The organism is Companilactobacillus jidongensis (assembly GCF_003946575.1).
Classification (GTDB): Bacteria; Bacillota; Bacilli; order Lactobacillales; family Lactobacillaceae; genus Companilactobacillus; species Companilactobacillus jidongensis.
The window spans coordinates 1-57671 of the sequence record NZ_RHOP01000016.1 but is presented as its reverse complement, the minus strand read 5'-3'; the positions used below and the strand labels follow the sequence as shown (position 1 = coordinate 57671).

The window sequence follows — 57671 nt, the reverse complement described above, 5'->3', positions numbered from 1 at the left end:
TGATCCAGCAATGATCGATAAACATTCACATGCAATTTTTACTTTGGATAATGGACAAAAACTCATTTACAACGATGTTCGCAAGTTTGGTCGAATGCAGTTATGGAAAACCGATGATCTCGCTGATAATAAATCGATTGCCAAATTAGGACCTGAGCCATTGTCAGATGAATTTACGTTTGAGAATGTTAAACCAAGAATCATGCGCCATCGAAAGGATATTAAGACAGTATTGTTGGATCAATCTGTGATGAGTGGTTTGGGTAATATTTATGTTGATGAGGTATTGTGGAATGCAAAACTACATCCCGAAACTCCTGCAAATCATTTGAATGATGATGATATTAGGAATATTATTAAATACTCAAATGAAGAAATGACTATGGGAATTGATGCTGGTGGTTCTACAGTCAGATCATATCTTGATTCAACTGGTCATGCTGGTCACATGCAAGACTTCTTGCACGCTTATGATCGAGAGGGTACACCATGTGATCGCTGTGGTACTGAAATTAAAAAAATTAAAGTTGGCGGTCGTGGTACACACTTCTGTCCCCAATGTCAGGTAGTAAAATGAGTAAAGTTTATGGTTTAACTGGTGGTATCGCAGCTGGGAAATCTACAGTTTTGGATTTATTCAGACAAGATGGATGTGTAGTTTATGATGCTGATCAAGTGGCGAGAGATGTTGTCAAACGAGGTACTGTCGGATTGGAGAAGATAGTTAATGAGTTTGGCAAAGATATTTTGTTAAGTGATGGTGAATTGAATCGGACTAAACTTGGTTCAATTGTTTTTGGAGACAAAGATCAATTAAAAAATTTAACAAATATTACTGCACCATTGATTCGCAAACAAATTCTACATACAATTGAACAAGCTCGTAAATCAAATGATAAAGAAATAGTTATATTTGAAATCCAATTATTATTTGAAGCTAATTATCAAAGTTATTTTGATGGTATTATAAGTATTTATGTTCCAGAGAAAGTACAATTAGAACGTTTAATAGAACGTGATAGAATTAGTGAAGAAGATGCCATGAATAAGATCAACGCTCAGATGCCGATTGAACAAAAAAAGAATCTTGCTGATTTTGTGATCGATAATTCTGGTAATATTAATATTTTAAAAACTGAAATTTATAATTTAACAAAAAAATTGTGATATAGAAAAGAGGCCGATGATATGATTTGTCCACATTGTCATCATGATTCGTCAAAAGTTGTCGATAGTCGTCCGAGTGATGAAGGTCGTGCTATTAGACGTAGAAGAGAATGCGAATACTGTGGTACTCGTTTTACGACTTTTGAAAGAATCGAAAAATCTCCATTACTCGTGATCAAGAAAAATGGTAATCGTGAAGAATTCAGCCGCGAGAAACTCTTGCGTGGTTTAGTTCGCGCTGCTGAAAAGCGTCCGGTTACAATCGATCAAATGAATGAAATCGTTGATAAGGTTGAGAATCAGATTCGTGCAACTGGCGAAAATGAAGTCGGCTCACAAACAATTGGTGAGTACGTCATGAAGATTCTAGCTGACGTCGATGATGTCACTTATATCCGCTTTGCTAGTGTTTATCGTGAATTCAAAGATATGAACGGATTTATGAAAGAGGTTCAAGAAATGATGGCAAATGATGGATCTAAGGATAAATCTGATAAAGATTAGGAAGTGCTCAATTGGCAAAAGAATTTAATTATGATCCGGCAAAATTTACACCATTGACGGGTTATTGGTGTTTGCCACATGGACAAATAAATGATTATGATCGTCACGTGTTGACTGACCTTTATTTGCCGTTGCTCGGAACTCGTGCATATAGTATCTATCTATTGTTATGGGAAAAAGTTCCAAATAAGGAGTTGGTCAGTGAACGTCAAAGTCATGCGGATTTAATGAGCCTGTTAGATATTGATTTGAAGACTTTTTATAATGAACGTATCAAGGCCGAAGCATTGGGGTTGATTCGTTCATATGAGAAGCATGATGATATCGGTGATTATTGTGTTTATCAACTTTTTGAACCATTAATGCCACATGAATTCTTTAATGATGACTTGATGAGTATATTTTTGTACGAACAAATTGGTGAAAAAAATTATCATAAGTTAGTAACTAAATATTCTCAATCTAGTGATATTCTCAATGATTCCAAAGAGATAAGTAAAGATTTTTTGGAAGTGTTCCAATTGAGCAATGATGATCTCATTAACACTCCTTCTGAGGTTAAGTCCGCACAAAATGAGTTTGTGGATATTGATAAACAGCCTCAACCAAAAATCGAGGAACCTGACAATTCTCAATTAGATTGGGAGTTGATCTCAGATCGAATTGGACAATCATTCAAGATTAGTAATGATGATCTGCTGAAGAATCAAGAATTAATAATAAGCCTACATGCGTTCTACGGCATTAATGAAATTGCAATTATTAATGTGATTGGTCAAACTGCCGATATTGTAAACAATAAAATTGATCCAGTACGTTTGAAAAAAACAGTTCAAGATCGTTTTGAGAAGAATGCAAATATATCAGTAAAAAACTCGAATCCACAATCAAATACTAGTGACAATAGTCAACAAAATAACGTTGTAACACATTTTAATCGTGCTGATGACTTGTTATTGCAACAGGCTAAAAATTTAGCTCCTGCGGATTTTCTCGCTGCTGAGAAGAACAAGAGTGGTGGGTTCACAGGTACAGTGGAATCACGGGCACTACGCGATATGGCGATGAAAACTTATTTGTCTCCTTCGGTATTGAATATTATGGTCGATTATATTTTGCAAAACTCACCTACATTAACCTTGCCATTGATGGAAACGATGGCAAATGATTGGCAGCAAAACAATGTCAATACTCCTGAGCAAGCTCTACAAAGATTGCATGATTTCAAAACAAAACCGCGCAATCCTAAACGTCGTTACAATAATAATAAAGGATCACGTCGCGTTGAACAGGGAACTGACTGGAGTAAAGTGACTTCTCAACCTGTCAGTGGGGATGCTCAAAAGAAACAACAGGAGCTACAAGAGAGACTCAGAAAAATGAGAAATAAGGATAATTAATCATGGAAAATTTAGGATCAAAATTAGCTGAATATTTAAATTCAAAAAATCTAACTGATGATTATCGTCGTTTGATGAGCCAAGCATTGAATGATCCCGATGTTAAGAAGTTTTTGAAAGAAAATACAGAACATATTAACTCGGATGCAATTGACGTTAGTGCCGCTAGTATTTATGAATTTTATAACCACAAAACCCATCCCAGTGAATTGTCAAAGGGATATGTTCCTCAGTTAGCTGTAAGTAATCACAATATTGAGGTCGTTTATGCTCCAAATATTCAGACGATTAATAAAGAAAAAGAAAGTAATTATGAATCAAAATTTGTTTTGTTGAATATGCCTAAAGATATTCGTAAAGCGACATTATCTGATTATAGTGGCGATGGAAGACAACGAGCACTTGAGGCTGCACTTGATTTCATTGATAACTATGAACATAAAAACGATAATTTTGTTCCCGGTCTTTATTTGGCAGGAGATTTTGGAGTTGGTAAGACATATCTTCTAGGTGCAATTGCTAATGAATTGATCAAGGATGATATCAAGACAACAATTATGCATTTTCCAACTTTTGCGATCGAAATGAAAAACTCTATTGGTCAAAATAATGTATTGGATCGTGTCAACAAAGTAAAAGATGCTGAAATATTGATGTTGGATGATATTGGAGCAGACTCAATGTCTAGTTGGATCCGTGATGAAGTATTAGGTGTCATTTTGCAATATCGTATGCAAGAAAATATGCCAACATTTTTCTCATCGAATTTTTCAATGTCCGAGTTGGAGAAGCATTTATCAATCAATCAGCGTGGAGAAGAAGAGCCTGTAAAGGCACAGCGTATTATGGAACGTGTCAAGTATCTCTCAAAAGAGGTAATTGTTAGTGGTCCTAACAAGAGATTTTCAAAGTAGATTTTCAATTTGTACTTGCAAAATGAATTTATAAATGTTTCAATAAGTGCATGAAAGACAACACTTCGGTTCTATTCAGGGAGGGTGCGTTTACTGAAAGCTTACCCATTACTGGAGTTACCACTTTCACTAAGAAACTGTATAACTGTCGGTTACTTTATAACCAAAAGAGTGAAAACTGTTATTTGTGCAGTTTTAAAGTGGGTGGAACCGCGTAGAAATGCGTCCCTGAAGTATGTATACATTTAGTGTGTATATACTTCAGGGACGCATTTTTGTTGCCCAAATTTTAGGAGGAAACCATATGTCAAAAATCAAATTAACATTTCCAGATGATTCTGTTAGAGAGTTTGATGAAGGCACAACTGTCCAAGATGTTGCTAAGTCAATTAGTACATCACTAGGCAAAAAAGCTGTTGCTGGTAAACTTAACGACACTTTGATCGATGTAGAACGTCCAATCAGCCAAGATGGTAAGATTGAAATTATTGCCGGTGAAGATGATGAAGATTCACTTAAGGTTTTGAGAAACACAGTTAGTTTAGTATTCGGTGCTGCTGCTAGTGAATTCAAGAAGAACCTTCACTTTGGTGAAAAAGAATCAAACGATGATGGTTTCTTCGTTGATACAGATGACAAGGATGGTCAAATCAGTATTGATGAGTTGGAAGAAATTTCAGCCGTTATGCACAAAATCATCAAGAACAATGACAAGGTTGAACGTGTCATGATGGATAAGTCAGAACTTGTTGAAATGTTCAAAGACGATCCATACAAGTCATCATTGATCGATGCTATTGAATCAGTTCAAATTCCTGTATATAAGTTAGATGGATTTGTTGACTTCGGTTACGATGCAATTCTTCCAAGCATGAAGAGTTTGAAGCATTTTAGCTTACTATCAGTTGCCGGTGCATATTGGCAAGGTAAGTCAAGTAACCCAATGCTACAAAGAATTTATGGTACAGCCTTCTATAAGGAAGCTGATCTTGAAGCAGACGCAAAACGTCGTGCGGATATTAAAGAACGTGATCACAGAACAATTGGCCGTGATCTTGACCTATTCTTCGTTGATCCAGAAGTTGGTGCAGGCCTTCCATACTGGATGCCAAATGGTGCAACTATCCGTCGTGTTATCGAAAGATACATCATCGATAAGGAAGTTGCTTGGGGTTACCAACACGTTTACACACCGATTCTTATGAACTTGAATGCTTACAAGACTTCAGGTCACTGGGAACACTATCGTGAGGACATGTTCCCACCAATGGACATGGGTGATGGCGAAATGCTTGAATTACGTCCTATGAACTGTCCTTCACATATCCAAATTTACAATCACCATAAACGTTCATACCGTGAACTACCAGTTCGTATTGCTGAATTAGGTATGATGCACAGATATGAAAAATCAGGTGCTTTGACAGGTCTACAACGTGTTCGTGAAATGACTCTTAATGATGGCCACACATTCGTTGCTCTTGACCAAATTCAAGCTGAATTTAAACGTACTCTTCAATTAATGGTTGAGGTTTACAAGGACTTTGACATTACAGACTATTCATTCCGTCTAAGTTACAGGGATCCTGCTAATACGGAGAAATACTTCGATGATGATGAAATGTGGAACAAGTCACAATCAATGCTTAAGGGTGCAATGGACGAACTTGGTCTTAAGTACTATGAAGCAGAGGGTGAAGCTGCATTCTACGGTCCAAAGCTTGATGTTCAAACGAAGACAGCTCTAGGTAATGATGAAACATTATCAACTATCCAATTAGACTTCATGCAACCAGAGAAGTTCCAACTTACATATACAGGCTCTGATGGTGAAGAACACAGACCAGTTATGATTCACCGTGGTATTGTTTCAACAATGGAAAGATTTATTGCTTACCTAATTGAAATGTACAAGGGCGCTTTCCCAACATGGTTAGCTCCAACACAAGTACGTATCATACCTGTTAACCAAAAACTTCATGGTTCATATGCAGAAAACCTACTTAAAGAATTACGTGCTAAGAATATTCGTGCTGAAATTGACACACGTGATGAGAAGATGGGTTACAAGATTCGTGACTCTCAAACAATGAAGGTTCCATATACAGCTGTTGTTGGTGACCAAGAAATGGCCGATGCAACTGTTTCAGTTAGAAAATATGGAGAAGAAAACTCAGAATCAGAAAACTTACCAATGTTCGTAGGCTCAGTTGTTTCAGATATCAACAACTTTAGTCGTAGAAATGGTTAATTATAAAGAATCTATTTATTATGTTGACAGCTGGTTTTGAATCGTGTATCATAACTAACTGTTGAGATTAAGCAGAAGCGCCCGCTTCTCACCTAAGCTTTATGCCTCTAGGTTAATACGATTATGTAGATAATAGTGGGCGTGCGTATGCGCCCACTTTTTTTGTGGGATCAGATTTTTCGGAGGTGACTACTCATAGCAAGAGATCTATTAATAAACGATCAAATCCGTGCTAATGAAGTGCGATTAATTTCAGAAACAGGAGATCAACTTGGCGTTAAGCCATTGGCGGAAGCCCAAAGTTTGGCTGATGCAGCTAATATGGACCTTGTCCTTATGTCCCCAGGTGCCAAACCACCTGTAGCCAGAGTTATGGATTATGGTAAATATAAGTTTGAACTTCAAAAGAAGAATCGTGAAGCACGTAAGAAACAAAAAACCGTTAGTTTAAAAGAAGTTCGACTAAGTCCTACTATTGAAGCCAACGACTTCAACACTAAGGTCAACAATGCCCGTAAGTTCTTAGCTAAAGGTGATAAGGTCAAAGTATCTCTTCGTTTTAAGGGTAGAGCAATTACTCATAAAGAGATAGGTAAAGAAGTTTTAGACCGTGTAGCTGAAGAGACTAAGGATGTTGCTAATGTAACAACTAAGCCTAAGATGGACGGCCGTAACATGTTCTTGATGCTTGATCCAATTAGTTCTAAAGACAATAAGAAAAAATAGTGGAGGGGTTTCTAATGCCTAAACAAAAAACACACCGTGCATCAGCAAAGAGATTCAAGAAAACTGCTAATGGCGGTTGGAAAAGAAGTCATGCTTACACAAGTCACCGTTTCCACGGTAAGACAAAGAAGCAACGTCGTCAATTGGCTAAACCAGGAATGGTTAACGCAAGTGATATGAAACGTATCAAACAAATGTTAGCTACATACTAATTATCTATTTGTAATTTAAAGGAGGAGTCATTATGCCACGTGTAAAAGGTGGAACAGTAACTCGTAAACGTCGTAAGAAAGTATTAAAATTAGCTAAAGGATATCGTGGTTCAAAACATATCACTTTTAAAGCTGCACATACACAAATAATGGTTTCATACCGTTATGCATTCCGTGATCGTCGTCAAAGAAAACGCGATTTCCGTAAATTATGGATTGCAAGAATTAACGCTGCTGCAAGAATTAACGAAATCAGTTACAGCAAATTAATGCATGGTTTGAAGTTAGCAAATGTTGATATCAACCGTAAAATGTTGGCTCAATTAGCTATTGAAGATCCAAAAGCATTCACAAGTTTAGTAGATACAGCTAAAAAAGCTTTAGCTTAATGATGAAAACGTAATTTGGATATTCCAAATTGCGCTTTTTTTCTAAGTATAGAGATGAGGACTAAAAATGTTTAAACCATATGTTATGCTCAATAGAATTACTGATTTAGAAGTTAGTGATTTGAAGGAAATGAATATTACCACCATAATGACAGATTTGGACAACACACTTTTGCCTTGGAATAGTAATAAGTACGAACTAACATTACGTAAATGGCTAAACCGAATGAATAGAGCCAATATTGAAGTGATGATCGTATCCAATAACAGTTATGAGCGTGTCGAGAAGGCTGTTACTGATTTACCAGTGACAATCGTTGCTCGTGCTGCCAAACCGTTGCCATTCGCAATCATACATCATTTGATGGAACAAAAAATTGATCCATCAAGTGTATTGTTTGTTGGGGATCAAGTGATGACGGATGTTTTAGCGGGTAATATGGCCGGCTTGAAAACTGTATTAGTTAAACCTATCGTAAAAACTGATGCGAAAAAAACCCGAGTTAATAGATTTTTTGAGCGTCCTATTTTAAACTTTATACAGAAACACGATTCAAATATGTATTGGAAGGACTCATTAAATGACAGAGACTAGCAAAGAAATGTATTGTATTGGTTGTGGAGCTGAACTTCAGACTGAAGATAAAACTAAACCAGGCTTCATCCAAAATTCTACATTAAAGAAGTACTTGGAATCGGATGATGATTCTAAGGAACTTCTATGTAAGAGATGCTTCCGTCTACGTAATTACAATGAAATTACTGATGTAAATGTTGATGACGATGAATTTTTGAAGCTATTGGATTCAATTGCTCAAAAAGATGGATTGATCGTTAACGTTATTGATATTTTTGACTACGAAGGTAGTGTTATCCCTGGGCTCCAACGATTTGTTGGTGACAAAGATATACTTGTTGTGGGGAACAAGGTTGACCTATTGCCAAAATCAGTTAATCAAAATCGTTTGTTGAATTGGCTACAACAGAAGAGTAAAGAAAATGGTATTAAGTCAATCGATCAATTGATGGTTTCCGCAGAAAAAGGAATCAATATTGATAAGTTGATGATGATGATTGATAAGTATCGTAAGGGCAAGGATGTGTATGTTGTTGGAACAACTAATACTGGTAAGTCAACCTTGATCAACCGTATTATTGCTCAAAGTTCGGATGTTAAGAACTTAATTACAACTTCAAGATTCCCCGGCACGACTTTGGATAGAATTGATATTCCATTGGATGACGGTCATAATTTGGTGGACACACCAGGTATTATTCACAAGTATCAATTAGCACATGTTTTGAATGATCAAGACTTGAAGACAATCACACCTAAGAAACCATTGCGTCCATCGACATTTCAACTTCGTGATGGTCAATCGATTTTTGTTTCTGGATTAGCAAGATTTGATTTCTTGGATGAAAAGACTAATGTTGTTTTCTATGTTAATCAGAATTTGTTATTGCACCGTACAAAAACTGCCAATGCTGAAGAATTCTACGAAAAACATGTTGGTAAAGATTTGACTCCTCCAACGGATATTGAGGATTTTCCAGAATTAAAGAGACATGAATTCACAGCTCATGAAAAGTCTGATATTGTTGTATATGGACTTGGATGGGTGACTATTCCTGCACATAGTAAGGTGCAAGTATACGTACCAGATGGTGTTAGTGTATCAATCCGTGGTGCCATTATTTAAGGAGAATATATGATAATTAAAGGAAAACAGAATAGTTTTTTGAGAGGTAAGGCTCAAACTATCAAACCATTGATTCAAATTGGTCGTGAAGGTTTAAGCGATAATCTTTTAGACCAAATTGAATTACAAATTAACAAGAATGAATTGATTAAAATTTCATTGTTACAAAATACAATGGTTGAAGCACATGACTTGATTGAAGCTTTGATGGAATTCGATGATCAAATCGTACCAGTTCAAACAATTGGATCAAAAATCGTTATTTATAAGAAAGCACCAAAAATCAAGAATCGTAAGATATCATTAGAATTAGAAAAAATTTAGTATTAGTGAACGTAGTGAAAAATAATGAATACAAAAAGTCAATTATTAACTAAAGTAAAACCACAATTTAATACTAATCGTCCTAGACGACATGTTGGAATTTTGGGCGGAACATTCAATCCTATCCATATAGGACATTTGGTCATTGCTGAACAAGTATATGAACAGCTGTGCTTGAATAAGGTTCTGTTTTTGCCGGATAAAATTCCACCACATAAGAATGTTAAGAAAGAACATCCTTCCATAAGTAGTGATGATCGTATTGAGATGATCAAGATGGCGATCCGTGATAATATTCACTTTGATCTCGATTTGACTGATATTAATCGTGGTGGGGTCAGCTATACGTATGAGACTATTAAACTACTCAAGCAATACAATCCTGATACGGAGTATTACTTTATTATTGGTGGTGATATGGTCGAAAATCTACCTAACTGGGCACACATTGATGAATTGATCAATATGATTCATTTTGTGGGAGTTTGTCGAAAGGGTTTTGAGAAAAAGTCAAAGTACCCTATACTTTGGGTGAATACACCTGAATTAGAAATAAGTTCAAGTATGATTCGTGATCGTGTTAAGAAGGGCCATTCAATCAAGTACTTGGTTCCTGACGAAGTAGAAGAATATATTAAGGATAGGGGGCTATTCCTTGACTAATTTTAATTATGATGAAGTAAAATATGGATTCGATCGTGAAGCGGTAGTCAATCGAATGCAAAAGCAAATGAGTGATTTTCGTTACACTCACTGTTTGCGTGTTGAAGAAGTATCACGTGGTCTAGCGGCTGAATATGGAGCTGATGTGGAAAAGGCTGGATTGGCTGGATTGTTGCATGACTATGCCAAAGAAAGGTCAGACCAAGAGTTTATTGATGAAATTAAATCAAAACATCTTGATCCAGATCTATTGAATTACAACAATGCTATTTGGCACGGTATCGTTGGCGCAGAAATCATCAAGGATGAATTGAACATTGCTGATGAAGATGTACTGAATGCTATTCGTCGTCATACTGTTGGTTCTACAAATATGACACAAGTTGATAAATGCGTATTCGTAGCTGATTTTATTGAACCACAACGTGATTTTCCCGGAATTGATGAAGCACGTAAGTATGCTGAAAAGTCATTAGATTCCGCAGTTACATATGAATTAAAACATTCAATCGAACATTTAGTTGATAATAATCGAGAAATTTATCCGGCTACATTTGATAGCTATAATTATTGGATTTCAAAAGGAGAACTTTAATTGAACTCAAAGGAAATTATGGAAACGGCTGTAAAAGCAGCTGATAGTAAACATGCTAATGATATTAGTGTTTTAAACATTAGTGAAGTAAGTATTATGGCAGATTATTTTGTCATTATGGATGCTAGTTCACAACGTCAAGTTGGAGCTATTGTTCAAGAAATATTGGATCAAATGGGTAAGAACGATGTAGAAATTGGTCACGTTGAAGGTAAGCGTGATTCTAAGTGGATCTTAATTGATTTACATGACGTTGTTATTCATGTCTTTGTTTCAGAAGAACGCGATTTTTACAATTTAGAAAAACTTTGGTCAGATGCACCAGAGGTTGATATTTCAGGTTTGGTAACTGAATAATGATCTACAATTCCTTTGCACGAGTATATAGTGAATTGATGGATGATGATTTATACAATGATTGGGCTAGGTATGTTGAACTTCGAGCAGGTAACGCCAAGAACTTATTAGACGTTGCTTGTGGTACAGGAGATTTGACGATTCTTTTGGCCAATAAGTATGAAGTTACTGGTACTGATTTGTCTGAGGAAATGTTGAGAATCGCCGAAGAAAAATCAAAAAATGCTGGAGTTTCAATTCCATTCATTCAAAGTAATATGTTGGATTTGTTTGAATTGGGTAATTATGATTTGATTACTTGTTTTGATGATTCGATTTGTTACTTAAAAGATGAAGATGAATTAGCTATTACATTTAATTAGGCCTATCAACATTTAAATGATGGTGGTAAGTACTTGTTTGATGCACATTCGTTGTATCAAATGGATGAGGTATTCCCTGGATACATGTTCAATCATAAGGAAGAAGATTCAGCGTTCATGTGGAGTAGCTTTGAAGGTGAAAATCCACATAGTATTGAACATGAGTTGACATTCTTTGATTGGGATGAAAAAATTGGTGGCTACAAAGCTAATACTGAAATTCATCGTGAGAGAACTTATCCGATCACAACGTTTGTTTCTATTCTTGAAGATATTGGCTTTAAGAATATCAAGGTAAGTGCTGATTTTGGCAATTCTGAACCTAAACAAGATTCTAATCGCTGGTTCTTTGAAGCAGAGAAATAGAGAGGCTTTTATGGTAAAAATTTATGGATTTGTGGCTGAATTTAATCCATTTCATAATGGTCATAAACTTTTTATTGATGAAATCAAAAAAAAATATCACCCTGACGTCTTAATCGCCATAGTTTCTGGCAATTTTGTACAGCGGGGTGATTTTGCCATTGTTGACAAATGGAGTCGAACTGATGCAGCAATAAAGGGCGGTGTTGACTTAGTTGTTGAATTGCCATTTGCTTATTCTGTAGAACCAGCAAATTTGTTTGCCAAAGGTAGTATTCGTTTGTTGAAAGAAATAGGTATTAATAATTTGGTATTTGGAACAGAGACGAATCTTGATTTTACGACGACAGCTGAAAAACTGTTGCATGTTAATACTGGATTTGATCAGCGTTATCAGGATTCATATGCTAAGAACCTTAATCAAGTTTATGTGGATGCTGGTGTGGATGTTTTGAATCATCCTAATCAACTATTAGGATTGAATTATGTTCAAGAAATATTAACAAATGATTATAAGATCGATGTAAACACCATTCTGCGAAAATCAGGTGGTGTGAGTGCTACAAAAATTCGTCATAATATTAGTGATGGTAAAAGTATAAATAATTTTATTACGAATATAATGCAATCTCATTTGAATAGATCCCAAAATACTTTTTGGGACGATTACTTTGAACTTTTTAAGTATCGTATTCAAAGTAGTTCAGTCACAGAATTACATGATATTTATCAAATGGTCGAAGGTTTGGAATATAAATTTATAAAAGAAATTAACAAAAGTAATAATTTTAGTGGTTTTTTAGATGCTGTAAAATCTAAACGATACACGAGAGCACGACTTAGACGTTTATCAATGTATACCTTGATGAATGTTAAAACATCTGAAGTAAACAGTGTATTTGATAATCCTTATTTAAGGGTCTTGGGATTTGATACCCTAGGTAAGCAGTATCTCAATACGCTGAAGAAAGACGCCAAGGTGCCTATAATTACACGCGTCGGAAAAAAAGAATCCGATTTTTTGTCACTAGAGTTAAAAGTTGATAGAATTAGAAAGCTAGTGGATGATAGAGAACAGGATTTCGGTAGGATACCGATCATGGAAGGGGAAAATCAATGTTAAATTGGGATGTTCAAGATGTACGTAAGTACAAAGGCAAACCTTTTGATTTTAAAGAAAATTTAGATTTAAAGAAAAAATTAATGGAACGCTCTACAGATATTATCAATGCTGAGGTTGTGAAAATTGAAGGTCAGTTATTCAATGATAATGGATTGGTGATTTCGGATATAAAAGTTGAAACGCAAGTTACATTACCTTCAACTAGGAGTTTGACACCAGTAGAGTTGCCATTAAAAATCAGAATTAATGAATCATACAATATAGATGATATTGATACTGAGGAGTTAGATGAGAATACTATTATTATTCCTATTGATGACGAACATCCAACAATCAATGTTTACGAATCAATTTTGGACAATATTTTGTTGAGTATTCCTAGTCAAGTTTTAACTGAGGACGAGGAAAAAAATAATAATATGCCATCAGGTAAGAATTGGGAAGTTATTTCTGAAGAAGATTATGAAAAGCAAAAAGAAGAGGATAAACAAGTTAATCCCGAATTTGCGAAATTAAAAAATTTATTTAAAGATAATGAGGAAAAGGAGTAGCTTTTATATACTCCTTTTTTATTTTTTTGTTATGATTAATATGTTATGTAATAAAAGTTGGAGGTAAAAGTATGGCAAAACCACAAATTGGTGTTATTGGTATGGCTGTTATGGGTAAGAACTTAGCCCTAAATATTGAAAGTCGTGGTTATGATGTTGCGATTTTTAATAGAACAGGTTCAAAGACTGAAGCTGTTGTTAAGGAACATCCTGACAAGAAATTATATCCAAGTTATACAATTGAGGATTTCGTAGATTCACTCGAAAAACCTCGTCGTATTCTCATGATGGTAAAGGCCGGAGCTGGTACTGATGCAGTTATCAACCAACTTATCCCTTTGCTTGATAAGGGTGATGTTCTGATCGATGGTGGTAATACATTCTTCGAGGACACTATTGCAAGAAACAAACGTCTAGACGAATCAGGTATTAACTTCATCGGAATGGGTGTATCTGGTGGTGAACTTGGTGCATTGCAAGGACCTTCATTAATGCCCGGTGGTCAAAAAGAGGCTTATGACTTAGTTGCTCCAATCTTGGAACAAATCTCAGCCAAAGCCGATGAAGACGGTGCACCATGTGTATCATATATCGGACCTAATGGTGCCGGTCACTATGTAAAGATGGTTCACAATGGTATCGAATATGGTGACATGGAATTGATCTCTGAAAGTTTCAATTTGTTGAAGCACTTGTACAACAACGATTTGAACAAAGTTGCTGATGTATTCAAGGACTGGAACAAGGGAGAACTCTCAAGTTACTTGATTGAAATTACTGCTGAGATCCTAACTAGAAAAGATGATGAAGGCAGCGATGACTTTATTGTAAATAAGATTATGGATAAAGCTGGTAACAAAGGTACTGGTAAGTGGAGCTCACAAAGTGCTCTAGAACTTGGTGTTCCACAATCACTAATTACTGAAGCTGTTTATTCACGTTATATTTCTGCATATAAGGATGAACGTGTTAAAGCAAGCAAGGTACTGGCCGGTCCAACAAGCAAGCCAGATGTTAATGTGGACGAATTAGTTGAGAAGATTCGTAAAGCATTGTACTTCAGTAAGATCATGAGTTATGCTCAAGGATTTGCTCAAATGAAGGCTGCTTCAGATCACTACGATTGGGACTTACAATATGGCGAAATAGCACAAATCTGGCGTGCAGGTTGTATTATTCGTGCACAATTCTTACAAAAGATCACTGATGCATATGACAAAGATGCTAAACTTGATAATCTATTGATGGATGATTACTTTAAGAATATTGTTGATCAATACCAAGCTGCAGTTCGTGACGTGGTAAGTTACGCTGTTCAAGCAGGAATTCCAGTTTCAGGATTCATGTCAGCTGTAACGTACTATGATCAATATCGTTCAGAAGTATTACCAGCTAACTTAGTACAAGCACAAAGAGATTATTTCGGTGCTCATACATATGAGAGAACTGATAAGCCTGGTATTTATCACTATACTTGGTATAAAGAACAATAGAGAGTGAGAAAAGTTAGTTAAATTTTTCAACTCATTTTAAAAAAATACAAATAATAAAAGTTGAGCTAAAGAAAGAAATTTTAATAGCTCGACTTTTTTAATTCTAAATTTTTCAATCAAAAGCTATCTAACTTCTGAATTAGATTGATAAAATGAATAATCTTCCTGTCAACCTACTGTTATTACCACAATTAAAGAAAGATTTACTTCGTAAATTATTCTCTAATCTAATCCATTTCTTGGACCAAAATATATAATTTTTCATCTCAAAATAAAAAACTTGTCTTCTTTTAATTTTTGCTATATGTTAAAATCATTAGTGCATTGCCTTGAGAGGGCACAATCCACTTAATGTATTAAGTGATAATTAAAAAAATCTAATATTGGGAGAATAGTATGGCTAAGATACTTGTTATTGAAGACGAAGAAAACATGGCCAAATTTGTTCAACTAGAACTTCAACATGAAAATTATGATGTTTCTGTTGAGCGAGATGGTCGAACAGGTCTTGATGCTGCATTGAGTGAAGAATGGGATCTTATTTTACTTGATCTTATGCTTCCAGAACTAAACGGAATTGAGGTTTGTCGTCGTATTCGTCAAGAGAAGAACACACCTATTATCATGATGACTGCACGTGATTCAATTATTGATCGTGTATCCGGTTTGGATCACGGAGCTGACGATTATATTGTTAAACCATTTGCAATTGAAGAATTACTTGCACGCATTCGTGCTTTGTTAAGACGTATTGATTTGGATATCGATGTTACTCGTAATAATGACCAAGTTCTGAAGTATAAGAACTTAGTTATCGACAAGACTACACAGACTTTGAAGCGTAATGGTGAAGTGATCGACTTGACTAGACGTGAATATGATTTGTTAAGTGCTCTGATGGAGAACGTTGGCACCGTTTTAAGTCGTGACGACTTATTGGAACGTGTCTGGGGAAGCGGCAGTAGCACAGAAACAAATGTCGTTGATGTTTATATTAAGTATTTGAGAAACAAGATCGATCGTGGTGGTGCTCCAAGTTATATTTCTACTGTCCGTGGTAAAGGTTACGTGATGCGTCGATGAGGATTTCTATACGTTTTAAATGGACCGCAATGATTTCGGCTGTTATTCTAATCGCGTATATTGTTGTAGCAACTATCGCTATGCATACGGTTGATAAAGTAGCCACTCCGGCAGTGATTCGCATCTTTAACACAAGATTGATAATTGCTGGGGTCGTCGTATTTATTATAGGGGTCACAGTTAGTTTCTTTGCGGTAAATCAAGTTCTGAATAATATCAAAGTAATTAATAATACGATTGATGATTTGAATAAGAAACCTGATTCTGACTCGCGTATCAAAATACGTAAACGCAATGATGAAATTTATGATTTAACAGTTAATATTAATAAGATGCTCGATAGAATGCAGGCTTATACTAATCAACAAAAAGAATTCGTGGAAGATGTTTCTCACGAATTAAGAACCCCAGTTGCTGTACTTGAAGGACATTTGAGTATGTTGCAACGTTGGGGTAAAGATGATCCTGAGGTTTTGAATGATTCGATCAATTCTTCATTGCAAGAATTGAAACGTATGCAATCCTTGATTCAAGAAATGCTTGACCTAACCAGAGTTGAGCAGATTGATAGTGATTATCTTGATCAAACTACTGAAGTTAAGCCGCTATTTATTCAAGTCTATAATGATTTTAAGATGCTGCATGATGATTTTGTCATCAACTTTGATGACGATATTAGAGATGGCAGTGTTGTGAAGATCTATCGAAATCATCTCGAGCAAGTATTGGTGATTCTTCTTGATAATGCCTTCAAGTACTCAGCTGATCGTAAAGAAATAAGTTTGTCCGCGTCGACTAATTCTGAAGTATTGGAAATTGCAGTTCAAGACTACGGTCTTGGAATCGCAAAAAATGACGTTAAACGAATTTTTAATCGTTTCTACAGAGTTGACAAGGCACGCTCTAGAAAACGTGGAGGGAACGGTCTAGGACTTTCTATCGCCAAAAGATTGATAGAGATCTATCATGGTACATTGGAAGTGGAAAGTGTAGTCGGTTCTGGTACAGTTTTTAGAATTGAATTACCACTGTTGCAAGATACTGAAGAAACTAATGATTCAGTAGAAAAGGCTAAATCACGTTCTAAAAAAAAGAAAACGGAAGCAAAATAAAAAGTACTCCGATAATTTCGGAGTACTTTTTTGTTAGTCTTTAGGTCTGCTTTGTTTACCTTTATTTAATTCGCGGATATTCTTGTGTAACTTATGTGAATCTTCATCACCTTCAGCAACAACATCTGATGAGCTCGATGAATCAGAACTTGTGTTATTAGAAGAATCTTTACCAAGAATTTTATTCAATGATTCTTCAGTAACAACAACGGTAACGGGATTGTTCTTTAGTCTTTCGTCAGCCTCACGCTTGATCTTAGGAGTAATAATGTAATTTGTGATCAATTGTTGGATAACGATGATGATACCACCAACTAAGAAGTACAATGCCAACGCAGCTGATGAAATCATTGAGATGAAGAATGTCATCATAGGACTCATTAGCAGCATGGTTTGCATTTGTTTTCTTTGTTCTTGTGGAACAATCTGTAGTGACATGAATCCTTGAACAACGTAGAACAATGTAGCGATGATCGTGATGACCATACTTGACTTACCAAGTGGTATTGATAAGAAGGTTGCGGCACCAATTTCTTTGGAATATTGCACGGCTTGATAAATACCAATCAAAACTGGCATTTGAAGTAGCAATGGCAAACATCCTAGTCCACCAGTTAAACTTAAATTGTTTTTCTTGTAGACTTCCATCATCAAGCTACTGATCTGTTGTTGAACTGCAGGATCTTTAGCTTCTTTTTGCTTTTCTTGAATTAATTTCAATTGAGGTTGAACAGCACGCATTTTTTCTTGTTGAGCTGTCGACTTGTATTGTTGGTTCAAGGAAAGTGGCAATAAAACTAAACGAACTACGAATGAGATAATGATGATTCCCCATGCATAAGCATTTTTACCACCAATTGATTTGGCAGTAGCAAGGATCAAGTTTTGGAACGGTGTTCCGATCCATTTATAGATCCATCCGTATGGTCCGCTTTGTGGAGCACGTAAGGTAGCACCGGTTCGTTGAGCACAACCAGTGATAACTAACGACAGAACTATCACGAGTGATAGGACTGATATATATTTGACAAATTTTTTATTCACTTATAAACCACCCTTTTAGTCATATAAAAGTAATATACGTTAAGTTAATTGACGTTTCAACCGATGACGGTGAATTTCCTATAAGATTTCACATCATCAGAAAAAGTATAGTCCAATTTGTCAACTCTGCCAAAGGGTGAAGGGGAAGCCTTAACTTTACTTAAAAAAATATATAAAATTCTTTCGTCAGCCTCTGCTTCAATTGAAACCGATCCGTCCATTTCATTTTCAACTGTTCCGGTCACGTTCATTTTGTCAGCTAATTGGACGACGGAATAACGGAAGCCAACTCCTTGGACTAATCCCGAAACATTAATGGAAAGATGCTTCATACGTATCACCTCAATCTTTTAATATGGTAACATTATATAATAGAAAGCAAGAGGGATGAATTCAATGAAATATATTGAGTCTAAAAAAAATGATGAAATCAAGCAATTAGCTAAGTTGTCTGTAACTAAAAATATTAAAAAAACTGGTACATATTTGATTGAAGGTTTTCATTTGGTCCGTGAGGCCGATGCAAATGATCAAAGAATCGTTAAGTTATATGTAACTGAAAATAACGAAAATGATCGTTTAGCAAAAAAATATCATGATATCGTTACTGGTGTTTCAGATGATGTCGCACAATCTCTATCAGAAACAAAGACTCCACAAGGAATTTTTGCAGTTATTAAGGTTCAAGAGAACGATGATTTAACTGAAATGAAGGGTCAATGGGTCATCTTAGATGATGTTCAAGATCCAGGAAATGTTGGTACTATTGTTCGTACAGCTGATGCTGCCGGATATTCTGGTGTGATTACTAGTTTGAATTCAGCTGATTTCTATCAACCAAAGGTTCAAAGATCAATGCAAGGTAGCCAATTCCATTTGCCAATTTATCGTATGGATCTTCAGGAAGCAATTTCAATTGCTAAGAAGTCTGGTTTGAAAGTTTATGGTTCTGAAGTTAACAAGAGAGCTTTACCATATAATGAACTAGAAAAAACTAGTGACTTTGCACTAGTGATGGGTAATGAAGCTCATGGATTAGATGCAGACGTATTGTCAAAGACTGATCAAAATATCTTTATTCCAATTCTTGGAAAAGCTGAATCACTCAATGTAGCAGTTGCTGCCGGTGTATTGATGTACGGATTGAAATCTATTTAAAACTTGCGAAACTTTTAAATTTTTGTATAATCGATATATATAATATTTGCAAAAACGATGACGAAAAATAGTAATCACAGCGTTTATTTAAGAAAAGACCAGTTGCTGAGAAGGTCTAATAAACAAAATGACGAATTCACTTTCTGAGTTTTGAAGCTTGGTTTACTATATAAAACCCTAGAGTGCATACTTTATTGGTATGAACTAGGGTGGTACCGCGAGTCCTCGTCCCTTTTTTGGAACGAGGACTTTTTTTTGTTTTAGGAATTAATTTAGGAGGAACAACGAATGTCATTAAATGATAAATTAAAAGACCTGCGTACTAGTGGTATCGATGATGCCAAACGTGCTGAGAGAATCCAAGAATTAAATGACTTGAGAGTTAATTTGCTAGGTAAGAAGGGACCCATTACTAAGGCTCTTCGTGGAATGAAAGACGTTCCAGTTGATGAACGTCCGGAGATGGGTACACTTGCCAATAATGTTAAAAAGGATATCCAAGCTGCCATTGAAGAAAAAATGGAAGAATTAAATCGTAAAATTGTTGCTAAAAAATTGGAAGAAGAAACAATTGATGTGACTCTTCCAGCTCAACCAAAAAAATATGGTACTAGACATATTCTTAATCAGACTATCGAAGATATTGAGGAATTCTTTATCGGACTAGGCTATCGAGTCGATGCTGGTCACGAGGTTGAAGAAGATCACTATAATTTTGAACGTTTGAATATCCCTCAGAATCATCCTGCACGTGATATGCAAGATACTTTTTATTTGACTGATCAATTACTTATGCGTACACAAACTTCTGCCCAAGAAGGCCGTGATATGGAGTCTCACGATTTTTCAAAGGGTCCTTTGAAAGTTATCTCACCAGGTGTTGTTTATCGTCGTGATGATGATGATGCGACTCATTCACATCAATTCCATCAAATCGAAGGTTTAGTAGTTGATAAAAATGTTTCGATGGCGGACCTAAAGGGGACTCTTGAAGCATTATGTCGTCACGTCTTCGGTGCAGAACGTGAAATTCGCTTCCGTCCTAGTTACTTCCCATTTACCGAGCCAAGTGTTGAAGTTGATGTTTCATGCTTCAACTGTGGTGGTAAAGGTTGCCGTATTTGTAAGTATACTGGCTGGATCGAGGTTCTAGGTGCTGGATTAAGTCATCCCAATGTTCTTGAAATGTCAGGTATCGATTCAACAGTTTATAGTGGAATTGCCTTTGGCCTTGGACCTGAGAGATTTGCGATGTTGAAGTACGGTGTAAACGATATTCGTGACTTCTACTCAAATGATGTAAGATTCCTAGAACAATTCAAAGGAGTAAATTAAGATAATGAAAATTTCCGTTAATTGGTTAAAAGAATATATCCCAGTTACTCATACCGTTGAAGAAATGGCTAATAAAATCTCATTGACAGGTATTGAGTCAAGCCCCGTCCACAATGCTGAAGGATTAGACAAATTAGTTGTAGGACACATTACAAGTATTTCCCAACATCCGGATTCAGATCATCTGAATATTACTACGGTTGATGTTGGTGAAGATGATGACATTCAAATCGTTTGTGGAGCACCTAATGTTGCCAACGACCAGTACGTAATTGTTGCCTTGCACGGTGCTCATTTACCAGAAGGTAAACGTATCAAAAAAGGCAAGATTCGTGGTCAAGAATCAAATGGTATGATTTGTGGCTTAGACGAAATTGGTGTACCAACAAAATATGTTCCAGAAGCTTATCATAAAGGAATCTACGTTTTTCCAGAAGTCGTTACACCAGGGACTGATGCACTAGTAGCGCTTGGATTAAGCGATGATATGGTTGATATGGATATTACACCTAACCGTGCTGACACATTAGGTATGCGTGGTGCTGCTTGGGAAATCGGTGCTACATATGATGAGAAGCCTAAGTACACTGCTCCGGTAATTGATGAAGCAAAAATCGTTGATTCAAACGACTTAGCAGTAGATATAGAAAATAAAGAATTAGTACCAGATTTCTTAGTAAGAACTTTGAAGAACGTTACAGTTGGTGAAAGTCCATTGTGGATGCAACGTCGTTTATGGAATCAAAATATCCAACCTGTAAATAATGTTATTGATGCTGCTAATTACGTTATGATTGAATTTGGTCAACCAATTCAGGCTTATGATCTGGATAAACTACAAGAGAAACGCATTACAGTTCGTAATGCCAAATCAGGAGAGAAGTTCTCAACTGAATTGAACAATCAAGATGACGACGAGAATACTAATACAATCTTGAACAAGAACGACTTAGTCGTTGCTGCTGGAGAGCAAATCTTGGGATTAGCTGGTGTTGCTGGTGGAATTAGTGCACGTGTCACAAATGAAACTAAGAATGTTGTCTTAGAGAGTGCTGTCTATGATGGTGCTGCTGTTCGTAAAGCGGCTCAAAGACATGACCTTCGTGGAGATGCCTCAAATAGATTTGAAAAGGGTGTCGACAATGGTGCTGTATCAGATGCATTAGTTCGGGCAACTCAATTAGTTGATGAAAATGCACATGCGAGTGAAATCTCTGACGAATTAGTTGGAGTTGGAACGGAAGCTAAGCCAACAGTTATCAAGAGTAAGATTTCACATATCAATCACTTGATGGGACTCGATCTAACAGCTGAAAAAATCATGAGTATTTTTGACCGCCTAGGTTTCACTGCTGAACTTGATAATGATGATGTTACAGTTACGATTCCTACAAGACGTTGGGACATGAGTATTGAAGCTGATCTTGTCGAAGAGGTCATTCGTATCTACGGTTATGAGAACCTGAAGGGAACACTTCCCACCGGTATGGAAACTGCAGGTGGTTATTCTCCAAAACGTGAATTCAGCAATAAACTTCGTAATATTTTGTTAGGTCAAGGGATGAATGAAGTTATTAACTTCTCATTGATGAACAAAAAAGAATCTGAAGATTTTAATGTTATTGATACTAACTATACTAAGTTGTTGCATCCAATGACTGAAGATCATGAATATTTGAGAACTAGTTTAATTCCTGGATTAGTCAATAACGTTGCTTACAATCAAGCTAGAAACAATAACGACATTAGCATTTTTGAACAAGCTAGAATATTTGATCGTCCAGATGGAGTTGACCGTCCTAATGAAATAGAATATATTGCTGGTGCGATTAGTGGTAATATTGCCTTGGATTCATGGAATACTCAATCTAAACAAGTTGATTTCTATGATGTTAAAGGTATAGTTGAAGAATTATTATCGTTCACAAATATCGATGCAAATTTTGAATATCGAGCAACTAATAAAATTTCTAACTTGCATCCTGGTCAAACTGCTGAAATAATAGCAGATGGACAATCCATTGGTTTTATTGGTAAACTACATCCAGACTACCAAAAAGAACATAGTATTGATGAAACATTTGTATTTGAACTAAACGTTGACACACTGTTTGGAATGGAGAAGCGTAATGTGCAGGCTAAGACCGCTCCTAAATATCCAAGTATCAGTCGTGATCTTGCTATCTTAGTTAATAAGGATATCGAAAGTGGTGCTATTGTTAAGGATATTTTTGACAATGGTGGAAAATATTTGATTGATGTTAATATCTTTGATGTTTATCAGGGTGTAAATATTAAGGCAAATCATAAGTCACTTGGTTATCATTTAGTGTTCCAAAACCCTGAAGATACCTTGACAGATGACACGGTTGAAAAAGCTTTTGACGTTGTTAAAGACAGTTTGGTTCAAAAATTTAATGTAGAAATTAGATAATTGCGTTCAAACTAATGGTATAATTCTAATTAAATTAACTCGGGAGGCTGTGTCTTGAGCCAAAAGGATGAAAAAAAAGAAGCATTAAAACAAGAGTCCAGTGAAAAAATGGAGACTCGTGCTAAGGAACGTTCAGTCGCAAATCATATTGCCTACTGGATCGTGGGTGTTATTGCAGTATTGGCAGTTGTTGTGGCTATTATCGGGTTTAACTATGTAAATAGCTCAATGCAACCGTATGACTCAAGTAGTAAGTCAGACGTTGTGGTAAATATCCCGGTAGGTTCTTCTAGCAAAGAAATAGCCAAAAAATTAGAACAAGATAAAGTCATTAAGAGCGCATCTGTCTTTAATTTTTATATCAAGGCTCAGAATTATACTGATTTCCAAGCTGGTTATTATACTTTCAAACAATCATGGTCATTGAGCCAAGTTGTTAAGCAACTGCAAAAGGGTGGTAGTTCAGAGCCTAAGGGTACTGCTTCTAATACAGTGCTGGTTCGTGAAGGTGTTACGATCGATCAAATTGGTGATCAAATTCAAAAGAGCACTAGCTTTAAGAAGAAAGATTTCTTGAAGTTGATGAAAGATGAAAGTTATCTTAAATCGCTTCAAAAGAAGTATCCTCAATTGCTAGATTCAACAATGGCTAAGAATAATGTCAGATATCATCTTGAAGGATATCTGTTCCCTGCAACTTACGGGGTTTATAGTGGATTAACATTGAAAGAACTCGTTAACCAAATGGTTCAAAAGGAAGACGAAGAAATGCAATCTTATTATGCAACCATTAAGGAAAAGGGTCTTACGGTTCAAGAAGTCTTGACGTTATCATCATTAGTTGAACGTGAAGGTGTTACTAACAAAGATCGTAAGAAGATTGCTGGAGTATTCTTTAACAGAATTGACATTAATATGCCAATCCAGTCAGATATTTCGGTAATGTATGCTTTAAATACGCATAAGACTAAGCTGTATAATAAGGATCTTGCTGTAAAATCACCATATAATTTGTACAAACATGCTGGTTATGGTCCTGGACCATTCAACCAACCTAGTTTACAATCGATTGAGGCGGTTCTTAATCCGTCTGAAAGAGATCAAGATTACTTGTACTTTGTTGCTGACTTGAAGACTGGAAAAGTTTATTATTCACATACTCTTGCAGAGCATGAGGCTAAGACAGCTTCTCTAGGACAATAGTTAAAAATCGTATATAATAGCAAATGTCATCTAATCTAGCGGTTAGATGACATTTTGAGATTAAAATAATAAAGATAATAAAAAGTGAGGATTTAATAATGGCAGATAAAAGTTACCCAATGACAGCAGAAGGTAAGAAAAAGCTTGAAGAAGAGTTGGAAGATTTAAAGAAGGTTAAGCGTCCAGAAGTTATTAATCGTATTAAGATTGCCAGGGGTTTTGGTGATTTATCAGAAAATTCAGAATACACATCTGCTAAAGATGAACAAAGTGTTGTTGAATCACGTATCTCACAAGTCATTGAAATGTTACAATATGCTAATGTTATTGATACTGATGACATTGCTCATGATGAGGTTTCTGTTGGTAAAAAAGTGACGGTCGAAGAAGATGGTGAAGAACCTGATATTTATACAATCGTTGGTTCTGCTGAATCAGATCCTGACGCAGGTAAGATTTCAAATGATTCACCAATTGCTAAGGCATTGATGGGTAAGCATGTTGGAGATGTTGTTACTGTTGATACACCTGTTGGCAGTTATGACATCACTATCAAAGCCGTAGAAGTTGCATAGCGTAACCGTTTTCTGCTATGTTTATCTCATACGTTAAATGAGGTGAACGAACAATGAAAATTGAATTGACAGAAAAAGCACAAAAATGGTTCAAAGATGAGTTGGACTTAGTACCCGGTGATGGTGTACATTTTTATGGTAAGGTATACGGCAAGACGATGGTTCATGAGGGATTTTCGATTGCTATGCGTAAAGAAAAACCAGTGAAACCTGAGTCTAGTACGGTTATTGATGGCATTACTTATTACATTACTGACGCCGATACCTGGTTTTTTGCCCGCTATGATCTATTGATTGAGTATGATACCGATCTAGACGGACCTAATTATATTTTTAAATCTAATGAATAATGCTTTATAGTATTTTGAAGGGAAACCTATGAGAAGAGTACTGGATATAATAAAGAAAAGAACAGGTAGTCAAGCTAAGTCTACTATCCCATTTCGACTTAACCTGCTTTTTTTTATTGTCTTTGCCTTGTTCGCTCTGCTAGTTGCTCAGCTAGCTTACTTGCAAATCGTTTATGGTGGTAAGTTTGCAGCCGAAGTAGATCGTACAGATAAGACAGTAATGACAGGAAGCGTACCACGTGGAATGATCTATGATTCAAAGGGACGCCTGTTAGTGGGTAACTCTACAGAAAGTGCGATAACTTATACAAAGAGTTCTGGAGTGAAGTCCAGCGACATTTATACAATCGTTAATCGTCTGACAAAATACGTTTCGATTGAAAAGGAAACTTTGTCTGATCGTGACAAGGCCGATTATATTTTGTCAGCACCTGGAAAAGAAGCAAAAGTGGCTAAGCAGATGCCCAAGTCAGATCGTGTTGACTCTAATGGTGATGCCTTAACTAACACTCAAATATACAATAATGAAATTAAATATTTGAAGAAAATGGGGATGCATCTAAATGATGCAGAACTGTCCAGAGCAACTTTATTTAAGAAAATGAGTTCAGCATATTCATTGTCATCAGTTTTCTTAAAGGATAAGAATCTAACTTCAAAGGAAATTGCAGAAGTTAGTGAACATTTAACAGAATTACCTGGTATCAGTGTTGGTACTAACTGGAATCGTGAGTATCCTCAAGGTAAGTCAATTGCAAGTATTATCGGAGGAGTGTCAACAGAACAACAAGGTATTCCTGATGATGAATTGAATACTATGTTGGCATATGGATATTCACGTAATGATCGTGTTGGTACTAGTTATTTGGAGAAGAGCTATGAAACAATTCTCTCTGGTACTAAGAGTGAACGTGAAGTTCAAATAGGTTCTAACAATCAAATTAAAAAGAGCAAAGTAGTATATAGTGGTCAAAAGGGTGGAAACCTCAATTTGACTATTGACTCCAAGTTCCAAAAGAAAGTTCAAGCTGCACTGACAACGGAATATTCTTCTGCACAAGCTGCGGGAATCACACAATATTCTGATGGTGCATATGTCGTAGTTGAGAATCCTAAGACGGGTGCTATTTTGGCTATGGCAGGAATTAGAAATGACCCCACGACCGGAACAACGTCTGAGGATGCCTTAGGTGTTATCAATAGAACCTTCGTTATGGGTTCTGCTGTTAAGGGTGCTACGGTTCTGGGGGCACTGATGGATGGTGTTATTACACCAGCTAATAGTGTACAGGCGGATAATCCAATTTATTTACCTGGTAGTGCCGTTAAGAAGTCAGTTTATCCTGTTGGTACTTATAGCAGTATGAATGCAGAAAAAGCACTAGAAGTATCTTCTAATGAGTATATGATGGCTCTAGCAATGAAAGAAGCTAATGCTAAGTATGTTCCTAAAGTATCAATGACTATGGATTCAGATATCTTCTCTAAACTAAGAGGGTATTTCAATCAATTTGGTTTGGGTGTCAAAACCGGTATTGATATTTCCGGTGAAACTGCTGGTATCGAAGGTTCTGTTAGAAATAGTCAAGGACAATTGAAGACTGGTTCTGCACTGGATTTGTCGTACGGAAACTATGATTCGTATACACTGATCGAAATGGCACAATATATTTCAACCATTGCGAATGGTGGATATAGAATGAAGCCATATTTGGTACAATCTGTTCAAAAGACTAAGAATGATGGTACTAAAGGTGCATTGGAATCAGTAACAAGTCCAACTATACTGAATAAAGTTGGATTTACACAATCAGAATTAAATGTTGTTAGAAAGGGTATGTACAATGCTGTTCACGGTTCAGATTATTGGACAACGGCAACAAGGCTGAAAGATTTATCTCCAGCGGTAGCGGCCAAAACAGGTACTGCTCAATCTTTCTACTACAATCCCAAAGATCCTAACAACCAAGATCCACCTGAAACAATTACAACTAGTTTAGTATCATTTGGACCATATGATGATCCTAATATTGCCATGGCTATTGTGTTCCCTAATCTAACTAGCGAATCCGGTAGTTATCCTCAATTAGTTGCAAAACAAATCTATACAGATTACTATAAAATGACTGGTCAAAGTTAATATTAAATTAACACTTTAAAAATGTTGATAATAATGGTATATTTGACTAGTTGAATTTTAGTTAAGTATTATATGAAAGGATGTTCCAAACATGAGAGTAAATATAACAATGGAATGTACATCATGCCATGAACGTACATATCTAACAAACAAAAGCAAGCGTAATAGCCCTGATCGTCTAGAACTTAAAAAATATTGCCCACGTGAGCGTGTTGTTACATTGCATCGCGAAACAAAATAAACAACAGGTTAAAATTCCTGTTGTTTTTTTTTACTAGGGAGGTAACTTTTGGATAAAGTCAGCTTCAGAAAGAAACAAATCGATATCATGGACGAATTCATGAAATCAGATCAAGCTCAAAAAGAAATTAATGAAGTTTATCTAAAATTATTTGATAATAGTAGTTTTAAAGCTGCTAAAAGCATTGGTATCACTCTGAGTATGGGAAGTGAAATTCCTACATTTCCAATTATTAAAGAGTGCTGGGAGTTGGGTAAGGATGTTTATATACCCAAAACTTTCAAAGATTATTCAATGACTTTTGTTAAATACACCAAGGATACTGAATTAGAAACTAGTTCGTTTGGTGTAAGAGAGCCTACAAGTTATCAGACCAATGTATTGAATCCACCAGAACTTATTATTGCTCCTGGATTAGCCTTCTCTGAAGATCAAAAGGCTCGTTTAGGATTTGGTGCGGGATATTATGATCGTTATCTATCGTTGTATCCTACAAAAACGATTGCATTAGCTCTATCACGTCAGTATTATATACAGTCTCAATGGCCGGTATATGTTCTTGACAAGCCAATCGACCAAATCATTTCTGTTTCTAAGGATGCATAATGAGTTATAGACAAGAAAAACCATATGTAACCTGGTTTTTGCTGATTTTGACACTTGGTGTTTTTGCAGCAGAAACACTTTCAGGTGGTTCACAAAATATTAATATACTATTAACTTTTGGAGCTAAGACGAATGACTTAGTGCAAGAGGGTCAATGGTGGAGATTGATAACACCTATGTTTGTTCATATTGGTGTTTTGCATATTTTGATGAATGGATTCTCTATATATTATGTTGGTCAAATACTTGAGCCGATGGTTGGACACGTTAGGTTTTTCGTCATTTATATTTTGAGTGGCATTATGGGAAATTTAGCAAGTTTTGCTTTTGGATCGAGTAATGCCATTTCTGCCGGAGCCAGTACTTCTTTGTTTGGTCTGTTTGCTGCCTTTTTGGCACTTGCAGTTATCTACAAAGAAAATAAGTTCTTATCAGAACTCGGTAAGAGTTTCTTAGGACTTATTGTAATTAACTTGGCACTTGACCTAACGATGTCGGGAATCGACATCTGGGGTCATATCGGTGGAGCAATTGGTGGGTTCTTAATAGGGCTTGCATTAGGATTGCCTGGTATCAAACGACCCAATATAATTGTTAGAATCCTTGCTCTAATAGTCGTTGCTGTTATTTCTTATTTTATGTATACAAAGGGTATGATAGTTTATGGATGAAATGAGCTTTAGAACTCTATATGACGTACAACAGCTACTCAAAAAATTTGGAACCTTTGTCCATTTGGGAAAAAGAATGTGGGACATTGAGCTCATGTCGATTGAGGTTAAGCGGTTGTACGAAAATGGAATGATTGAAAAAAAAGTTTTTATTAATGCACAATTAGTCTTAAAGGCTGAGCACAGAAAAGAAGAAAAAAAAGAAAAGGACAGATCAAAGTGACAGACAAGAAATTAATCGGTGTTGACCTAGGTGGTACAACAATTAAATTCGCCATTTTAACTGCTGAAGGCGATATTCAACAAAAGTGGAGTATCGAAACAAATATTCTATCTGATGGTCAATTAATTATTCCTGATATTATTGATTCAATTAACCATCATCTTAAAATGTACGATATGGAAGCTGATCAATTCAGTGGTATCGGTTTGGGTTCACCAGGTACTATCAACATTAAAGATGGTACTATCAAAGGTGCATTCAACTTGAACTGGAAAGATGAAGTCTATCCAGTTAGAGATATTGAAGCTGGAACAGGCATTCCTGTAACTATTGAGAACGATGCTAATGTCGCTGCTCTTGGTGAAAGATGGAAGGGCGCTGGTAATAACGCTGATGACGTTGTCTTTGTAACTCTTGGAACAGGTGTTGGTGGTGGTATCATCGCTAACGGCCAATTGCTACATGGAGCCAATGGTGCTGCTGGTGAAATTGGACATGTTACTATTGATCCTCATGGTTTTATGTGCACTTGTGGCAAGAGAGGTTGTCTTGAAACAATTGCTTCTGCAACTGGTATCGTACATGTTGCCAGAGATCGTGCTGGAGAATATGCTGGAGATTCAGAGTTGAAAGCAATGCTTGATGATGGTCAAGATATCTCAGCTAAAGATGTGTTTGATTTGGCTAAGACAGGCGATGATCTAGCTATGATTGTTGCTGACTATGTTTGTGATTCATTAGGATTTGCTTTGGCAAATATTGCTAATTCCTTGAATCCTAAGTACGTTGTTATCGGTGGTGGTGTTTCAGCTGCTGGTGATTTCTTATTGAATAAGGTTGAAAAAGCTATGCGTGCTAATGAGTTCGCAACTATCAAAGATTCTACAGAAGTAAGATTAGCAAGTCTTGGAAATGGTGCCGGTGTTATCGGTGCCGCATCATTGATTAAGTAAAGTTGATTAAAAGCTAGTTAGGGGTTTTATTAATGCAAGTTATTAACGCGATTTTGTACGTTGTTGTTATTGGATTCTTGATTTATTGGGTCGGCACATGGGCCTACTATTTGTACAAAGGTAGAAAAATGGGCGGAGCCATCAGTGGTGAAGAATTTGAATCAACAATGAGAAAAGCTCAAATCGTTGATTTAAGAGAAAAAAATAGTTTCGATGCTAAACATATTTTAGGTGCTCGTAATTTGCCATATACGCAATTAAAGTATAATGAGGGCGAACTTAGACCCGATTTACCTGTTTATCTTTATGAGGATCGCAAGTCGGTCAGCGTACGTGCAGCAGCTAAATTGCAAAAATGGGGCTTCGAAGATGTTAAGTGGTTGGATGAACGTTTTTCAGATTGGGAAGGAAAAACAAAAAAAACTACAAAACTTTAAAATTTATGATTTTGAGATATTGAAAAAAGGAGGCTGTGACATATTGTCAAGTCTCCTTTTTTTATAGTCTGTGATTGTTTTGGGTTCTAAATTAACCTTGGTGTGCTTGCAAACTCTTACGGTTAGCACGACGACGGTTAGCTTCGATACGGTCGTTTTCGGCATCTTCTGGTTCGATGACGGTCTTCTTAAATGCATGAAGTGCGCCATAAACAGCAGTTGCAGTAGTAACTGAACCAAATAAGAATCCTTTTACAAAACGAAAGTGTTTTTGTTTCTTTGCCATAATATATACCTCCTAATCTTTAATTCCCATTATGGCTTATTTCTTATAAAATATCTATAAAATACGATGCAGAGAGGCGATTTTTTGGAAAAAGTTGTTGCAGTGGTTGGACCAACGGCCGTGGGTAAAAGTGCGCTGGGATTAAAATTAGCGCAGAAATTCAATGGAGAAATAATTTCTGGTGATTCAATGCAGATATATCGAGGTTTGGATATCGGAACTGCAAAGGATAGTCCAGAAGAATTGTCAACTGTGCCACATCACTTAGTCGATATTAGTGATGTTACTGAAAGATATACAGTTAAGGACTTCCAGCAAAAGGCTAAAAGGGTTATTGAAAATTTAACAATCGAAAACAAAAATTCATTTGTTGTTGGCGGAACTGGATTTTATTTGAATTCATTGATCCAAAACTTAAATCTTGGTGGCAAAGCTGACGGTGATAACAAGTTACGAGAAGAATTATTACAAATAGAGAATGATTCTGGAATTGCCGGATTGGTTAAAATTTTGCATGAAGAAGATCCACTAGCTATGGATAAAATTGATGTTTCTAATGTTAGAAGGGTCATTAGAGCAATAGAAGTTCATCGTGAAACCGGTAAGTCTATCGTTGATCAGGAAAATGGGAATAAGTGGGCAGACTTTTATTTGGTTGGATTGACAGATGATAGAGATAAATTATATGCTCGAATCAATAGTCGGGTGGATAAAATGGTTGATATGGGCTTACTGAACGAGGTGAGACCGGTTTATGATAATCGTGACCAAATACCTCAGGCTAAGAACGGAATTGGTTACAAGGAATTATTTCCTTATTTTGGGGGGACTGATACACTTGAATCATGTCTTGATGAAATTAAGAAGAATTCAAGGCATTTCGCCAAACGACAGCTAACATATTTTCGTAATCAGATGGATGTCGATTGGTATAATATTAGTGAGGAACCGGATTATCAAATAAAAATTGAAAACCGGATCAAAGGATTTTTAGGAGGATATAATGGCTAGATGGAATGACAGTTTTCCAGTTGAATTGAAAGAAGCAATCAAGCAAGTGGATAACGAGATAGCAGGAAAACTTGCTGAGATTGATGAACGTGTTTTGGATAATCAAGACAAGGTTCTTAAAGGGTTTAGAAAAGAAAATATCGATGAAAGTAGTCTGCTTGGTACAACTGGTTATGGGGATGATGACCGTGGTCGTGATCAATTAGAAGCAGTATACGCTGACGTGTTCAAGACAGAAGCAGCATTAGTTAGACCACAATTTGTATCAGGTACACATACATTGGCAACTGCATTGTTTGGTATTTTAAGACCTGGTGACAATTTGTTATACGTTACTGGTGAGCCTTACGATACAATGCAAGAAGTTGTCGGTATTGCCGGTAATAAACGCGGTTCATTGATTGATTATAAGATTGGCTTTGATTCAGTTGATATGATCGGTGACAAGGTCGACTACGAAACTATGAAAAACAAGATTAATGAGCAAAATCCAAAGGTCATTGCTATTCAACGCTCACGTGGTTACTCGACTCGTAAGAGCTTGACAGTAGCAGAAATCGCAGAAATCATTAAAGAAGTACGTTCGGTATCTAAAGACGTAATTATTTTTATCGATAATTGTTATGGTGAGTTCTCAGAAACAATCGAACCAACTGAAGTTGGAGCTGACTTAATGGCAGGTTCATTGATTAAGAACGCCGGCGGCGGTTTGGCTAAAACTGGTGGTTATATCGTTGGTAAGAAGGATCTTGTTGAATTAGCAAGTTATCGTCTAACAGCTCCTGGTATCGGTGCTTCTGAGGGTGCTACAATTGATCGTATGGAAGAAATGTATCAAGGCTTCTTCCTTGCCCCAAGAGTAACTGGAAATGCCATAAAAGGTGCTATCTTTGAAGCAGCTTTATTTGCTAAAATGGGATTGAATGTTTCTCCTAAGTGGAGTGATGATAGAACTGATTTGATTCAAACAATTATTTTTAATGATCCGGATAAGATGGTCAAATTTACTAAATTGGTACAACAATATTCACCAATTGACTCAAATGTTGTTCCAGAGCCTAGTGAAATGTCAGGTTACGAGGATGAAGTCGTTATGGCTGCCGGAACCTTCGTTTCAGGTGCGAGTGTTGAATTCTCAGCTGATGGACCAATGCGTGCTCCATATATTATTTATATTCAAGGTGGTTTGACGTATGAGCATGTGAAGATTGCTATTTCAAATGCATGTAAGGAACTATTCTACTAAAATAAGCTTGCTTATTCGAACGTATGTTCGTATAATGGTACTTGAGGTGAAGACATGCAAAGTGTAATTCTCAAGAACTTTATAGGCGAGTTTAATAAAAGGTATAATAAAGATACTTATAGAAATTTAGTATTAGTAAATAATAGTTTGTTGGATCAATCTTCGATCGTTATGCGTAGTTTTGATGATACCTTAAGAACGACAATCGAAAAGCAAATATTTGGGATTTCACCCATGAATTCTGGTTTGATTCAAGGATTGGTTAGAGATGCAGAAAAAACTCTGCCAATTGCTGAAGATGACGTTCAATATAGAAGTGTCTAATTTAGAAATAACGCTCATGAATGCATATTCATGGGCGTTATTGATGTTTATAAAAACAAATTTGTATCGAATAATAAAAAAATAAAATATTTTAATTTTTCCCGTTGCATTTTTTAAAACCATTCTTTATAATAGAACAAGTGATGTCACAGTGGCTCAGTTGGATAGAGCAACGGTCTTCTAAACCGTAGGTCGTGAGTTCGAATCTCACCTGTGACATAATAAAAAAAGAGGTAACGTCGTTCATTCGATGTTACCTCTTTTTTATATTAAATTATTTACTATCAAATAAAGAAGCTTTATTTTCTTCTTCCAATTCGGAAAGAAATTCTTTGTCTTGTACTGACATTTCTGATTTATCCTGGGGCTGAATAACTAGTTTGATCCAATCAAGCAATTTCATAATCAAAACCTCCAACAGAAACATAAATTTAAAAGATATTGTCATATATGTTTAAACATCTTTTAGTAACTGAATTATATCAAATTTATGAAAGGATATAAAAATATATGTTTGTAAGATCAAGAATGATTTGGAGGATAAAAAAATAGACTACTAAAGTAGTCTATAATGCGTTACCATTGAGTTCTCTTTTACGTGTGCTGATTATGTGTTCTAATTCTTCTAGATCATCAGTGGTAGATTTATTACGGATGAAACTACGCGCTGAAGAGCGCATGGCAATGTAGTTTGCCCGTTCGCGGTTATTCTTGTGCCATTTTTTATTGGCACGTTTCTGTGCATCTGTTAAGACCATATGCTTTCTTCTCCCTAAAAAATGTATCCAAGAAATTATATACAAGCTCTGAAAATTTAACAAGTTTAATATTGAAATTGATCAAAATAAAGAAAAAATTTTAATGAAAACCTATTCTTGTTCAATACTATCTATTAGTTTACAATGTTAGACAATATAAAATGCTTATATAATGTGGTAACAGGGGGTTGATTGTGAATGAAAAAGATTATTGAAACTACAACTGGTATCTATCAGGGATTTGAAGAACACAATCACGTAAACTTTCTAGGGGTGCCATTTGGTTATACACGTAGGTTCAAACGTGCAGAAGAATATTATGTTGATGATCCACAAAAAATCAATTTGGCGGTTCGACCAGGAATTCAACCAATGCAAGATAATGCGTTTCAAAATTCAAATATTCGTTTTGGTGAGAATTGTCTAAATCTAGATATATCTACCCCCGATGTTGATGGAAGTTTTCCAATCGTTATTGAATTTTATGGCGGTGGATTTTTACACGGAGGCAATGCAATCAAGAACATGCCCTGGCTAGATGAACAATCAGTTGTTCATATCATGCCAAATTATAGACTCGGACTTTTTGGATGGGGGAAGATAACTGGCGGTGATACAAATGTTGGTTTGTCTGATCAATTAAAGAGCATTGAATGGGTCATAGATAATGCTGCCAAATTCGGTGGGGATGTCAACAATATTAGTTTGGTCGGCTTATCCGCTGGAGCAAAATCGATTGCTGCATTGATGGCATCTAACTCTGAGCTATTAGATAGAATAAGCAAAATTATTTTATTCAGTGGTTCGTTTCAAACTATTAGGAATTTAGAAACAGCACGGAAGGTCACTGAGAGATTTTGTAAAACGAATAATATTTCAACTGATAATGATCTGTTAAATCTGACAGACGATGGTCTACTAACAGTTCAACAGAATACAATTGGTGATCATATTGCAACTAACTGGTTTGGTCCGGTGGTTGATAATGATTTGATTTCTGATAACTGGTTAAGTGTCTTAGCACAACGTGTACAACGAACGGATTTTAAGTCATTAATTGGAGCTGGTAGTAATGAACAGGCTCCGTTGAGCCAATTTAACTTGTCTAGGTTAAAAAATAACGTTGTGCCAGATCTGTTTGGTAAGAATGCTGATGTTTTACTTAAGCAATTAACACCCCAAGGAGACCAAAAGACGGATCTAGTGCGACTTATCAGTGAAGCCATGTATAGCTATCCTGCCTTTAGAAGTCAAAAGTTCTTAGTCGAAAATAATGCTGAAGTGTACGGTAATTACTTCACTGTATTAGACGGACGTCATGGTGGTAATATCGATTATTTGAATACACCGACTAATGAATTGAATATTGAATACCGAAAGAATAGAAAGTATTATTTTCAATTGATCATGGATTTCTTGATGAATGATAAGCCTTATAATGACGAGATCAAATATGAATGGCCATTATTTGATGAAAATCAATTAGTGATGGAATTGGATTCAAATGACCTGAGCAGTGTCTCGATGATAAATCATCAATGGATTGAGAATATGCCTTGGCAAAATTATAAATTGTAAAAAAAATTGGTGAGTTAAACCTTGTTCTAGTGGCTTTTTGAAAGTACATTGAAAAAATAATATTGCAATGTAAGAATTTTCATTTTACAATAAAACCGTTGTGCTTAAAGTTTAAGAAATATATCATGTTATTTTGATGTAATTCTTAGGATTTTAGAGGTGGGATGCTTGAAAAGGGAGTATTCATTTTTTATAACAGTAGCATTTATAATCGCAGATTTAATTGTTTCTGTATTAACTCAACTCGATGTTATCAGCAATACAGTCGGTATTGCCACAGGCGTTGGTTTGATTGCACTATTAATCTTGATAACTAGGATACTTACAAGGCTTAATTGGAAAAAGGGCAAAACAGCTTTTTCCTTTTTAGTCGCAGTATTTGTTTTTTTGATTTTTGGTCCGTTGTTGTTTGCATCATCAATAGCCATTTAAAAACTGAATATTGATTAAGGATTGGGACATACGTAGTTAGTCCCAATCCTTTTTTAGTATAATTTAGGAAGTATATTTTTTGTGAGGTAACAGAATGTCCAGTTCAACGTGGAAAAAAACAATTTTAGGTTCAACATTTGTAATTTTAAGTATTTTGTATGCGTATCTTTTGGCCATTCATGGTGGTTCTAACTGGAATCTGTCATTTAATATTGAACGGATCAAGAGTTTGGAAAATATTTTCCTTTCACCAACTAATTTTGATTATTGGAATCATTCAGGAACCCCAGTCAATTTGTTCATGCCATGGTTAACTTCAATCTTGTTCATGCCATTATTTCGGCTAGGTAATGATACAGTAAGTTACTTGTTATTATTTTTTGTAATTAATTTATTAACATTTATCAGTTCGTATTATTTTAGTGAGAAATTATTCAGGGATACATTGCAATCATTTTTGTTTTCAATAATTTATACTTTGTCACTAACTAGGTTTAATCTAGTTTTTGATAATCAAGTTTCCAATTATTTAATACTAATATTTTTGCCAATAGTGTTTTATGGATTGTTTCAGATGATTGAAGGAAAATTTAAGTTTTGGCCAGTCTTTAGCTTAGGAATGATACTCATTTCGTTGACCAGTCCATGGATGTCGATAGGTATCGCTGTAACAGCAATCATAATGATTCTTTTAGGCGTTTTTTCGAAGCAAACTCATAATTGGAAATATTGGGGGATGATGTTACTAACTGGTTTTGAATCATTAATATTAGTAATTATTTCAACTCTAGGATATACGGTTCCATTAATTGAGCAGAATAATTTTTATCAAAATAAAATAAAATATTCATACATCAGGCTTGGTAATTTTGATTTTAAAAATTATTACGGCAGTGTTCAAAATAAGTATTTGCTTATTTCAGCAATTTTTATAATATTGGTAGTAATTGTTTTTGCACTAATGAAAACACGCTTAGTCGTGAAGCTGACAGCATTTGGAGTGATAATTACGGGATTGTTGTCCACAGATCTAATTGCATGGGATTTTGCCGGTTATGATTTCAAAAGATTAACATTTTATTTTTGGATTATTTGTATATATCTGTTTTGCCAATTTGTCAGCAATCTCCTAGCGAGCGTTCTAAGAAATCATTCTTCACTTTTGAAATTATTTATTTTATTGGTAGTGACTGTAATTAGCTGCATCTCAGTGTATGCCAACGCAGCTATTTTTAAATCGGATAATTCATTGTCTACGGGGCTTGATCATCAAGAGAGAATGATGGTTCATTATCCGAATAAAAGTATAAAAACCAAAACTGATTTAAATGATTTTATTATTAATGGAAAAAAATCTGATATTGCTACACAGATTTATTCGGATTCGTTTGAGTTCAAATACTATGATCCTAATTCAGTTACGATTGATATACCGGTATTAGCGTATAAAGGACGTCACGTACAAATAAATAATGAAACAACATCAACCAAGGTTTCCAAACGAGGAACAATCAAAATTAAAACTCAACCTGGAGCAAATATTGTACATATAAGTTATCAGTACAGCGGATTAGCAAAGATTTCTTTGCTTGTCAGTTTAGCAGGATTGTTAATATTGTGTTGGTTGATTTTGAATAAGGGTCGCTGGACAATTAGAAAAATTGTTTATAATGGTTGAAAAAGATTGTGATATTTGCTATATTTTATTAGTTGCAATCACTATTGCATCTACAACCGCTCAAAATTAGGTTTAAGCTTCGGCACCTAACTGGCGAGTCTTAGAAAGGAGTGTACACATATGTACGCAATTATTAAAACTGGTGGTAAGCAATATAAGGTTGAAGAAAATGACTCAATCTTTATTGAAAAACTTGATGTTAACGAAGGAGACGCTGTTACATTTGACGATGTAATTCTTGTTTCTGACGGAGACGATGTTAAAGTTGGAGATCCTGTAGTAAAGGGTGCTTCAGTTACAGGTAAAGTTGAAAAACAAGGTAAGGATAAGAAAATCGTTACTTACAAATACAAACCTAAGAAGCATTCACATACTAAGACAGGTCACCGCCAACCATATACTAAGGTACTTATCGACAGTATCAAAGGTTAATTATGATTAGAGCAAGTTTTCACCAGAATGACAAACAACAGATTGATTCGTTTTTAATTACAGGACATGCTGATTCAGGACCTTATGGTCAGGATTTGGTTTGTGCAGCCGTTTCGGCAGTTACGATTGGAACAATCAACAATCTGGAGAAGCTTACTAAGGCCAGTCCTCAGGTCGTACTTGATGAGGTCAACGGTGGTCATCTTGGCTGTCGTTTTGATAAAGCAGTGTCGCATGATACAGCTTTACTACTGGATAATTTGTTTTATATCCTCAAGGATATTCAGGGCAGCTATCCAGAGAACATTAATGTTCGAACACAAAATAAAACTATAGATCTTGCTTAAGGAGGTAAATCTCATGCTTAAAATGAATTTACAATTTTTCTCTCACCATAAGGGTGGTGGATCAACTTCTAACGGCCGTGACTCAGCTGGTCGTAGATTAGGTGCAAAACGTGCTGATGGTCAATCAGTTCTAACTGGTGGAATCATCTACAGACAACGTGGAACAAAAATTCACCCTGGTGAAGGCGTTGGCCGTGGTGGCGACGATACATTGTTCGCACTTAAAGATGGTGTTGTTAAGTTTGAAAGACTTGGCAAAGATAGAAAGAAAGTTTCTGTATACTAATTCTTATATCTTACTTAAAAAGAGGACATTGTCCTCTTTTTTTTATATAATTAACTAGAAATATTGCCATTAATAGTGAAATATTGGTAAGATAATATGTAAAGTGTTTTTTAACGATTAATCAATCGAGGAGAATAAAAATGTCAATTTCAGTAAATGAATTTAAAAACGGTTTGACTATCGAAGTTAAAGATGGAATTTGGCGTGTTATTGAATTCCAACACGTTAAACCTGGTAAGGGTAGTGCCTTCGTTCGTTCAAAGTTAAAGAACTTGAGAACAGGTGCTGTTCAAGAAATGACTTTCAGATCAACTGCTAAAGTTGAAAAAGCTACAATTGAAAACAAAAAGATGCAATATTTATATGCTGATGGCGCAAACCATGTCTTCATGGATACGGCAACTTATGAACAATTATCACTTCCTCAAGAAGAGATTAAAGAACAATTGAAGTATTTGAAAGAAAACATGGAAGTTAACGTTTTGATGTATGGTGGTGAAACACTTGGCGTAGATCTTCCTAATACTGTTGACTTAAAAGTTGCTGCTACAGAAGCTTCAATTAAGGGTGACACACAGTCAGGTGGTTCTAAACCAGCTACTATGGAAACTGGTGTTGTTGTTCAAGTACCTTTCTTCGTTAACGAAGGGGACATGCTAACAATTAACACACAAGATGGTACATATATTTCACGTGCCAACTAATTTTTGATTATGGAGATAAGTTTATGGCTGAACAAAAGTATGTTTCTCTACAACAAGATAGTGGAAGAGTAAAAGGTAACGTTGAAATCTCACATCAAGTTATCGAGATTCTCTTAGGCATTGCTACAAACCAAGTAGAGGGTGTCTATGAAATGCGCGGTACTCTTTCCAACAGAATTGATTCACTTTTTGGTAGAATCAATCATGGTAAGGGTGTCGATGTAGTTTTTGATGATGATAAGATTTCTGCAGATGTATTCGTTTATTTAGAATACGGCGTATCAATTCCTAAAGTATCATTAGAAATCCAAAAATCAGCCATTGAACAACTTGAATTCATGACCGATTTAGCACTAAAAGAAATCAACGTGCATGTTGTAGGTTTAATCGCTAAGAAAGAATCTGGCGAAGTAGAACGTGTAACAACGGATAAAAAGGAATAATACAAGTGATTATAAATAGACATAAGATAAGAGAACTTGCTGTTCAAACTCTTTTTTCCATTGAGACTACTAAAGATGATCCAGACACAGCTATTGCGTCAGTAATGGAGCTGTCAGACTTAGCGGAACAAAATGTGCCTGATTATTTGAACTTCTTAGTTTCTGGAACCATCGAAAAGCAAGATGAATTGGATGCAAGTATCTCTAAGCATTTAAAGAATAAGTGGACTGTCGGACGTTTGTCACGAATTGATCGTGCAATTTTACGTGTCGGTTTGTTTGAAATGGAAAACAGTCTTGAAGTTCCAAAGAAAGTTGCAATCGATGAAGCCATTGAATTAGCCGGTGAGTTCGGCGACAAAGATTCAAAGGCTTTCATAAATGGAATTCTATCTAACTTTGTTGAAGGGTAAAGGCTGGTCTTTTAGACCAGTCTTTTTATATGGTGAATTATAAATGAAATTATTAGACGGAAAAGCAGTAGCTAGTGCATTAGACGAATCGATGGGTAAGCGTGTAGCGGCATTGAAAAAGCAAAATATTACGCCAGGATTAGCGGTAATATTGGTTGGAAACAATGGTGCAAGTTCTGTATACGTAAGAAATAAGAAACGCCGTGCGGATAAATTAGGCTTTAACTTTCAACTGATTCATTATGAAGAAACTGTAACTGAAACTGAGATTCTAAATAAAATAGATGAATTAAATCATGATGATAATATAGATGGATTTATAGTACAATTACCTTTACCGGATCAAATAAATGAGGAAAAAGTTATTCAAGCGATTGATCCCAAAAAAGACGTTGATGGTTTCTCTCCAATTAACGTTGGTAATTTATGGATCGGCGATTCAACAATCAAGCCAGCGACAGCTGACGGAGTAATTAAAATGTTGGATTACTACAATGTTAAATTAAAGGGTAAAAACGCTGTTGTTATTGGTCGTAGCAATATTGTCGGTAAACCAGTTGCTGCATTGTTGTTAGAACGTAATGCCACGGTTACCATCGCACATATTTTTACAAAGGATCTACCAGCAATTGCTAGTAGAGCTGATGTACTAGTTGTAGCAATTGGTGATCCTAAATTCATTGATAGCAAGTATATCAAAGAAGGCGCTGTGGTCGTCGATGTCGGTATGAACCACGATGAGAATGGCAAATTATGTGGAGATGTAGACTTTGATGATGTTAAAGATAAAGTTGGCATGATTTCACCTGTGCCAGGTGGTGTTGGCCCAATGACAATTACTTCATTAATGGATATGACAATTGTATTAGCCGAAGAAAGAGCAAAAAGAATAAATGGATCAAAAGGATAATTCTAAGTATTTAACCGTTACAGCATTATCACAATATTTGAAGCGAAAATTTGACGTGGATCCTTACTTAGGGCACGTCTATTTAATGGGCGAAATTTCTAATTATCGTCCACGTCCAAATTCACATCAATATTTTTCATTAAAAGATAATAAAGCTAAAATATCAGCCATTATGTTTAAATCTGCTTTTAGTAAAGTAAAGTTTGTGCCCGAGGAAGGTATGAAGGTGCTTGTTCGAGGTAGAATATCCCTGTATGAGCCTAGTGGTACGTATCAGATATATGTAGACTCGATGGAACCAGATGGGCTTGGCGCGCTTTATTTGGCTTTGGAGCAATTGAAGAAAAAACTTGCACAGCAAGGTATTTTTGATTTGCCAAAGAAACCAATCCCACAATTCCCTAAACAAATTGCGGTAGTTACGAGTCAATCCGGAGCTGTTATTCACGATATCATGACGACCGTTGAGCGACGTTATCCAATTGCACAAATTGTCTTGTTTCCAGCGCAGGTTCAAGGTGAGGGTGCGGCTGAGACAATTGTTGATCAGTTGAAGCGAATCAATGAAAAAGGTTATTTTGATACGATTATCATTGGTCGAGGTGGCGGATCAATCGAAGATCTGTGGCCTTTTAATGAAGAGATAGTTGCACAGGCAATTGTTTCTAGCAGTATTCCGGTTATTTCATCTGTTGGACACGAGACGGATACGACGATTGCAGATATGGTAGCAGACTTACGTGCTGCTACACCGACGGCAGCAGCTGAATTGGCAACGCCAGTTTTAAGGGATGTATTATTGCACTTACAAGATTTAAATGTGCGAATGTATAACGCTCAAAATCAAATAATTCAGAGTTATCGCGATCGAGTGACAAACTTTGCAAATAATGTCTATTTGCAACACCCAGAACGAATCTATGATGATTATCGTCTAAGAGTGGATAAAGCAACTGATAAGCTTTGTCAAACTATGTTGGGATTGATACATAATTCTAAGCAGATTATGTATGATCAAGAGAATCGATTAGTAAAGAGTTCACCACGCGATCAATTACATTACTACGATACGACGGTAAATAATTTGACTCAGCAAATGTTGACATCGGTTAGACAACTTATTAATAATAAAAAAAACACATTTGGTAGCAGAGTCGCAGCTCTTGATTCATTGAGCCCACTGAAAACATTGAGCCGTGGATATGCGATTCCAACCGATGACAATAATAAGATATTGGAACGTACTAGTGATTATAAAATTAATGATGAAGTTAATTTGAAAGTTATCGACGGTACTGTTACTTTAGTGACTAAGGATATAAGTGAGGACAATAATGGCTGAAAAAAAGAAAACTTTTGAAGATAATTTAGCTGATTTAGAAGAAATAGTTACCAATCTAGAGGCTGGTAATGTTCCTTTGGAAGAAGCAATGGAAAAATTCAAAAAGGGTGTTGCTTTAAGCAAGAGTCTTGAAAAAACACTTAACAATGCAGAGAACACTGTAACCAAGATAATGCAGGCAGATGGTACGGAAGAGGAATTAACAGATGACAAAACTGAGGATAAAGAATAATCATGGATATTAAAAATTTTCAAAAATTTCATGAAACAGTTCTGCCTGAGTTTAATGATTTTTTGACAAATAAAATTAATTCAGAAATAAAACAGCCTACGTTAAGGGATGCAATGCTGTATTCAGTTAATGCTGGTGGCAAACGTGTTCGACCAATGCTGATGCTAGCGGTTGTTTATTCATGTGGTACTAAGTTAGAAGATCTGCGTGAATATTATGATATTGCTGGTGCTATAGAATTGATTCACACATACTCATTGATCCATGATGACCTGCCAGAGATGGATAATGATGATTACCGTCGCGGTAAGTTGTCAAGCCATAAGCAATTTGGTGTTGGTCCAGCCGTTTTAGCAGGAGATGGATTATTAACACAAGCATTCTACTGGATAGCTAAGTCAAATCTCGATACAAGTAAGCGTATGGCCGCTGTCAGAATTTTGTCGCACAATGCTGGACCGATGGGCATGGTTGCCGGACAAATGACTGACATCACTAAAGAAGACCGTCAGTTGAATGAAGAAGAATTAACGACATTACACAAACAAAAAACAGCTGATTTGATTACAGCTGCAATTACAATTGGCGCTTTTTGTGCCGGGCACGATTTGTCTATTCATTTGGTTGAGTATGCAAATAGTGTAGGATTAGCCTTTCAAGTCAAGGATGATCTGGATGATTTTGGCAGCAAAGAAGATGCTGATAAAAATACATTTCCAAATTTAATCGGTAAAGATGCAACCGAAGAGAAACTACGTAATTTAGTTAAAGACGCATTAAATGCAGTATTAAAAGAAGAAAAATTCGATAAAAATTTGATGGTAAGTTTTTTGGATTATTTTAAGGACTAGGTGAAAAGATTGGCAAAAAAAAGGGTAGATGTTTTATTAGTTGAACAAAATTTATTTGAATCACGTGAACAGGCAAAACGTTCAATTATGGCTGGAGAGGTTTATAACCAAGATAATTTACGTTTTGATAAGCCAGGTGAAAAAATTGATCCCGAGACTATTCTTCACGTCGTTCAAGGTGCACACAGTAAGTATGTGAGCCGTGGTGGATACAAACTGGAAAAAGCCGTTGAGTCATTCAATATAGACTTGCAGGATAAAATCTGTTTGGATATCGGTTCATCTACTGGTGGTTTTACTGATGTAGCTTTGCAAAATGGAGCCAAGTTAGTATATGCCTTGGATGTTGGTTATAATCAGCTTGCTTGGAAACTTAGAAGTGATGAGAGAGTAGTCGTTATGGAGCGTGTTAATTTCCGTTACAGCAAGCCTGACGACTTTCACGAGGGTCTGCCACAATTTGCCATGACTGATGTTTCATTCATTTCCTTAGAGTTGATCCTGCCACCAATGTTCAATATTATTCTGCCTGGTTCTGAAGCAGCATGTTTGATCAAACCACAATTTGAAGCCGGTCCAGAAAATGTTGGTAAGCACGGAATTGTTCGTGATCACAAGGTGCATAAGATGGTTCTTGAGAAAATTTTAGATTTTGCTAAAGAGACTGGATTCATTGTTAAGGGCTTGGATTTCTCACCTATCAAGGGTGGCGAAGGCAATATCGAATTCTTGATGCATATCCAAAAGCCAGAAACAGAACGAGAAGGCGAAATCTTAGACAATGTTTCAATTAGTGATACTATGGAAGCTGCTTATTCAAGTTTGAACAAATAGGTGAAAATATAAATGCTGAAAGAATTAATAATTAATAATTTTGCTATTATTAACGAATTACAAATTGATTTCAAAAGTGGAATGACTGCTCTAACCGGTGAGACCGGTGCTGGTAAGTCAATCATTATTGATGCATTAGGTTTATTAGTCGGAAGTCGTTCTTCTGTTGACTTTATACGTACAGGTCAAGATAGTTTAAAAGTCCAAGGATTATTTGAAGTTAGTTCAAGTAGTCCTGTTTTTGGCATTCTTGATAAATACGGGATTGGTCATGCCGACAAATCAATAATTATCAAACGTGAAATCAATCGTAAAGGACGTAATGTCTGTCGTTTAAATGAAGAATTGGTTAACACTACAACTCTAAAAGAAATCGGTAAGTATTTGGTTGAAATCCATGGTCAAAATCAGCAACAAGAATTGTTGGATGAAGATAATCATATTGATATTTTGGATCGGTTTGCGGATGATAAATTAGAAAAATTATTAAACCAATATCATGAATTATTTGATAATTATCAAATAAAAAGAGCCAGGCTTCGTGCAATCCAAAAGGATTCACAGAACCTAGCTCAAAGAATTGATATGTTAAAGTTTCAAACTGAAGAAATTGATAGTACGCAGATCAAAAAGGGAGAAGATGATGATCTTGAAGAAGAGAAGAATCATCTAGCTAACTTTGAAAAAATCAGCAATGCGCTGCAAGAAAGTTATCGTACACTGTCAGAGAACAATATTGGTGTAGTTGATGCACTGGGAAGTGCTCGTGATCAGCTAGATGATATTAGTGGTTACGATAAGGTTTACAAAGAATTATATGATTCAATCAATGGTGCTTACTATCAAATACAAGATGATATGTCAACGATTTCTGACCAGTTAGATGGATTAGACTTCGATGAAGATCGTTTGGACGAGATTCAAAAGCGTTTGATTGCATTAGACAATTTGAAAAAAAAGTATGGTCCAACATTAGATGAGGTTATTCAATTTGGAATCGATGCGCATGATGAATTATCAAAAATTGATATAGACGATTCAACCGAAGTTAAGTTGATTCAGGATATTCAAAATACACAAGATCAATTGGTGCAACTTGGTAAGCAATTATCTGATGAACGTCATCAGGTTGCGACTGGATTGGAAAAGTCGATCAACTATCAATTAAAAGAATTGTATATGAAAAATTCTAGGTTCAATGTGGGATTCAAAACACTCGATGAAGATTCAATAACCGAAAAGGGAATTGATCAAGTTAGATTTAATCTAAAAACTAATGCTGGTGAAGACTTCAAACCATTAGCGAGAGTTGTATCTGGTGGTGAGTTGTCCCGTGTTATCTTAGCATTTGAAGCTATAATCGCTGAAAAGATGAATGTCGAAACGATTATTTTCGATGAAATTGACACTGGTGTTAGTGGACGTGTTGCTCAAGCAATCGGTGATAAAATTTATCGTGTTGCTCAGGCAGTACAGGTGTTGTGTATAACACACTTGCCACAAGTTGCAGCTATGAGTGATCGTCAATTTCAAATCGAAAAAAAGACCACTAAGAACAAAACTTCAACTTCAGTTTCATTACTTAGTGATCATGAGAGAATTGATGCAATATCATTGATGCTGGCTGGTACAAAGGTGACTGATCTTACTAAAGAACATGCTCAAGAATTGCTTGAGTTAGCTCAAGGAGAACAGAAGAGATTAGATTAAATTGATTGATTTGATTTGTTCCAATTGAACGATTTTGAAAAATGAATTATTGATTTTTAAAATATATTTATTTTGATTGATTCGTTTAATCAGCTTGCCATGAAACTGTTCATCGTTTACCATAGTTACAATAATAGAATATTGTTTTTGAAAACTCTGATTGGCAAAGATATCGAGTTGCTTAAGAGGCATTTGCTTGAGGTGGGTATTAACTTCACCTAGTTTGAAATCAAAATTTCTGTCGATAAATGTGGCGGTATTAGTAATAATGGTTTTGGCTATTGTGTTGTTGAGATGTGATTGTTTTACTTGCATATTTGGAACCCCCCGAACGCTTGTTTGTGTCTCTATTATACGAACCTCTGTTCGTTTAAGCAACTATATTTTAATTTTTCTTAATTAATTTTTCTGTCTAGAGCCGCAAAGTCTTGAAAACACAACGAATCTATTGCATTATAGATATCATAATATAGATAAGTAGGGATAGTTAAATGTCAACAAGGGGAATGTTAATCGTATTGTCAGGTCCTTCCGGAGTGGGAAAAGGAACTGTTAGAAAAGCTATGTTAAAGAAGTCGTCAATTAGATTTGATTACTCAGTTTCGATGACCACTCGTAATATGCGACCTGGGGAAGTTGATGGGGTCGATTATTATTTCCGAACAAATGAAGAGTTTGAAGAAGAAATCGCAAATGATGGAATGCTTGAATATGCCAAGTATGTCGATCATTATTATGGAACGCCATTGAAGTATGTTAATGAAAAGCTAGATGCCGGAATTGATGTTTTGTTAGAAATCGAAGTTAATGGTGCTATGCAAGTTCGTGAGAAGATGCCAGATGGCGTATTTGTTTTTTTAACACCACCTGATCTTCCTAGCTTACGTCGTCGTATTACACACCGCGGAACAGATGATATTAAGACAATTGATAAACGTATGGAACAAGCAAAAAGAGAAATTGAAATGATGTCAAACTATGACTACGCTGTAGTTAATGATAAAATACCTAATGCAGTCAAAAAAATTGAAGGTATAATTAGAAGTGAACACTTAAGAGTGCCACGTGTAATTGACAAATACAAAAAAATAATAGGAGAATGATAATATGATTATTTATCCATCAATCGATAAGTTATTGGACAGAGTGGACTCACGTTACTCATTAGCTGTATTGGCAGCTAAGAGAGCTCATGAACTAGAAAATGGTGACATTGAGTTATTAAGCAAGTACGAATCACCAAGAACTATTGGTAAAGCATTCGAAGAAATTGCTGATGACAAAATTGAAATCGATCCTAACTCAATCCTTCTTGAAAAAGAAGCTGAAAAAGTTGAAGAAGAGAAAAAAGAAGAAGATTAATTAATACTTCCTTCACTGATTGTCGACAAGATAATGGTGGAGGTTTTTTTATTATTGATATGTAGGTGGTGAGAAGTTATGTCAGTTGCAGAGGTAGTTGTGGATGTTCCAACTATGCAAACAAATCGACCCTTTGAATACGCAATACCTGAACAATTGAGGGACGTTGTAGTTCCTGGTATGCGAGTTGAAGTCTCATTTGGGCGTGGTAAACGTAAAGTCCAAGGGTTTGTGATGAAGATAAAAGATACTAGCAGTTTCTCAGGAAAATTAAAACCGATTGATCGTGTAATTGATTTACGCCCCGTATTGACACCAGAAATGTTGGATCTGTCGTATTGGCTGGCAGATCAAACTTACTCATTTCAAATATCATGTCTGCAGACAATGTTGCCAAGTGTGATGAGAGCAAAGTACAAACAATTTGTTGAAGCTGTCCCAGAATTTGTAGAGGACTTGGAAGTTAAGTCTCTGTTAGGAGAGAGTGAATCATTGGAGATAACTCCACAAATGACTGATGCAACGATTCAACTGATCAATCGCTTGAGACGACAGAACAAGATTGAAATCAATTATGTGGTTGAAAATCAAGCAAGACAACTGAAGAGACAAGCTGTAACGACAAAATTAAATCCGATTCAATTACGTGAAAAAAGAAATGAATTGCGAAGTAATGCTAAGGCACAGTTAAAGCTAGTGAATTACTTGATCGATAATGTAGATGATCTGCCTATTGAAATGAGTGAATTGGAGAATGACCAAGACATCGGTCGTTCAGCAATTAAAACCGCTGAAAAGAATGACATATTAGAAATTATAGAAATAACAAAACGACGTAAACCAGTAGGAATCACACCTGAGAAAACAACTAAGTTGGCTTTAACTGATGAACAGCAACAAGCAGTGGATCAGATAGTCACTGCAATTGATCAGTCTAATCCGGAGACTTTTTTGATTGAAGGTGTGACTGGCAGTGGTAAAACCGAAGTTTACTTGCAGTCAATCGAACAAGCCTTGAATCAAGGTCGGAGTGCGTTAATGCTGGTTCCTGAAATATCATTAACACCGCAGATGGTAAACCGTGTGACTGGTCGATTCGGTAATAAAGTTGCTGTATTGCACAGTGGATTGTCCAGTGGTGAGCGATATGACGAATGGACTCGCATCGAAAATGGCAGTGTCAAAGTAGTGGTTGGAGCTCGGAGTGCTGTTTTTGCTCCACTGAAGAATATTGGTTTGATAATCATCGACGAGGAACATGAAGCCAGTTACAAGCAAGATGATAATCCGCGCTATCATGCCAGAGATGTAGCTTTGTGGCGGGCAAAACAGCATAAATGTCCAGTAGTATTGGGAAGCGCAACTCCGAGCTTGGAGTCTCGAGCCCGAGCACAAAAAGGTGTCTATCATCTGATCTATATGAAGAAACGTGTCAACGACCATCCACTACCTCACGTACAAATAATTGACATGAGGGATGCTGAAAATTCAGCTACAAAAGGTGACATATCACCGCTCTTACAAGATAATTTATATCGTGCTGTGAAACGTGGTGAACAAGCAATCGTGCTGTTAAATCGTCGTGGATATTCTTCATTCATGATGTGTCGTGAATGTGGTTTTACTTTGAAATGTCCTAATTGTGATGTTTCACTGACTTATCATAAGGACCTATCTAAGATGAAATGTCACTACTGTGGTCATGAAGAGCCAGTTCCAACAGTATGTCCTAATTGTAAGAGCAAGAAGATCGGTTTTTATGGTACAGGTACACAAAATATTGAACGTCAATTGAATGAATTATTACCGCAGGCACGTGTTTTAAGAATGGATGTTGATACTACACGTCGTAAAGGTGCTCATGCTAAAATCATCAAAGCTTTTGGTGAACACAAAGCTGATATTTTATTGGGTACTCAGATGATCGCCAAGGGATTAGATTTTCCAGATGTAACACTAGTCGGGGTCATCAATGCTGATACAACTTTGAGTATTTCTGATTACCGTGCTAGTGAACGAACTTTTCAATTATTAACACAGGTCAGTGGTCGTGCAGGTCGGGCGGATAAAGAAGGTCATGTTATTATTCAAACCTTTAATCCGGATCACTATGCAATTAAGGATGCGGCTGTTCAGGATTATGAAAAGTTTTATAATCAAGAAATGTATCTTCGCCATCAATCCAACTATACGCCGTACTATTTCACGACTTTGATAAGTGTGGCACACAAAGACGAAGGACAAGCATTAAAGCAAAGTTATTGGTTAAAACGTCAGCTTCAAGCTGCACTGTCAGACCATTCGATTTTATTGGGACCTAGTCCAACAATGATTTCTCGTAAACAAAACAAATATTATTATCAAATTATTGTAAAATATAAGAATGAGCCGCAATTGCATCAAAAGTTACTAGATATTTTGAATGATACACAAGCGGATACGAAAAAAGGTTTTACGATTGCAATCGATAATGAACCACAGCACATTGATTAATGTATATAAAGTGAGGAATAATAAATGACAAATGTTATCTTCTTGGGAACTCCTGATTTTGCCGCAACAGTTTTTAAGGGAATTCTTAGAGAACAATACAACGTTATTGCCGTTGTAACTCAACCGGATAAACCAGTTGGGCGTAAACAAAAATTACAAAAAAGCCCGGTAAAGTTAATTGCTGAAGATGAAAACATCAAGTTATATCAACCTGCAAAGTTACCAGGTAGTCCAGAAGTTGAGGAATTAAAATCATTAAATGCTGATTTGATAATTACTGCTGCCTATGGACAATTCTTGCCAACTAGCTTTTTGGAATCAGCTAATGTGGCAGCGATAAATGTTCATGGTTCATTGCTGCCTAAGTATCGTGGTGGAGCACCGATTCAATATTCACTCTTGAATGGAGATAAGGAAACTGGTGTAACCATTATGTACATGGTCAAAAAGATGGATGCCGGTGACATTATTAGTCAAGAAAAAATGCCAATTGAAGCAGCGGATGACAATGGATCATTATTTGAAAAATTAGCGGTTGTTGGTCAAGAATTGTTGTTGGATACTATCCCTAAGATTTTGAGTGGAGATATTCACCCTATTCAACAAGACGAGGATAAAGTTGTCTTTTCGCCAACGATTTCTAAAGAACAAGAGCAATTAGACTTCGGTCAAAGTGCCAAGCAAATTTTTGATCATATCCGTGCCTTGAGTCCAGAACCTGGAGCTTGGGCAATGTTTAATGGTCAAAGAACCAAGTTTTATAAGAGTGAAGTGGTTGAGATAGATACTGATCAAGTTGCTGGAACGGTGTACGAAGTTACTAAGAAAAAATTAGTAGTTGTTGCTGGTGATGGTAAGGGATTATCAATTAAGAGTATTCAACCTGCTGGTAAAAAAGTTATGGACATTGCCAATTACATTAATGGAATGGGCAAGAATTTAGAAAAAGGACAAAGAGTGGTCGAAATTAATGAAAAATAATAATCCACGTGATTTAGCTGTAGAGACTCTAAATAGAGTTTTACAAAATAAAGCATATTCAAATATTGAGATTAATAATATTTTGCAACATGCTGAGTTATCAGAACCTGATTCAAGATTGATGACAAATATTGTTTATGGAGTTTTACAACATAAATTAACATTGGAATATCAACTCAAACCATATATTGGTGGTAAGGACTTGGACCGTTGGATCAAAATTTTGTTAATGACTGCCATCTACCAAATGCAATATTTGGATAAAATACCTGATCACGCCATCCTTAATGAATCAGTTGAAATTGCCAAGGGTCGTGGTAGTCAAGGCATCGGTAACCTAGTTACTGCTGTTTTGAGAAATTACCAGCGTCACGGAGCACGTCCAATTCCTAATGATGATAGCGTTGAATCTATGAGTATTCGTTATAGTACTCCTGAATGGCTGATAGAACTATTTATCAAACAACAGGGACTCAAGAAGACCAAAGAAATTTTGGATACGATTAATGAACCTTCACATATCTCGATTAGAGTAAATACTAATAAGATAACTCCAGCAGAATTAACTGCTAAGTTAGCTGAACAAGATTTTGAAATGAAACCAAGTGTTATTTCACCAGTTGGATTGATTTGTCACAGTGGTAATTTGGTAAATACTGATGAATTTCGTGATGGATTATTCACTATTCAGGATGAGAGTTCAATGTTGGTTGCTCCTGCACTTGAGGTTCAACCTGATGATAAGGTACTTGATACTTGTGCAGCTCCAGGTGGAAAGACAACACATATTGCTAGCTATTTGGAATCTGGTTCAGTAATGGCACTAGATATTCACCAACGAAAGACAAAATTAATTCTTGAAAACGGACAAAGATTGGGATACGGCGATATAATACAAACTAGAGCCCTTGATGCAAGAAAAGCAAAAGATGAATTCGATGAAGAATTTGATCGTATTTTGGTTGATGCACCTTGCTCGGGTCTTGGACTTATCCGTCGTAAGCCGGAACTAAAGTATTTCAGGGAGCCTGAAGATTTAATGCACCTTCAAGAGATTCAACTTTCAATTTTGAATAGTATCACTGGTTTGTTAAAAGTCGGTGGACAGTTAGTATTTAGTACTTGTACGTTTGACGCTGAAGAGAATGAAGATGTTGTTATGAAATTCTTGAATGCAAATAATAATTATGAATTAGTTCCTGTTAAACATGAAAAATCTCTTGATAAAAATGTAAATGACGGTGTTTTGAAGTTGCTACCAAGTGATTATTTCACTGATGGATTTTTTGTAGCCGCATTTAGACGAAAAAAATAATGAGGTAAGGTTTAGAGATATGGACTATGCGTTATTAACTGATGTAGGAAAATTGCGAGAAAACAATCAAGATTATGTCAATGTTTTCAGAAATAAAAAAGGAATCGTCTTTGGCATTGTAGCCGATGGGATGGGCGGTCATCGTGGTGGTGATGTCGCTTCAGATATGGCAGTTTCTCATTTAGGACATAATTTTGAAGAATCAGAAATTACTGACCTGGAAGATCTACGTGAGTGGGTTCTAAAAGAAATCAGCAAGGAAAATGACCGTATTGTTTCTGTTTCAAATCAGTTTGATGATTTGAATGGTATGGGAACAACTATGGTTGGTGTCTTCTTTGTGGGAACTAAGATGATGGTCGTCAACGTTGGAGATTCCCGCTGTTATGTTTATCATGACGGTGAGTTAGAACAATTGAGTGTTGATCATTCATTGGTTCATGAACTCTTAGAAACAGGTCAAATAAGCCCTGAAGAGGCTGAGAATCATCCTCAGAAAAATATCATTACACAGACTTTGGGTGTATCACAAACTGTACAACCACGAGTTAAGAATTTTGATATCATCGATGATTCGATCATCTTATTGTGTACTGATGGATTAACTAACATGGTGCCAGAAGATGAAATCACGTCTGTGCTCTCGCAAAAGATTGGTCTAGAAGCCAAATGCCATATTTTGATTGACAAAGCCAATCAAGCTGGTGGTCGAGATAACATCACAGCTCTACTTTTTGCCTCAGAGAATGGGGGTCAAAAGTAGATGGATAAAGGTTACCTAGTTGGTGGTCGTTATCAGATCCTAGGTACTCTTGGTGAAGGTGGTATGGCTAATGTTTATTTAGCTAATGACACCCAGCTGAATCGTAAAGTTGCAGTAAAAGCTTTAAGATATGATCTTCAAGATGATGAATCTGTCAAAAGGAGATTTGGACGCGAAGCCAAGGCTACTAGTGGTCTCTCAAATCCCAATATTGTTAATGTTTTAGACGTTGGCAATGATAATGGGTTGCAATATATAGTTATTGAATATGTTGACGGTCCTAACTTAAAAAAATATATAAAAACACATTTTCCGATTCCGTATCATGAAGTCGTTGATATCATGGAACAAATTTGTTTAGCCGTGGCAGACGCACATGATCATGGGATTATTCACCGTGATTTAAAACCTGAGAATATTTTGGTTGACCCTTCTAAAGAACCAATTCAAGTTAAAGTATCGGACTTTGGTATTGCACTGGCACTTAGTGACAGGTCAATAACACGGACTAATTCATTACTTGGTTCAGTTCACTATATGTCTCCTGAACAAATTCGAGGTAATTCTGCAACCGCGTTGTCAGATATTTATGCGCTGGGAATTATTTTATTTGAATTATTGACGCAGCATGTGCCATTCACTGGAGATACAGCTGTGTCCGTTGCTCTCAAGCATTCTAAAGAAGATATACCTGATCTAAGGGCAATTGACCCTAATATTCCGCAGCCACTTGAGAATGCAGTTTTGAAGGCTACAGCGAAGGATCCTGAGCAACGATATCAATCAGTTCGTGAAATGCACGATGATTTGAGTACTTGTTTGTTACCAGAACGTGAGCATGAAGCTAAGTTTATTCCGCAACCGCTTAATGACTTAGATGAAACCAAGGTGATTGATCCAATTACCGATGATGATGAATTCCAGCCGCAACATAAGAAGAATAATCGGCGGCGTAATTTAATTCTGGCTTCGCTCATTCCATTAGCACTGGTGCTGTTCTTGGTTTTTATGGTAGTTAAGGGTAATGAGGAAACAACCGTACCGGACTTACAGAACCTAACAGTCAGGCAAGCAAATGTCATGCTGAAGGGTTCAAGTTTGCAAGTTGGAACTATTTCCAAGGAGAATAATGATGATGTCGAGGCTGGACACGTAATTAAGTCAATACCGGCCAAGGGATTAAAATTGAAGAATAATGCCAAAGTTAATTTGATATTGAGTTTAGGTGCAACTTACTACAAGATGCCAAAACTCGTTGGAAAAGACTATGACGACATATCAGACAATTTGAAGAAACGTGGTTTTGATGTAACCATTAAGCGAGTCTCAACAAATGAATATGAAGCCGGTGTGATCACCAAACAAAGTATTAAGGCTGGCAAAAAAGTTGTAACTAAGAATAAAAAATTGACTTTAACGATTGCTAAAACACCAACTGTCAAGCAAAAAGTAACAAAGGTGAGAGATTTAACTGGATATAATTTGAAGAGCATTCAAGATTATGCCAGTGAGATCGGAGCAACATTGGACGTTAGCTATGAATATTCTGATACAATTGAAGATGGTGTTCTGATTAGTCAGAATCCAGAAGCTGGCAGTGTTATCAATCAAGGTGACACTTTAGCGGTAGTTATTTCAAAGGGTAAAGATCCTGATAGTGATTCAAATGATAGCGAAACTAATAAGAATGATGATGATTCATCGTCATCTTCTTCTACAACTAAACCAATTACAAAGGATGTAACAATTCCATTTGATTCAAGCAGCAATAGCAATACGATTACGATTTATCTTTCTGATGCTACACACAATATCAATACTGTATACAAATCAATGAGTATTACGCAGGATACAACACAAACATTAGTCTTTAATCTAAAGAGTGGACAAACCGGAACTTACAACATCGAACGTGATGGTAAGCAGATTTTGTCTGGCTCAGTAAGTGGGTAATATGGATAAAAAAGGAAGAATTATCAAATCAATCAGTGGCTTTTATGATGTATTAGATAACGAAAGTCACGAATTGATACGTACCAGAGCTCGAGGAAATTTCCGAAAACGCGGTATTAAGCCAGTTGTTGGTGATTTTGTTGAATATGATGCTAGTGGAGATTTAGGCTATATTTTGGAAATATTACCAAGAACAAATAGTTTGGTTCGTCCACCAATTGCCAATGTTGATCAAGCAATTGTCGTTACTTCCTCAGTTGAACCTAATTTTTCTAGTAATTTGTTAGACAAGATTTTGGTCAATATTGAACACAATGGAATTGATCCGTTAATTTATCTGACAAAGACCGATTTGTTGGATGACGATAAATATCAAGAATTAAAAGAAATTTTTGATGGATATCATCGTGCTGGCTATGTGGTCTTTACTGATCAAGATCCTTACAATCAGGATCAAATCGATCGTTTAGAATCACATTTTGCTGATAAAGTAACGGTCTTCACAGGTCAATCTGGTGCGGGTAAATCAACCTTACTTAATCATATTGATTCTGAATTAGGGTTAGCTACGGCTGCAATTTCACAAACATTGAATCGTGGTAAACATACGACTAGACAAGTTTCACTATTTAACATAGCTAATGGTCTAGTTGCTGATACGCCAGGTTTTTCTTCACTGGAATTAATTAGTATAGAGAAGGAAGAACTGCCAACACTATATCCTGAATTCGTAGAGTACAGTGGTGAATGCCAATTCCGTGGTTGTAATCACGTGAATGAACCGGGTTGTATGGTAAAAGAAAAGGTTGCCGATGGAACGATCATGCAAAGTCGCTATGACAATTATCTTTACTTTTTGAATGAAATAAATTCGTATAAAAAGAGATATTAAGAGAGTGTAGAGGAGTGGTTTATATGACAACAAAAAAAATTGCACCATCAATTTTATCAGCTGATATTATGAATCTTGAACGTGACGTTAAAATGGCTGAAGCAGCAGGAGCAGATCTATTCCACATTGATATTATGGATGGACATTTTGTTCCTAATATGTCGTTTAGCCCTAGTATTGTTGAAGGAATGAGACGTATCACTGACAAGCCATTGGACGTTCATTTGATGATCGATAATCCCGATGAATATATCAGACCGATAGTTGAGGCTGGTGCTGATACTATCATGATTCATACTGAAAGTACTAAGCACATTTATCGTTCAATTGATTTAGCTAAGAGCTTGGGTGTGAAGGCTGGAGTTGTTGTTAATCCAGGTACTCCTTTAGAGAATGTTAAAGAATTATTCCCAATTATTGATCAAATTTTAGTCATGACGGTTAATCCTGGATTTGGTGGACAAAAGTTCATTCCAGGTATGACTAAGAAAATTCAACGACTTGATCAACTTCGTCAAACATCAGCTGATGATGATTTTGAAATTGAAGTTGATGGTGGTATTAACGACGAGACAATCGTTAAATGTGCTCAAGCAGGTGCAGATATCTTTGTTGCTGGTTCATATCTATATAACGGACACCCTGGATTTGAAGACCGTGTGAACACTCTTAAAAAGCTCGTGGAAGAATAATATGAAGCGTGTGAACATTTTATTGGGTGGACCAAAGGGTGAGTATCCTGACGAATTGTCAAAGAGTCTCAAGGCAATTCCTGGTCCTTGGGTCGGAGCAGACCGAGGAAGTCTATATTTGATTTCTCATGGAGTATTGCCAGAGATTGCTATTGGCGATTTTGATTCAATCAATAAAAAAGAACAAAAATTATTAAAAGACAATGTTCATGACTTTCAGAAGTATCCTCCTGAAAAGGATGATACGGATTCACAATTGTGTATTTTGGCAGCCAAAGAAAAATATAATGCGGCAGAGTATTATATTTATGGTGGTACAGGTGGTCGTATTGATCACTTTTTAGTTAATTTGTTTTTGCCATACGATCAACGTTTCTTGAGTTTTTATGACAAACTATATTTTAAATCTGCTACAAATACGATTAGATTTTTTAGACCAGGCCGATATACTATTTATCATGAAGAGGGTATGAAGTACGTTGGTTTTGTAAATCTTGGTCCAGTAACGCATATGAATATTATTGATGCTAAGTACAAACTAGATGATTTCACGGCGATGCACCCGGTAAGTTGGGCAAGTAATGAGTTTATCAAAGATACAATTAATTTTGGCTTTGAAAGTGGAATTATCGCTGTTATACAATCTAGAGATAAAAAATAAAAGGGTTCTATACTTTCTGGTATTGATGAATAATCAATACCAGTTTTTTTGTACTCTTTTAAAACAAAAAGAACATCACT

The 57671-nt window shown here is 36.0% G+C and carries 67 protein-coding genes, 1 tRNA gene, 1 pseudogene and 3 other annotated features (1 of these 72 running past the window's edge); of the genes and pseudogenes, 63 read left to right on the top strand and 6 right to left on the bottom strand.

The window, feature by feature from the left end; genetic code table 11:
- The 21 genes and pseudogenes from mutM to EKM68_RS10090 all read left to right on the top strand — a co-directional run.
- Positions 1-577 carry the 3' portion of a bifunctional DNA-formamidopyrimidine glycosylase/DNA-(apurinic or apyrimidinic site) lyase gene (mutM, locus tag EKM68_RS10190; protein WP_125590397.1) on the top strand. 251 nt of this gene lie to the left of the window's left edge, so only the last 577 of its 828 coding nucleotides appear in the window; its start codon lies beyond the left edge, outside the window; the stop codon is at positions 575-577.
- Complete coding sequence (coaE, locus tag EKM68_RS10185) at positions 574-1167, top strand: dephospho-CoA kinase (RefSeq protein WP_125590395.1); 594 nt, start codon at positions 574-576, stop codon at positions 1165-1167. Before mutM ends, coaE begins: the two co-directional genes overlap by 4 nt.
- A gap of 21 nt (positions 1168-1188) precedes the next feature.
- On the top strand, positions 1189-1671 hold the full coding sequence (gene nrdR / locus EKM68_RS10180) for a transcriptional regulator NrdR (protein ID WP_125567576.1): 483 nt from the start codon (positions 1189-1191) through the stop codon (positions 1669-1671).
- 11 nt (positions 1672-1682) lie between these two features.
- Positions 1683-3071: a DnaD domain protein gene (locus tag EKM68_RS10175; RefSeq protein ID WP_125590393.1), complete on the top strand. Its 1389-nt coding sequence runs from the start codon at positions 1683-1685 to the stop codon at positions 3069-3071.
- A gap of 2 nt (positions 3072-3073) precedes the next feature.
- Positions 3074-3985: a primosomal protein DnaI gene (dnaI, locus tag EKM68_RS10170; protein ID WP_125590391.1), complete on the top strand. Its 912-nt coding sequence runs from the start codon at positions 3074-3076 to the stop codon at positions 3983-3985.
- A gap of 304 nt (positions 3986-4289) precedes the next feature.
- Complete coding sequence (gene thrS / locus EKM68_RS10165) at positions 4290-6236, top strand: threonine--tRNA ligase (RefSeq protein WP_125590389.1); 1947 nt, start codon at positions 4290-4292, stop codon at positions 6234-6236.
- Positions 6237-6299: 63 nt separating this feature from the next.
- Positions 6300-6407: a sequence feature (ribosomal protein L20 leader region), on the top strand.
- A gap of 24 nt (positions 6408-6431) precedes the next feature.
- Positions 6432-6962 carry a translation initiation factor IF-3 gene (gene infC / locus EKM68_RS10160; protein ID WP_125590387.1) on the top strand — a complete coding sequence of 177 codons (531 nt, stop codon included), beginning with the start codon at positions 6432-6434 and terminating at the stop codon, positions 6960-6962.
- Between the two features lie 14 nt (positions 6963-6976).
- The gene (gene rpmI / locus EKM68_RS10155; protein ID WP_025024860.1) at positions 6977-7174 is read left to right on the top strand and encodes a 50S ribosomal protein L35; all 198 of its coding nucleotides are present in this window, start codon (positions 6977-6979) and stop codon (positions 7172-7174) included.
- A 32-nt stretch (positions 7175-7206) separates the two neighbouring features.
- Complete coding sequence (gene rplT / locus EKM68_RS10150) at positions 7207-7563, top strand: 50S ribosomal protein L20 (RefSeq protein ID WP_125590385.1); 357 nt, start codon at positions 7207-7209, stop codon at positions 7561-7563.
- 67 nt (positions 7564-7630) lie between these two features.
- The gene (locus EKM68_RS10145) at positions 7631-8158 is read left to right on the top strand and encodes a YqeG family HAD IIIA-type phosphatase (RefSeq protein ID WP_125590383.1); all 528 of its coding nucleotides are present in this window, start codon (positions 7631-7633) and stop codon (positions 8156-8158) included.
- The gene (yqeH, locus tag EKM68_RS10140; protein WP_125590381.1) at positions 8145-9266 is read left to right on the top strand and encodes a ribosome biogenesis GTPase YqeH; all 1122 of its coding nucleotides are present in this window, start codon (positions 8145-8147) and stop codon (positions 9264-9266) included. Before EKM68_RS10145 ends, yqeH begins: the two co-directional genes overlap by 14 nt.
- A 9-nt stretch (positions 9267-9275) precedes the next feature.
- The gene (locus EKM68_RS10135) at positions 9276-9590 is read left to right on the top strand and encodes a YhbY family RNA-binding protein (protein WP_125590379.1); all 315 of its coding nucleotides are present in this window, start codon (positions 9276-9278) and stop codon (positions 9588-9590) included.
- A 24-nt stretch (positions 9591-9614) separates the two neighbouring features.
- Entirely contained in the window at positions 9615-10253 is a 639-nt protein-coding gene (locus tag EKM68_RS10130) for a nicotinate-nucleotide adenylyltransferase (RefSeq protein ID WP_125590377.1), read from the top strand.
- Complete coding sequence (yqeK, locus tag EKM68_RS10125) at positions 10246-10848, top strand: bis(5'-nucleosyl)-tetraphosphatase (symmetrical) YqeK (protein WP_125590374.1); 603 nt, start codon at positions 10246-10248, stop codon at positions 10846-10848. Before EKM68_RS10130 ends, yqeK begins: the two co-directional genes overlap by 8 nt.
- A complete protein-coding gene (gene rsfS / locus EKM68_RS10120; RefSeq protein ID WP_125590372.1) occupies positions 10849-11205 on the top strand; it encodes a ribosome silencing factor in 357 nt (118 codons plus the stop codon). It abuts the gene before it with no gap.
- Positions 11205-11933: pseudogene (locus EKM68_RS10115) on the top strand (class I SAM-dependent DNA methyltransferase). The gene rsfS and the pseudogene EKM68_RS10115 overlap by 1 nt, the downstream one beginning before the upstream one ends.
- 10 nt (positions 11934-11943) lie before the next feature.
- On the top strand, positions 11944-13053 hold the full coding sequence (locus tag EKM68_RS10110; RefSeq protein ID WP_125590370.1) for a nucleotidyltransferase family protein: 1110 nt from the start codon (positions 11944-11946) through the stop codon (positions 13051-13053).
- Positions 13047-13604 carry a YceD family protein gene (locus tag EKM68_RS10105; RefSeq protein ID WP_125590368.1) on the top strand — a complete coding sequence of 186 codons (558 nt, stop codon included), beginning with the start codon at positions 13047-13049 and terminating at the stop codon, positions 13602-13604. The genes EKM68_RS10110 and EKM68_RS10105 overlap by 7 nt, the downstream gene beginning before the upstream one ends.
- Positions 13605-13675: 71 nt before the next feature.
- Positions 13676-15097, top strand: coding sequence for an NADP-dependent phosphogluconate dehydrogenase (gene gndA, locus EKM68_RS10100; protein ID WP_125590366.1), 1422 nt, complete (start codon positions 13676-13678; stop codon positions 15095-15097).
- Between the two features lie 396 nt (positions 15098-15493).
- Positions 15494-16180, top strand: a complete 687-nt coding sequence (locus EKM68_RS10095; RefSeq protein ID WP_125590364.1) for a response regulator transcription factor — start codon at positions 15494-15496, stop codon at positions 16178-16180.
- Positions 16177-17292, top strand: coding sequence for a sensor histidine kinase (locus tag EKM68_RS10090; protein WP_125590362.1), 1116 nt, complete (start codon positions 16177-16179; stop codon positions 17290-17292). Before EKM68_RS10095 ends, EKM68_RS10090 begins: the two co-directional genes overlap by 4 nt.
- Before the next feature lie 33 nt (positions 17293-17325).
- Here the strand turns inward: EKM68_RS10090 and yidC are convergent, their stop codons facing one another.
- Both yidC and EKM68_RS10080 read right to left on the bottom strand, forming a co-directional pair.
- A complete protein-coding gene (gene yidC, locus EKM68_RS10085) occupies positions 17326-18336 on the bottom strand; it encodes a membrane protein insertase YidC (RefSeq protein ID WP_125590360.1) in 1011 nt (336 codons plus the stop codon).
- Positions 18337-18392: 56 nt separating this feature from the next.
- Positions 18393-18668: an acylphosphatase gene (locus tag EKM68_RS10080; protein WP_125590357.1), complete on the bottom strand. Its 276-nt coding sequence runs from the start codon at positions 18666-18668 to the stop codon at positions 18393-18395.
- 64 nt (positions 18669-18732) lie between these two features.
- On the opposite strand from EKM68_RS10080, the gene EKM68_RS10075 reads away from it, so the two are divergent.
- From EKM68_RS10075 to EKM68_RS10015, 13 genes are all read left to right on the top strand, one after another.
- Positions 18733-19494, top strand: coding sequence for a TrmH family RNA methyltransferase (locus EKM68_RS10075; RefSeq protein WP_125590355.1), 762 nt, complete (start codon positions 18733-18735; stop codon positions 19492-19494).
- A 48-nt stretch (positions 19495-19542) separates the two neighbouring features.
- Positions 19543-19730: a binding site (T-box leader), on the top strand.
- Positions 19731-19782: 52 nt separating this feature from the next.
- Entirely contained in the window at positions 19783-20829 is a 1047-nt protein-coding gene (pheS, locus tag EKM68_RS10070) for a phenylalanine--tRNA ligase subunit alpha (protein WP_125590353.1), read from the top strand.
- Positions 20830-20833: 4 nt separating this feature from the next.
- Positions 20834-23263 carry a phenylalanine--tRNA ligase subunit beta gene (gene pheT, locus EKM68_RS10065; protein WP_125590351.1) on the top strand — a complete coding sequence of 810 codons (2430 nt, stop codon included), beginning with the start codon at positions 20834-20836 and terminating at the stop codon, positions 23261-23263.
- A 108-nt stretch (positions 23264-23371) separates the two neighbouring features.
- A complete protein-coding gene (gene mltG, locus EKM68_RS10060) occupies positions 23372-24466 on the top strand; it encodes an endolytic transglycosylase MltG (protein WP_125590427.1) in 1095 nt (364 codons plus the stop codon).
- A gap of 98 nt (positions 24467-24564) precedes the next feature.
- A complete protein-coding gene (greA, locus tag EKM68_RS10055; protein WP_125590349.1) occupies positions 24565-25041 on the top strand; it encodes a transcription elongation factor GreA in 477 nt (158 codons plus the stop codon).
- A 53-nt stretch (positions 25042-25094) separates the two neighbouring features.
- Positions 25095-25391, top strand: a complete 297-nt coding sequence (locus EKM68_RS10050; protein ID WP_125590347.1) for a HesB/YadR/YfhF family protein — start codon at positions 25095-25097, stop codon at positions 25389-25391.
- A gap of 40 nt (positions 25392-25431) precedes the next feature.
- Positions 25432-27531: a peptidoglycan D,D-transpeptidase FtsI family protein gene (locus EKM68_RS10045; protein WP_404810804.1), complete on the top strand. Its 2100-nt coding sequence runs from the start codon at positions 25432-25434 to the stop codon at positions 27529-27531.
- A 91-nt stretch (positions 27532-27622) separates the two neighbouring features.
- Positions 27623-27772, top strand: coding sequence for a 50S ribosomal protein L33 (gene rpmG / locus EKM68_RS10040; protein WP_076616028.1), 150 nt, complete (start codon positions 27623-27625; stop codon positions 27770-27772).
- A 48-nt stretch (positions 27773-27820) separates the two neighbouring features.
- Positions 27821-28378 carry a 5-formyltetrahydrofolate cyclo-ligase gene (locus EKM68_RS10035; RefSeq protein ID WP_125590343.1) on the top strand — a complete coding sequence of 186 codons (558 nt, stop codon included), beginning with the start codon at positions 27821-27823 and terminating at the stop codon, positions 28376-28378.
- Positions 28378-29049 carry a rhomboid family intramembrane serine protease gene (locus EKM68_RS10030; protein WP_125590341.1) on the top strand — a complete coding sequence of 224 codons (672 nt, stop codon included), beginning with the start codon at positions 28378-28380 and terminating at the stop codon, positions 29047-29049. Before EKM68_RS10035 ends, EKM68_RS10030 begins: the two co-directional genes overlap by 1 nt.
- The gene (locus EKM68_RS10025; RefSeq protein ID WP_125590338.1) at positions 29042-29272 is read left to right on the top strand and encodes a YqgQ family protein; all 231 of its coding nucleotides are present in this window, start codon (positions 29042-29044) and stop codon (positions 29270-29272) included. Before EKM68_RS10030 ends, EKM68_RS10025 begins: the two co-directional genes overlap by 8 nt.
- A complete protein-coding gene (locus EKM68_RS10020; RefSeq protein ID WP_125590336.1) occupies positions 29269-30225 on the top strand; it encodes an ROK family glucokinase in 957 nt (318 codons plus the stop codon). The genes EKM68_RS10025 and EKM68_RS10020 overlap by 4 nt, the downstream gene beginning before the upstream one ends.
- Positions 30226-30266: 41 nt before the next feature.
- Positions 30267-30662: a rhodanese-like domain-containing protein gene (locus EKM68_RS10015; RefSeq protein ID WP_125590425.1), complete on the top strand. Its 396-nt coding sequence runs from the start codon at positions 30267-30269 to the stop codon at positions 30660-30662.
- A 91-nt stretch (positions 30663-30753) separates the two neighbouring features.
- On the opposite strand, the gene EKM68_RS10010 is transcribed toward EKM68_RS10015, so the two are convergent.
- Positions 30754-30948: a DUF3042 family protein gene (locus tag EKM68_RS10010; RefSeq protein ID WP_125590334.1), complete on the bottom strand. Its 195-nt coding sequence runs from the start codon at positions 30946-30948 to the stop codon at positions 30754-30756.
- Positions 30949-31032: 84 nt separating this feature from the next.
- Here EKM68_RS10010 and miaA point away from each other — a divergent pair, with 84 nt between their 5' ends.
- The 4 genes from miaA to EKM68_RS09990 all read left to right on the top strand — a co-directional run bounded on the left by miaA (position 31033) and on the right by EKM68_RS09990 (position 33748).
- Positions 31033-31959, top strand: a complete 927-nt coding sequence (gene miaA / locus EKM68_RS10005) for a tRNA (adenosine(37)-N6)-dimethylallyltransferase MiaA (RefSeq protein WP_125590332.1) — start codon at positions 31033-31035, stop codon at positions 31957-31959.
- Positions 31952-33205, top strand: a complete 1254-nt coding sequence (locus tag EKM68_RS10000) for a methionine gamma-lyase family protein (RefSeq protein WP_125590330.1) — start codon at positions 31952-31954, stop codon at positions 33203-33205. Before miaA ends, EKM68_RS10000 begins: the two co-directional genes overlap by 8 nt.
- Positions 33206-33259: 54 nt before the next feature.
- A complete protein-coding gene (locus tag EKM68_RS09995) occupies positions 33260-33529 on the top strand; it encodes a hypothetical protein (protein ID WP_125590328.1) in 270 nt (89 codons plus the stop codon).
- A 145-nt stretch (positions 33530-33674) separates the two neighbouring features.
- A tRNA-Arg gene (locus EKM68_RS09990) sits at positions 33675-33748 on the top strand.
- 55 nt (positions 33749-33803) lie between these two features.
- On the opposite strand, the gene EKM68_RS13765 is transcribed toward EKM68_RS09990, so the two are convergent.
- The gene (locus EKM68_RS13765; RefSeq protein WP_263853646.1) at positions 33804-33932 is read right to left on the bottom strand and encodes a hypothetical protein; all 129 of its coding nucleotides are present in this window, start codon (positions 33930-33932) and stop codon (positions 33804-33806) included.
- Positions 33933-34095: 163 nt separating this feature from the next.
- Positions 34096-34287, bottom strand: a complete 192-nt coding sequence (locus tag EKM68_RS09985; protein WP_125590326.1) for a hypothetical protein — start codon at positions 34285-34287, stop codon at positions 34096-34098.
- 198 nt (positions 34288-34485) lie between these two features.
- Here EKM68_RS09985 and EKM68_RS09980 point away from each other — a divergent pair, with 198 nt between their 5' ends.
- The 15 genes from EKM68_RS09980 to recN all read left to right on the top strand — a co-directional run bounded on the left by EKM68_RS09980 (position 34486) and on the right by recN (position 46479).
- The gene (locus tag EKM68_RS09980) at positions 34486-35865 is read left to right on the top strand and encodes a carboxylesterase family protein (RefSeq protein WP_125590324.1); all 1380 of its coding nucleotides are present in this window, start codon (positions 34486-34488) and stop codon (positions 35863-35865) included.
- A gap of 168 nt (positions 35866-36033) precedes the next feature.
- Positions 36034-36297 (top strand): hypothetical protein, encoded by a 264-nt coding sequence (locus tag EKM68_RS09975; protein ID WP_125590322.1) that lies wholly within the window; start codon positions 36034-36036, stop codon positions 36295-36297.
- 94 nt (positions 36298-36391) lie between these two features.
- Positions 36392-37975 carry a glycosyltransferase family protein gene (locus EKM68_RS09970; RefSeq protein ID WP_125590320.1) on the top strand — a complete coding sequence of 528 codons (1584 nt, stop codon included), beginning with the start codon at positions 36392-36394 and terminating at the stop codon, positions 37973-37975.
- A 44-nt stretch (positions 37976-38019) separates the two neighbouring features.
- Positions 38020-38086 (top strand) — a sequence feature (ribosomal protein L21 leader region).
- A gap of 9 nt (positions 38087-38095) precedes the next feature.
- The gene (gene rplU, locus EKM68_RS09965; RefSeq protein WP_125590318.1) at positions 38096-38407 is read left to right on the top strand and encodes a 50S ribosomal protein L21; all 312 of its coding nucleotides are present in this window, start codon (positions 38096-38098) and stop codon (positions 38405-38407) included.
- Between the two features lie 2 nt (positions 38408-38409).
- Positions 38410-38754 carry a ribosomal-processing cysteine protease Prp gene (locus EKM68_RS09960; protein ID WP_125590316.1) on the top strand — a complete coding sequence of 115 codons (345 nt, stop codon included), beginning with the start codon at positions 38410-38412 and terminating at the stop codon, positions 38752-38754.
- Positions 38755-38767: 13 nt separating this feature from the next.
- Positions 38768-39040, top strand: coding sequence for a 50S ribosomal protein L27 (rpmA, locus tag EKM68_RS09955; protein ID WP_125590314.1), 273 nt, complete (start codon positions 38768-38770; stop codon positions 39038-39040).
- Between the two features lie 140 nt (positions 39041-39180).
- Positions 39181-39744, top strand: a complete 564-nt coding sequence (gene efp / locus EKM68_RS09950; protein ID WP_125590312.1) for an elongation factor P — start codon at positions 39181-39183, stop codon at positions 39742-39744.
- 23 nt (positions 39745-39767) lie between these two features.
- A complete protein-coding gene (locus tag EKM68_RS09945; RefSeq protein ID WP_125590310.1) occupies positions 39768-40187 on the top strand; it encodes an Asp23/Gls24 family envelope stress response protein in 420 nt (139 codons plus the stop codon).
- Between the two features lie 5 nt (positions 40188-40192).
- A complete protein-coding gene (nusB, locus tag EKM68_RS09940; RefSeq protein WP_225422994.1) occupies positions 40193-40600 on the top strand; it encodes a transcription antitermination factor NusB in 408 nt (135 codons plus the stop codon).
- 43 nt (positions 40601-40643) lie between these two features.
- A complete protein-coding gene (locus EKM68_RS09935; RefSeq protein WP_125590308.1) occupies positions 40644-41510 on the top strand; it encodes a bifunctional 5,10-methylenetetrahydrofolate dehydrogenase/5,10-methenyltetrahydrofolate cyclohydrolase in 867 nt (288 codons plus the stop codon).
- Positions 41494-42852, top strand: coding sequence for an exodeoxyribonuclease VII large subunit (gene xseA, locus EKM68_RS09930; protein WP_125590306.1), 1359 nt, complete (start codon positions 41494-41496; stop codon positions 42850-42852). Before EKM68_RS09935 ends, xseA begins: the two co-directional genes overlap by 17 nt.
- Positions 42845-43084 (top strand): exodeoxyribonuclease VII small subunit, encoded by a 240-nt coding sequence (locus tag EKM68_RS09925; RefSeq protein WP_125590304.1) that lies wholly within the window; start codon positions 42845-42847, stop codon positions 43082-43084. Before xseA ends, EKM68_RS09925 begins: the two co-directional genes overlap by 8 nt.
- 2 nt (positions 43085-43086) lie before the next feature.
- Positions 43087-43935 carry a polyprenyl synthetase family protein gene (locus EKM68_RS09920; RefSeq protein WP_125590302.1) on the top strand — a complete coding sequence of 283 codons (849 nt, stop codon included), beginning with the start codon at positions 43087-43089 and terminating at the stop codon, positions 43933-43935.
- Positions 43936-44769 carry a TlyA family RNA methyltransferase gene (locus tag EKM68_RS09915; protein WP_191987382.1) on the top strand — a complete coding sequence of 278 codons (834 nt, stop codon included), beginning with the start codon at positions 43936-43938 and terminating at the stop codon, positions 44767-44769.
- A gap of 12 nt (positions 44770-44781) precedes the next feature.
- Positions 44782-46479, top strand: a complete 1698-nt coding sequence (recN, locus tag EKM68_RS09910) for a DNA repair protein RecN (RefSeq protein ID WP_125590298.1) — start codon at positions 44782-44784, stop codon at positions 46477-46479.
- On the opposite strand, the gene EKM68_RS09905 is transcribed toward recN, so the two are convergent.
- Positions 46471-46794 (bottom strand): hypothetical protein, encoded by a 324-nt coding sequence (locus EKM68_RS09905; RefSeq protein WP_125590296.1) that lies wholly within the window; start codon positions 46792-46794, stop codon positions 46471-46473. The genes recN and EKM68_RS09905 overlap by 9 nt on opposite strands.
- A gap of 176 nt (positions 46795-46970) precedes the next feature.
- On the opposite strand from EKM68_RS09905, the gene gmk reads away from it, so the two are divergent.
- The 10 genes from gmk to EKM68_RS09855 all read left to right on the top strand — a co-directional run bounded on the left by gmk (position 46971) and on the right by EKM68_RS09855 (position 57591).
- Positions 46971-47582: a guanylate kinase gene (gene gmk / locus EKM68_RS09900; RefSeq protein ID WP_125590294.1), complete on the top strand. Its 612-nt coding sequence runs from the start codon at positions 46971-46973 to the stop codon at positions 47580-47582.
- A gap of 4 nt (positions 47583-47586) precedes the next feature.
- A complete protein-coding gene (gene rpoZ / locus EKM68_RS09895; RefSeq protein WP_025024034.1) occupies positions 47587-47841 on the top strand; it encodes a DNA-directed RNA polymerase subunit omega in 255 nt (84 codons plus the stop codon).
- A gap of 78 nt (positions 47842-47919) precedes the next feature.
- Complete coding sequence (gene priA, locus EKM68_RS09890) at positions 47920-50334, top strand: primosomal protein N' (protein ID WP_125590292.1); 2415 nt, start codon at positions 47920-47922, stop codon at positions 50332-50334.
- A 24-nt stretch (positions 50335-50358) separates the two neighbouring features.
- Positions 50359-51315 carry a methionyl-tRNA formyltransferase gene (gene fmt, locus EKM68_RS09885; RefSeq protein ID WP_125590290.1) on the top strand — a complete coding sequence of 319 codons (957 nt, stop codon included), beginning with the start codon at positions 50359-50361 and terminating at the stop codon, positions 51313-51315.
- Positions 51305-52630, top strand: coding sequence for a 16S rRNA (cytosine(967)-C(5))-methyltransferase RsmB (rsmB, locus tag EKM68_RS09880; protein WP_125590288.1), 1326 nt, complete (start codon positions 51305-51307; stop codon positions 52628-52630). The genes fmt and rsmB overlap by 11 nt, the downstream gene beginning before the upstream one ends.
- 19 nt (positions 52631-52649) lie before the next feature.
- The gene (locus EKM68_RS09875; RefSeq protein ID WP_125590286.1) at positions 52650-53393 is read left to right on the top strand and encodes a Stp1/IreP family PP2C-type Ser/Thr phosphatase; all 744 of its coding nucleotides are present in this window, start codon (positions 52650-52652) and stop codon (positions 53391-53393) included.
- Positions 53394-55346, top strand: coding sequence for a Stk1 family PASTA domain-containing Ser/Thr kinase (gene pknB / locus EKM68_RS09870; protein WP_125590284.1), 1953 nt, complete (start codon positions 53394-53396; stop codon positions 55344-55346).
- A 1-nt stretch (position 55347) separates the two neighbouring features.
- On the top strand, positions 55348-56238 hold the full coding sequence (rsgA, locus tag EKM68_RS09865) for a ribosome small subunit-dependent GTPase A (protein ID WP_125590282.1): 891 nt from the start codon (positions 55348-55350) through the stop codon (positions 56236-56238).
- A 23-nt stretch (positions 56239-56261) separates the two neighbouring features.
- On the top strand, positions 56262-56930 hold the full coding sequence (gene rpe / locus EKM68_RS09860; protein WP_125590280.1) for a ribulose-phosphate 3-epimerase: 669 nt from the start codon (positions 56262-56264) through the stop codon (positions 56928-56930).
- Position 56931: 1 nt separating this feature from the next.
- The gene (locus EKM68_RS09855) at positions 56932-57591 is read left to right on the top strand and encodes a thiamine diphosphokinase (RefSeq protein WP_125590278.1); all 660 of its coding nucleotides are present in this window, start codon (positions 56932-56934) and stop codon (positions 57589-57591) included.
- Positions 57592-57671: the final 80 nt, after the last annotated feature.

Excerpts from the sequence above, each read along its gene's own strand:
- coaE (WP_125590395.1), top strand. The coding sequence starts at position 574 with ATGAGTAAAGTTTATGGTTTAACTGGTGGTATCGCAGCTGGGAAATCT.
- nrdR (WP_125567576.1), top strand. The coding sequence starts at position 1,189 with ATGATTTGTCCACATTGTCATCATGATTCGTCAAAAGTTGTCGATAGT.
- dnaI (WP_125590391.1), top strand. The coding sequence starts at position 3,074 with ATGGAAAATTTAGGATCAAAATTAGCTGAATATTTAAATTCAAAAAAT.
- thrS (WP_125590389.1), top strand. The coding sequence starts at position 4,290 with ATGTCAAAAATCAAATTAACATTTCCAGATGATTCTGTTAGAGAGTTT.
- rpmI (WP_025024860.1), top strand. The coding sequence starts at position 6,977 with ATGCCTAAACAAAAAACACACCGTGCATCAGCAAAGAGATTCAAGAAA.
- rplT (WP_125590385.1), top strand. The coding sequence starts at position 7,207 with ATGCCACGTGTAAAAGGTGGAACAGTAACTCGTAAACGTCGTAAGAAA.
- EKM68_RS10145 (WP_125590383.1), top strand. The coding sequence starts at position 7,631 with ATGTTTAAACCATATGTTATGCTCAATAGAATTACTGATTTAGAAGTT.
- yqeH (WP_125590381.1), top strand. The coding sequence starts at position 8,145 with ATGACAGAGACTAGCAAAGAAATGTATTGTATTGGTTGTGGAGCTGAA.
- EKM68_RS10135 (WP_125590379.1), top strand. The coding sequence starts at position 9,276 with ATGATAATTAAAGGAAAACAGAATAGTTTTTTGAGAGGTAAGGCTCAA.
- EKM68_RS10130 (WP_125590377.1), top strand. The coding sequence starts at position 9,615 with ATGAATACAAAAAGTCAATTATTAACTAAAGTAAAACCACAATTTAAT.
- EKM68_RS10110 (WP_125590370.1), top strand. The coding sequence starts at position 11,944 with ATGGTAAAAATTTATGGATTTGTGGCTGAATTTAATCCATTTCATAAT.
- EKM68_RS10105 (WP_125590368.1), top strand. The coding sequence starts at position 13,047 with ATGTTAAATTGGGATGTTCAAGATGTACGTAAGTACAAAGGCAAACCT.
- gndA (WP_125590366.1), top strand. The coding sequence starts at position 13,676 with ATGGCAAAACCACAAATTGGTGTTATTGGTATGGCTGTTATGGGTAAG.
- EKM68_RS10095 (WP_125590364.1), top strand. The coding sequence starts at position 15,494 with ATGGCTAAGATACTTGTTATTGAAGACGAAGAAAACATGGCCAAATTT.
- EKM68_RS10090 (WP_125590362.1), top strand. The coding sequence starts at position 16,177 with ATGAGGATTTCTATACGTTTTAAATGGACCGCAATGATTTCGGCTGTT.
- EKM68_RS10080 (WP_125590357.1), bottom strand. The coding sequence starts at position 18,668 with ATGAAGCATCTTTCCATTAATGTTTCGGGATTAGTCCAAGGAGTTGGC.
- EKM68_RS10075 (WP_125590355.1), top strand. The coding sequence starts at position 18,733 with ATGAAATATATTGAGTCTAAAAAAAATGATGAAATCAAGCAATTAGCT.
- pheS (WP_125590353.1), top strand. The coding sequence starts at position 19,783 with ATGTCATTAAATGATAAATTAAAAGACCTGCGTACTAGTGGTATCGAT.
- pheT (WP_125590351.1), top strand. The coding sequence starts at position 20,834 with ATGAAAATTTCCGTTAATTGGTTAAAAGAATATATCCCAGTTACTCAT.
- mltG (WP_125590427.1), top strand. The coding sequence starts at position 23,372 with ATGGAGACTCGTGCTAAGGAACGTTCAGTCGCAAATCATATTGCCTAC.
- greA (WP_125590349.1), top strand. The coding sequence starts at position 24,565 with ATGGCAGATAAAAGTTACCCAATGACAGCAGAAGGTAAGAAAAAGCTT.
- EKM68_RS10050 (WP_125590347.1), top strand. The coding sequence starts at position 25,095 with ATGAAAATTGAATTGACAGAAAAAGCACAAAAATGGTTCAAAGATGAG.
- rpmG (WP_076616028.1), top strand. The coding sequence starts at position 27,623 with ATGAGAGTAAATATAACAATGGAATGTACATCATGCCATGAACGTACA.
- EKM68_RS10030 (WP_125590341.1), top strand. The coding sequence starts at position 28,378 with ATGAGTTATAGACAAGAAAAACCATATGTAACCTGGTTTTTGCTGATT.
- EKM68_RS10025 (WP_125590338.1), top strand. The coding sequence starts at position 29,042 with ATGGATGAAATGAGCTTTAGAACTCTATATGACGTACAACAGCTACTC.
- EKM68_RS10010 (WP_125590334.1), bottom strand. The coding sequence starts at position 30,948 with ATGGCAAAGAAACAAAAACACTTTCGTTTTGTAAAAGGATTCTTATTT.
- EKM68_RS10000 (WP_125590330.1), top strand. The coding sequence starts at position 31,952 with ATGGCTAGATGGAATGACAGTTTTCCAGTTGAATTGAAAGAAGCAATC.
- EKM68_RS09995 (WP_125590328.1), top strand. The coding sequence starts at position 33,260 with ATGCAAAGTGTAATTCTCAAGAACTTTATAGGCGAGTTTAATAAAAGG.
- EKM68_RS13765 (WP_263853646.1), bottom strand. The coding sequence starts at position 33,932 with ATGAAATTGCTTGATTGGATCAAACTAGTTATTCAGCCCCAGGATAAA.
- EKM68_RS09985 (WP_125590326.1), bottom strand. The coding sequence starts at position 34,287 with ATGGTCTTAACAGATGCACAGAAACGTGCCAATAAAAAATGGCACAAG.
- EKM68_RS09980 (WP_125590324.1), top strand. The coding sequence starts at position 34,486 with ATGAAAAAGATTATTGAAACTACAACTGGTATCTATCAGGGATTTGAA.
- EKM68_RS09970 (WP_125590320.1), top strand. The coding sequence starts at position 36,392 with ATGTCCAGTTCAACGTGGAAAAAAACAATTTTAGGTTCAACATTTGTA.
- rplU (WP_125590318.1), top strand. The coding sequence starts at position 38,096 with ATGTACGCAATTATTAAAACTGGTGGTAAGCAATATAAGGTTGAAGAA.
- EKM68_RS09960 (WP_125590316.1), top strand. The coding sequence starts at position 38,410 with ATGATTAGAGCAAGTTTTCACCAGAATGACAAACAACAGATTGATTCG.
- rpmA (WP_125590314.1), top strand. The coding sequence starts at position 38,768 with ATGCTTAAAATGAATTTACAATTTTTCTCTCACCATAAGGGTGGTGGA.
- efp (WP_125590312.1), top strand. The coding sequence starts at position 39,181 with ATGTCAATTTCAGTAAATGAATTTAAAAACGGTTTGACTATCGAAGTT.
- EKM68_RS09945 (WP_125590310.1), top strand. The coding sequence starts at position 39,768 with ATGGCTGAACAAAAGTATGTTTCTCTACAACAAGATAGTGGAAGAGTA.
- EKM68_RS09935 (WP_125590308.1), top strand. The coding sequence starts at position 40,644 with ATGAAATTATTAGACGGAAAAGCAGTAGCTAGTGCATTAGACGAATCG.
- xseA (WP_125590306.1), top strand. The coding sequence starts at position 41,494 with ATGGATCAAAAGGATAATTCTAAGTATTTAACCGTTACAGCATTATCA.
- EKM68_RS09925 (WP_125590304.1), top strand. The coding sequence starts at position 42,845 with ATGGCTGAAAAAAAGAAAACTTTTGAAGATAATTTAGCTGATTTAGAA.
- EKM68_RS09920 (WP_125590302.1), top strand. The coding sequence starts at position 43,087 with ATGGATATTAAAAATTTTCAAAAATTTCATGAAACAGTTCTGCCTGAG.
- recN (WP_125590298.1), top strand. The coding sequence starts at position 44,782 with ATGCTGAAAGAATTAATAATTAATAATTTTGCTATTATTAACGAATTA.
- EKM68_RS09905 (WP_125590296.1), bottom strand. The coding sequence starts at position 46,794 with ATGCAAGTAAAACAATCACATCTCAACAACACAATAGCCAAAACCATT.
- gmk (WP_125590294.1), top strand. The coding sequence starts at position 46,971 with ATGTCAACAAGGGGAATGTTAATCGTATTGTCAGGTCCTTCCGGAGTG.
- rpoZ (WP_025024034.1), top strand. The coding sequence starts at position 47,587 with ATGATTATTTATCCATCAATCGATAAGTTATTGGACAGAGTGGACTCA.
- priA (WP_125590292.1), top strand. The coding sequence starts at position 47,920 with ATGTCAGTTGCAGAGGTAGTTGTGGATGTTCCAACTATGCAAACAAAT.
- fmt (WP_125590290.1), top strand. The coding sequence starts at position 50,359 with ATGACAAATGTTATCTTCTTGGGAACTCCTGATTTTGCCGCAACAGTT.
- rsmB (WP_125590288.1), top strand. The coding sequence starts at position 51,305 with ATGAAAAATAATAATCCACGTGATTTAGCTGTAGAGACTCTAAATAGA.
- EKM68_RS09875 (WP_125590286.1), top strand. The coding sequence starts at position 52,650 with ATGGACTATGCGTTATTAACTGATGTAGGAAAATTGCGAGAAAACAAT.
- pknB (WP_125590284.1), top strand. The coding sequence starts at position 53,394 with ATGGATAAAGGTTACCTAGTTGGTGGTCGTTATCAGATCCTAGGTACT.
- rsgA (WP_125590282.1), top strand. The coding sequence starts at position 55,348 with ATGGATAAAAAAGGAAGAATTATCAAATCAATCAGTGGCTTTTATGAT.
- rpe (WP_125590280.1), top strand. The coding sequence starts at position 56,262 with ATGACAACAAAAAAAATTGCACCATCAATTTTATCAGCTGATATTATG.
- EKM68_RS09855 (WP_125590278.1), top strand. The coding sequence starts at position 56,932 with ATGAAGCGTGTGAACATTTTATTGGGTGGACCAAAGGGTGAGTATCCT.